Consider the following 57,671-nt stretch of genomic DNA (forward strand, 5'->3'; position numbering starts at 1 on the left):
CGTGGTCAGAACGGCCGTGGCGGTAACTGTACGGGTAAACGTGGTAAAGACAAGGTCATGAAGGTACCGGTTGGTACTCGTGCTGTTGATATCCATACCAATGAAATTGTTGCTGAAGTCGCTGAGCATGGCAAAAAAGTCATGGTCGCCAAAGGTGGCTGGCACGGTCTTGGAAATACTCGATTCAAGTCGTCAGTTAACCGTGCACCACGTCAGAAAACACTGGGCACTAAGGGCGAGCTTCGTGAGTTAAGGCTTGAGCTTCTCTTGCTTGCTGATGTTGGCATGCTAGGTTTACCTAATGCAGGTAAATCGACATTTATCCGTGCGGTTTCTGCAGCAAAACCCAAGGTTGCCGATTATCCGTTTACTACGCTGATCCCTAGCTTAGGTATGGTTAGCGTCGTTCCTGAGAAGAGCTTTGTTGTTGCCGATATTCCTGGTCTTATTGAAGGCGCAGCGGATGGGGCTGGTCTAGGTATTCGATTCCTGAAACACCTTGAACGTTGTCGAGTGTTGTTGCATGTGATCGATATCATGCCTATTGATCAATCGAGCCCGATTGAAAATGCATTGACGATCATCGATGAACTTGAGCAATATAGTGAAAAGTTAGCGGGTAAGCCTCGCTGGTTAGTCTTCAATAAAGTTGATTTAATGTCGGAAGATGAAGCGGATGTAATCATTCAAGAAGTGATTGATGCGCTAGGTTGGGAAGACGATTATTTCAAGATCTCCGCCGTGAACAAGCAGGGCACAAAAGAGCTTTGTTATAAGCTAGCTGACTTTATGGATACATTGCCTAGAGCGCAAGAAGAGATCTCTGAAGAAGAGAAAGTCGACTTTATGTGGGATGATTATCATAAAGATGCGATTGCCGGCAAAGATGTTGTTACTGAAGACGGCGATGACGATGATGATTGGGATGACGAAGAAGATGACGGTCATGTCATTTATGTTCGTGACTAAATAATCGCCGTTGTTTGTCTCGCTCTAAAATGCGCCGACAGTTGAACGTGATAAAGCCGCAATGTTATGTTGCGGCTTTTTTGTGCCTGTAGCATTGGAGCCGACGTATTTATCAGGCAAACTCAACAAGAGAGAATTAATATTAGCAATTAGCAATTAGCAATTAGCAATTAGCAATTAGCAATTAGCAATTAGCAATTAGCAATTAGTAAGTTATAACTAAACACTCGTCATTAATAAGGAATACGGAATCAATGGATTTGAACCGTAAAATATCAACAGCAGATGCGTTTATCTTTAAATACTATCGTGCAGTTCACGGACTTCGTATTTCGACGGCGTTCGTTATCACGCTCATCGCCACGACGTATCTGGACTTGCCAGAAAGTACTTGGGTTCTCATTACGCTCGTGGTTGTCATTGGTCCTATATCTTACCTTGGTAATGTTTTGCCTCGGGCTTGGCATAGAACCTTAGGCACATTAATCGGTGCAGTCTCCGGTGTGCTTGCAATATATTTAGGGCAGTGGTCGCTGGGGCTTATGTATCTTTGGTGCGGCGCTGTGATGTTTATGAGTGCTTACTTTGCGCTAGGAAAACGACCCTATGTTGGCTTGTTGGTTGGCATTACGTTGGCCGTCACCATAGGGGCGAGTAACCATGATATTGAGATTGCACTGTGGCGAGGCTTAGATGTCACGCTAGGTTGTGCATTAGCGGTGCTCTTTTGTTTTATTTACCCTCAGCGAGCATTTATACATTGGCGCATGAGACTTGGGGGGGCACTCAATAGCTTTTCAACGATTTATCAGCTTTCCTCTTCGCCAAATGTGGTAGAAAAACCCAATATTGAGCGCTACCAAAAGCATCTAATGAAAGAGATGGTGACGCTACGAAGCTTGATTTCTCCATCAGTCAAAGAGTCAAAATTAAACGCTCAGTTGCTTGAAGCTATTCAGGTTTATCTCCGAAATATGGTGTATGCCCTTGAGCTATTGCATACCTCCTATTGGAGTGATCGGAATAGCCATTTAAACATGCTTTGGTCAAAGGAGCTAACGCAATGCCAGAAAGTCATACACACAGAGATTAAAGCCTTGTCCAATCTTGTGATCACGGGAGAATTGGTTTCCGATTTTTCAGGCCAAGAGCTTCAAGACCTAATGAATGAGCTTAAGCGAAGTATGCCGACGATTGCGGGAGATGAGATAAGTATTAATGGTTATTTGTGGTTGAATATAAAAGTGATGGAGGACTTGGTGAACCTGAGGCGCCTAATTATTTATTCTCTTAACTTGTCCCAGGAATAAGGAAATTGATGATTATATTCATCAATTTTGGCGAAAATTCACATACTACGTATCTAAATCACTTTAAAATAAACGTCTTATCTTTTATCAAGAATGTGAAGTTGGAATGGACTCTAAGCAACGTGCTGTATCACGTTTAATTGCTCAATCAGGACAAATGTTATTAGCGCATGGTGCGGAAAGCACCCTAGTGGGGCATATCACATACCGTATTGGTATTGCGGCGGGTATGGATGAAGTCGAAGTATCATTGTCGGCAAGTTCAATAGTGGTCACAACGGTTTATCAAGAACATTGTGTGACGACCGTGAGAAGAAGCCCTGATAAAGGGCTAAATATGCGAGTGGTAACCCAAATCCAACGGATTTGTATCATGATGGAGAAAGGTATTCTGGATTATGAGCTAGCCCAGAAAAAGCTTCATGCGATTAGCCCTGAGCGCTACAATCGTTGGATTGTCGTGGTAATGATAGGCCTTTCGTGTGCGGCATTTAGTCGATTGGCTGGTGGGGATTGGCCAGCATTTATGATGACATTCTTAGCCGCTTCTGTCGGAATGATAGTCAGGCAAGAGATTGGGCATCGTCACTTCAACCCACTATTGAATTTTTCAGCCACGGCTTTTGTCACTACATTAATTTCCGCGCAAGCGGTGTTGTATGATGTTGGCGATCACCCTCAATTGGTCATGGCCTCTTCTGTTCTTATGTTGGTACCAGGCTTTCCCTTAATCAATGCGGTCGCTGACATGCTCAAGGGATATATAAACATGGGGATTGCCCGCTTTGTTATGGCGAGTCTACTTACGCTCGCAACCTGCCTTGGCATTATTGGCGCAATGAGTTTGACGAACGTTTTAGGGTGGGTTCAATAATGGAGCTTATTGGATTCAACCTTTTAATCGCGTTGCTCAATGACATGTTTTTCGCCGCGATACCCGCGGTGGGGTTTGCTTTAGTGTTTAATGTGCCCCAAGGCGCTTTGGCTTATTGCGCGATTGGCGGAGCAATTGGTCATGGTTGTCGTTTCCTCATGATGCACTATGGTATGCCGATTGAATGGGCCACATTTTTTGCAGCGACAATAGTGGGGTGCATCGGGGTCCATTGGTCGCATAAGTTTTTGGCTCACCCGAAAGTATTCACGGTCGCTGCTATGATCCCTATGATCCCTGGCGTATTTGCTTTCAAGGCGATGATCGCTATGGTCGAGATTAATCACCTCGGCTTTACCCCTGAATTGCTCGCGACCTTGATGGAGAATTTTTTAAAGGCGATGTTTATTATCGCCGCGCTTGCTATTGGCTTAGCGATACCAGGGCTGCTATTCTACCGTCGCCGTTCAGTAGTGTGAGCACAAAGCACTCCGTTGAGAGTCGTTGAGCGAATCATGGCTCAGGGGGCTTTGGCTTTCTTGTTATTTACTTCACTGCGTATTGATTAGCTCAAGGTTTACAGCTCACAAGGTTTATAGCTCAATAGGATAAAGCAACAATGATCATCAGTATGATAGCTGCCATGGCAGACAACCGAATTATTGGTAAAGAGAATCAAATGCCTTGGCATCTGCCCGCCGATTTTATGTGGTTTAAGAAATGTACCATGGGTAAACCTGTGATTATGGGAAGAAAAACCTATGACTCAATTGGTCGCGCCCTTCCTGGCAGGCGTAATATTGTCGTGAGCCGAGATGCGAACCTGACCATCGAAGGTGTCGATACGGTCACCTCGCTAGAGGAAGGTATTGCATTAGTCAGTGATGAAATTGAGGTTATGGTCATTGGTGGTGGTTCGTTTTATTCACATTGCTTGCCGCTAGCAACGAAGCTTTATTTGACCTTTATTGACGCAGAGATTGATGGGGATACTCAATTTCCACAATGGGGCGAGGATTGGATAGAAACCTATAATGAGCCGTTTACTGCCAATGAAAAGAATCGCTACAACATGAATTTTGTGGTGCTTGAAAAACAATAGTAACGTATTACTAAAGCAGTAGTATTGATACGCTCGACGACAACATTGTCGTCGAGTCTCCTACATAGATTTAGATTTCATAGCGCAGCTTGAGAAAATAGTGTTTTGTCTTCCCAGCGAATCATGGTGAGAGTCCCTCCCCAAACGCATCCAGTATCTAAGCCAATCACATCGTCACTCATGTAACCACCTAGTGCGGCCCAATGTCCAAACAGTACTGTTTTTTCAAGTGGTTGCCTTGCCGGAACCTTAAACCAAGGAATGAGTTCATTCGCTGGCATGTCTTCAGGTGGTAATTTACAAGCCATATCTAAGCGGCCATCGTATGAGCAGAAACGCATACGTGTAAAGGCGTTGATGATGTACCTATCACGCTCTATACCCGCTAGTTCAGAATGCCATTTATCAGGTTCATTGCTGTACATGTTTCTTATGAGAGTTTCCCAGTGGTCACGGGCCAGTTTGTCTTCAATTTCTTGTGAACACTCACGCGCGATAGCAAGGGTCCAGTCTGGAGAAATACCCGCATGACAAACAACAAAATCATCATGCTCGAGAAGCAGCGGTTGCTGACGTAGCCAAGTGAGCAACTCGGTACAATCTTCCGCTTCTAATATTGGTAGGGTCTTATCTTTTGATTTAACTCGATGAACCCCCAAAGAAACCGCGAGTAGGTGAAGATCATGATTGCCAAGGCAAATCTTTGCGGAGTCGCCAAGACTTTTTAGGAAGCGCAGAGTTTCAAGGGACTTATTCCCTCTTGCGACTAAATCTCCTGCGACCCAAAGGGTGTCAAGGCTGCTATTAAACGAAACGGTAGAAAGAAGTTGTTTGAGTTCATCGAAACAACCCTGAATATCACCGACAATATAATTGGCCACACATTACCTATAGATATTGAAAATAAAAAGAAAACAACAATGAGCAGTACTAGTTAAGGATATTGGGAAGCGCTAGGCGAAAGGGCTCAACTTCGGCCGTAAATTCATGGCCTTTTTCATCTAACATAATGTAATGACCCTGCATTACACCCACGGGGGTTTCTATTGCAGTACCGCTGCTGTAGGTGTATTCGTCATAACCTGCAATCATAGGTTGCTGACCGACGACACCTTCGCCCTCTACGGTCATTTGCTTCCCATTAGCATCGGTGATAAGCCATCGGCGACTGATCAGCTGGACGGTTTCTTTGCTGAGATTTTTGATGGTTATGATATAAGCGAAGACATAGCGATGATTGTCAGGATCCGATTGTTCGGCAATATACTTAGTGTGTACTTGGCATTTTATACAAGGGGAAGAAGTGTCCATATATCTTTCCTTTACCTAAAAAAACGCCTAGCACAATGTGCTAGGCGAGGGGTTAGTTTGTATGGTTGTCTTCAAGCCAGTTTGCCATCGCAACAAATTGCTCAAGCGTCAGGTTTTCTGGTCGCATACTTGGGTTGACACCCAACTCTTCCAGAACCTCTATGGATAATAACGAGCGATAACAGTTTCGCACAGTTTTACGACGCTGGTTAAAGCCTTCTCGGCACACACGCTCTAGCCATTTAATGTTCTTTGCTGGGTGAGGGAGAACCTCATAAGGCATCAAGCGAACAACAGCGGAATCAACCTTTGGTGGCGGTACAAATGCAGTTGGTGGAACCTCTAGAACAGGAACAATCTTGCAGTAGTATTGTGCCATAACGGTTAAGCGACCATAGGCTTTGCTACCAGGGCCTGCCGCAAGACGGTTGACGACTTCTTTCTGCAGCATGAAGTGCATGTCTTGAATGTCTTTATGAAATTCAAAAAGATGGAACATCAGCGGCGTTGAGATATTGTATGGTAGATTACCGAATATACGCAGCTTGTTGTTTGGCTTCACTAATTGGTTGAAGTCGAAACGCATCGCGTCGCCTTCATGTATCGTGAGCTTATCAGCAAGTTCTGGGTGATTACGTAGTCGCGCAGCCAAGTCACGGTCGAGCTCAATAACAGTGAACTTATCGACTTCTCTACCAACGGGTTCTGTAATTGCGCCAAGACCAGGGCCAATCTCAACCAAGTTTTGTCCTGGTCGCGGATTGATCGATGATACGATACCGTCAATGATGTACGGGTCGTTCAAAAAGTTCTGACCAAAACGCTTTTTCGCTTTGTGCCCTAAGTGGACATCATTTTTCATTGTCTGCTCTCTACTAATTCTATCGCGTATGCTAATGCTGTCTCAAAGCTGCCAAAATCTGCAAGGCCTGTGCCTGCGAGATCTAAAGCAGTGCCATGATCAACCGACGTCCTTATAAAGGGTAGACCAAGTGTGATATTAACTGAACGACCAAAGCCCTTGTATTTAAGTACTGGGAGGACTTGATCGTGATACATACCTAAAACAGCGTCTGCATCGCGTAAGTATTTGTCATTAAAAATCGTATCGGCAGGTAATGGGCCAATAAGATTGTAACCTTTTTCCGTACGAAGGCTTTCTAAGGTCGGTGTGATCGTATCGATCTCTTCTGAGCCAAGAACGCCATCTTCACCAGCGTGAGGGTTTAATCCACACACGTAGATGGTTGGATGATCAATACCAAATTTGTTGACAAGGTCGTGATGTAAAATATCAACGATACTTGCCACGCGCTCTTCGGTTATTGCGGCTGGAACCTCACTCAAAGGCAGATGGGTTGTCACTAATGCCGTTCGTAGACCTTCAGTCGCGAGCATCATAACAACAAGCGGTGTATTTGACACCTCTGCAAAGAACTCAGTATGACCACTAAAACTCACGCCAGCGCGGTTGATCACCCCTTTATGCACAGGGCCGGTGACAATAGCATCAAATTCCCCGTTCATACAGCCTTTTGCTGCTTTTTCTAGCGTATTTAATACGTATTGGCCGTTTGACGGATCAAGCTTTCCTGCTTGAACGGAAGTAGCAAGTGGTTCATGCAAAACAACCAGGGTGCCCGCTTTATGCGTATCATGACAAGCCGGGTCGTAGTCGAGAAGCTCGAGAGGCGTATCTAGCTGCTTAGCGCGTTCTGTAATGAGCGTTTTATCCGCACAGATGACGATTTGATAGGGCCATTCCCTTTGTGACAAGGCAACCACGAGGTCGGGACCAATCCCAGCAGGTTCACCTGCCGTGACAAGGATTCGTCTTGTCTCGCGCAACGTGGCATTTACTTCGCTAGTTGCTGGCATCGTCATCTTCCTCGTCCGTTATCATTTCAACAAATGCACTGGCTCGAATCTCTTGCATCCAAGCGGAGGCTTCTTCATTAAACTTACGATTGAATAAGATGCGATACGCTCGGTTTTGCATTGCTGAGCCTGTTTTGTCTACTTCACGTCGGTCAAGGACTTCGACAATATGCCAGCCATGCACGGTTTTAAATGGTGCACTAATTTGACCAATAGGCAGTGTTTCTACCTGATGTTTAAACTCAGGGACATACAGCTCAGGGGTTTGGTAACCTAACTCACCACCTTGCGCCGCAGAGCCTGGGTCAGCACTGTATTGTTCTGCTAATTCGGCAAAGGTGGCCTCACCGGATTGAATCTTCTGGATATAACTGTTGAGGGCACGCTTGACGCCTTCATCACTTAAAATAACGGTTGGTTTGATTAGGATATGGCGCGCATTAACCTCGGTAACCGACACGGTTTCTAGGCCTTTGACATCTTCAATCTTTAAAATGTGGAAACCGACGCCACTGCGAAATGGACCAATGATGCTACCTTTTGTCTGCATTTTGATTTGGTCTGCAAAAATGGTGGGCATCTCTTCTTTACGCATCCAACCCCAATCACCACCCTCAAGTGCTTTTGGGCCTTTTGAGTAGGTATAAGCCATGGTTGAAAAATCTTCACCATTATTGAGTTTGGCCACGATATCTTTGGCTTGTGCTTCGACTTCGTTTTTATCTTCGCCATCGTTAAAACGTAGTTGGATATGACGAATTTTATAGGTTACTGTGGCGTTGCTTTCTTGCGCTAAGATTTCAGCTAGGTTATCCACCTCTGCTGGTAAAATATTAATACGTTGCCTGACCATCGCGTTGCGAGCCTCACTGGCCGCAATCTCATCACGAATCTGTTCACGAAAAGAGCCCCAACTTAACCCTTCTTCCGTGACAGTTTGACGTAACTCTTCTACTGTTTGTTTGTTGTTTTTAGCGATGTCTTTAAGGGTATCCTCAAGGCGATTATCATCAATCCGAACACCAATTCGTTCTGCTTCTTGAAGTTGAAGTTTCTCAAGAATCAATTTATCTAGGATTTGCTCTTGTATGATGTCTTGTGACGGCAATTCTTGATTATTTTTCTTCGCATTGGCGAAGAGCGTTTTAGTCGCTGAATCAATGTCGCTTTGTAAAATTACGCCATCGTTAACCACGATACGCACTCGATCTAGTTCTACTGGTGCAGCAAAGGCGCTCAGCGTCACGGCTGCGAGTAAAAGGGAAGAGAGAATCTTACTTGTTAATTTCATCGATATTCCTAATGTAAACTTCACCAACTGTCGTTATGTGACTAAGAGTCGATGAAGCGTATAAAGTTCCTAGTATGACTTTGTTACGTGATCCTAGTGAGTGAGGCTTAGTCATTTAGAATAAATGGTCGGCCATACTTCAGGGCGTTACCGTTAGGTGGCTCAGGTGCTTTTGAACTGCCGCCAAGTCCGGTAATACCAAAGCTCAAGCGAACATTATCTTCGAAGTTTGCACCGCCGATACCAACAATGCCTGACTCCCAACTTCTTAATTGTCGGCTGTAGTCTACACCGAGATACCAACAGTCGGAGTGGTATTCGAGTTTCGCTAGCCATTCGACGGACACTTTTTCGGTCATGTCGTAGTAATACTGTCCGGTTGCTATCCAGTTTTTATTCACTTGGTAGCCGCCCATAAAGCCGACTTGGTTAATGCCGCTTCTTGTCAGTTTATCAAGTTCATCCGTGGTATAGCTATTAACACTCTCGATATATTCTTTGGTGACATAACGGTAGTTCGCTTGAATAAAGTCATCTTGAATGCGGTATTCAATCGCACTATTGGCGAGAGACACGGCTGAAGAGTCGATATCGTATTGAACGCCTCCATGGTAGGAGATGCGGTCATTATAGATAAAGTCTGTTTCTACCGCCCACGATGAGTAGTTCGAATTGGCATCATCATTAGAGGTGTTTGGGTTTTTATTGGCCACGTCTAGGTAGTAAATTTGACCAAATGAGATCGCAAGGCGTTCTTTTTGTCCATCATCATAAAAACGCGATGTAGCACCGTAGCTGATCTGATTGGCCGCTGCAATCTTATCGACACCACTGTATCGGCGGCTACGGAACAGGCCGTAGTAATCGGTTTGAAGCAATGTGGTATCGTAATTGTAGATGTTGCTTTGATCAACCTCTGGTACATACAGGTACTGAATTTGCGGTTCCAGGGTTTGTGTATAGCCTTTTATAAAGGCCGTATCACGCTCGAGCACCACACCTGCATGAGTTCTAAATTCAGGAAGTGACCGCGTGACTGTTTCGTCTAAATCGGCGACAACAGTTGGGTCACGACCGTCTAGATCTTGTTGATAATGAGTCAGCATGTAGCGCGCTTCAGTGGTCCATGTGCCCCAAGTGTTTGATAAAGGCAGCGTGAAACCTGGTTCAATGTGTACACGTGTTGCTGAAGGTTTGTCTTCGTCGTCAGTCTCAAACCTAGAAATATGGCTCACCATGTCAAAGTTGACGGTGCTGTAAATATCGGGACGATAGTAGTTAAATTCGAATTGAGGCATCAATTGGTAAGGCTTGGTGTCGTCAACCAGAATTTGGAAATCTTGCACGGTGAGCGCCGCATCCCAATACTTGTCACGGTAACCGAGACTGCCCTTTTGAGATAGCTGCCCTTCAGAGCGACTACCTACGCTGGAGTCTAAGTCTTGAAAGTAGTCGTTGTCACTGACTTGGGAGTAGTCAAGGTCTAGCTTCCAATGCTCACCAAAACGACTGTTATTTTTATACTGGACAGCCCAGCGATCACCATATTCAGGGTATTTGTCATCGTTCGCTAAATATTCGGCATCCAGTGTTCCATTACTGGTTCCGGTGAGATAGCGAAGATTACCTTTGAGTTGGAGTCCACGTGTCTGCATATAGTGGAACGTGGTCAGTAGGTCGTAGTTTGGTGCAAGATTCCAATAGACAGGAACCTGTAATTCAAGACCGTTTTTTGACCCCAAAGATAATGATGGGAACAAGACGCCAGTCTTTCTTTTACCACTGATTGGCATGCTCATATAAGGCATATAGAAGATAGGGACATCCTTCACCTCTACACGGCTGCCGTATAGGGTTGCGACCTCGGCTTCTTGGTCGACTTTTATATCGTCGGCAAGAAATCGCCAAGAATTGTCATCCTCTGGACAGGTAGTAATTGAGCCGTCCTCGATTTGATACATCGATTTGCCCGTTTTAGAGACATAGACTGCTTCACCACGGCCGCCGCCACATAGCATTTTATAGGTGCTATTTTCAGCTGTGATTTCATCTTTGTTGAGATTATTGGTGATTTTATCGGAGACGGTTTTTAGTTGCCCGTCTTCTAGGGTGACGTTTCCTTCCGCCACGACGATATTTTCATCCTGATGCAGCGTCACGCTGTCGGCAGTAATGGTTTTATTGCCCTGAACCACCACAACGTCACCTTTATAGGTCGCACGTTTGCCATTGATCGCCTCTAATGAGTTTGCTTCAATGTTGATTGGCTCTTGATTGGAGTCGGAACTTTGGGCAGTATCAACAGAGCACTGGTCTGTTGGTGGCATACTTTGCCCTTTATTTGTCGATGTATCTTCGGCGTGTGCGTAAGACGCGAGCAGCGCAGCAGCAATAGAGGCCGCTAGATATGAGCGTGAATAACGTGACATCGAGTTGTACTATCCTGTTTAACTTGATTCATTCTATTGAATTCGATTGATATTGAATCGTATATAAGACGGTTCCTATCATAAAGGAAATTGACCTTACAGACACTAGTAGACTGCGAATCAACGCAAAAATTCATAGATAGAGAGCACATAATACAAATGATTGGAAAAATTTTAGGTGTATTCTTTGGCATGCTGTTCGGCGGAGCACTGGGTGCTTTGTTTGGATTGTTTCTGGGGCATCAGTTTGATAAAGCCAGGCGAATCAACCGTGGCGGGTTTAATCGCGGGGGCTTTGGCGGTGTCAACCAAGAAGAGCGCCAACAAGAGTTTCTGAATTCGGCGTACTCCGTCATGGGGCATGTTGCTAAAGCTAAAGGCCAGGTTACGGCCGAGGAGATTCAGCTTGCGACCATCATGATGGATCGCATGAACCTTAATAGTGAGCAAAAAAAACAAGCTCAGAATGCCTTTAGAGAAGGTAAAGAAGCCGACTTTCCTCTCGACCGTATTCTCGACAAGGTCAGGATCTCGTCTGGCGGTCGCCATGATTTATTGCAATTCTTTTTAGAGCTGCAGATATCAGCCGCGTTTGCTGATGGCAGTATTCATCCGAGCGAGCGAGATGTACTGCATCGAATTGCAAAAGGATTAGGTTTTTCTGCTGAGCAGCTGGAACAACGACTGCGCATGCAAGAGGCGGCATTTCGTTTCCAACAAGGGGGCGGCCAATATCAAGGCGGTCAATCCGGCGGTTGGCAACAAGCGAGCAGTGCTTCTCAGCTTTCTGATGCCTATAATGTACTTGGCGTAGACGAATCGGCGGATGCGAAAACGTTAAAACGTGCCCACCGCAAGCTAATGAATGAACATCACCCCGATAAGCTTATGGCGAAAGGCTTGCCACCAGAAATGATGAATGTGGCAAAAGAAAAATCGCAAGAAATTCAAACAGCCTATGACTTAATTAAGAAAGCGAAAGGTTTTAAATAATGATGGAATACAAGGATGTATTATCGTTTTGGTTTGAAGAACTTAGTGCAAGTGATTGGTTTTCGGGAGCGAGCGAGATTGATAGTTTGATCGCGGATCGATTTAGCCATACTCATACCATAGCGGCAGCGGGCGGGCTGCAATCATGGCGCACCAACGCCCAAGGCCGTTTGGCAGAGGTCATTGTTTTGGATCAATTCTCTCGAAACTTGTATCGAGGGAAACCGGGGGCTTTTTCTTCTGACACGGTCGCGTTGGTGCTTGCTCAAGAGTGCATTGCGTTAGGGTTAGATAAAGATCTTCCCGCCAACGAACGTACTTTTCTTTACATGCCCTTCATGCACAGTGAGTCGTTAAAGATTCACGAGCATGCGGTACGACTGTTTACCGACAATGGCGTAGAATCTACTCTCGATTTTGAATTGCGCCACAAAGCGATTATTGAACAGTTTGGTCGTTACCCGCACCGTAATGAGATCTTGGGACGGGAGTCGACCTCGGAAGAACGGGCGTTTTTGACACAACCGGGATCAAGCTTTTAATTCATCCGCTTACTAAAACGGCAGCGCTAAGATGCGATATTGATTCTATCCGCTTTGTGCTGCCTGCTCCGTACGGTGTGGGATGAGGCTATTTAGCATTGAGATCCCAATTATAGTCGTAATCAACCTTTCCTTTATAAGTTTCAAACTCCGGGCGATACTGACTAATGTGCGCGTTTACACCACCATCAGCGGCAAAGTCACTCACAAACCATTCATAAATAGAAGAGAGCGTCGCCTTGCTTGATTGTAGGTTGACGCCTTTGTCGCTGTTGATAAATTGCGTTGCTGCTTGTTCGAGAAGTACATCCGTATTCATAGAAGTAAACGCTTGTGGTTGAAGGTTTGGGCAACCGAGGCTGGCACAATTCACCGCGTAATGCGTGCGCGGGTCATTCCATATTGGGCGAAGGATTCGATGCTCAATATCATTTAGTGTGAGTGCCTTACCTGAGATGGTGACGACATCATCTCCCCATGGTCCAAAGCTAAACAGTCCACCGAGCTTGGTAATCGATTTTGTTGGATAATTATCAAGGATAAGGTCAACGGTAATCGCGTTATATAAATTCACCCAGTACGCGTATTGCTCGGCTTTGTTTAGCTGCTTGGGATCCATTTCAGCTAATTGTGCAATGTATTGCTTGAGATTTTGCTTGTCATTGGAAGACACTCGAACGTAACGCAGCAGTGTATTGTCGCCCTCGCTAACGAGATAGCGGTCCAAAAACGTTTGCCATTGTTGATGAGAAACCACCTGGCTATTGGCTTCATTACTGACATTCCAGAATGCCCAAAGTTCGGACTTGGGTGCGGCGATCACATTAGTGGCAAGGAAAAGAATAAGAAGCGATAACAGTCGAGTCATAGTCAGCATGTCCGTATTGAGAGCGATATTTTAAAAGACCCAATTTAAAGCGATTTTCTTTCAATGTGAGCAAAAAAAGCACTCAAATTAAATGGAGTCACGTTGATATTTTTAGTCGTACAGAGAGGAGTTTAGACGCTGAAAGGGTGAGGCGATGGCAGCGTTGTTTATTCGTATAAAAAATCCCGGCACAAGGTCCGGGATCATACTGGTTAATGGCTGATAAATTACTTCAAAAAGCTCGGGATCTGAGCTTCGTACGCCGCGATTTTATCAGCGTGTTGAAGGGTTAAACCGATATTATCAAGGCCGTTTAATAGACAGTGACGACGGAATTCATCAATCTCGAATTGGTATACTTTGCCATTCGCCTTAACCGTCATAGACTCGAGATCGACGGTGACCTCCGCACCCTCATTGTCGGCAACAAAAGTGAACAACTCATCCACCTCTTGTTCCGTCAGGCGAACAGGGATCATCTGGTTGTTGATCGAGTTGCCGTAAAAAATATCAGCGAAACTCGGGGCTATCATGACTTGAATACCATAATCGGCCAACGCCCATGGTGCGTGTTCTCGAGATGAACCACAGCCAAAGTTTTCGCGTGCAAGCAAAATACTCGCACCTTGGTAGCGAGGGGCATTCATGATGAATTCAGGGTTTGGTTGTTGACCCTCATTATCGAGAAAGCGCCAGTCGTTGAAGAGGTGCTGACCAAACCCAGTACGCGTCACTTTTTGTAGAAATTGCTTCGGAATGATCGCATCGGTATCAATATTCGCGATATCCAAAGGGACGACTAATCCGGTGTGCTGTTTAAAACCTGTCATGTGTAATTCCTTATTAGTCCAATTCTCTGATATCAACAAAATGACCAGCAATCGCGGCAGCAGCGGCCATTGCCGGGCTAACTAGATGCGTACGACCATCTCGACCTTGGCGGCCTTCAAAGTTACGGTTGCTGGTTGATGCGCAGCGCTCTTGAGGACCTAGACGGTCGTTGTTCATCGCTAAACACATGGAACATCCCGGTAAGCGCCATTCAAAGCCAGCTTCTTTAAAGATGACATCTAAGCCTTCTGCTTCTGCTTGTGCTTTTACCTGTTCCGAGCCCGGTACAATCAGTGCTTGAACATGAGAGGCGACACTACGTCCCTTAGCTATCGCAGCAGCGGCACGCATATCTTCGATACGAGAGTTAGTACATGAACCGACAAAGACCTTATCGACGTTGTAATCGGTCAGTGACTTACCGGCTTCTAGGCCCATATAGGCGAGTGCTTTTTCTGCGGATATTTTTTCAACTGGATCTGCAAAATTACTAGGATCAGGGATAGGTTGGTCAACGGCGATCACTTGACCTGGGTTGGTGCCCCAAGTTACTTGCGGTTTGATATCGGCACCATTTAGGGTGACCACGGCATCGAATGTCGCATCGTCGTCGCTTTTAAACGTATTCCAGTACTCTACTGCCGCGTCCCAATCTGCGCCTTGTGGGGCAAATTTACGGCCTTTGATGTAGTTTAGCGTCGTCTCGTCAGGCGCAATAAGACCGGCTTTGGCGCCGAGTTCAATTGCCATATTACACACGGTCATGCGGCCTTCCATTGAAAGGTCGGTAATCGCTTCACCACAGAATTCTACAACGTAGCCAGTGCCGCCTGCTGCTGTCGTTTTGCCAATGATGGCCAAGACGATGTCTTTTGCCGTCACGCCGGGTGCAACCTTACCTTTAACTTCAATCTTCATTGTCTTAGCACGAGATTGTTTTAGGGTTTGTGTTGCCAGTACGTGTTCAACCTCAGAGGTACCAATACCGAACGCAAGGGAACCAAAAGCGCCATGCGTTGCAGTGTGCGAGTCGCCACAAACAATGGTCATTGCGGGTAGGGTAATGCCAAGCTCAGGCCCCATAACATGCACAATGCCTTGGTATTTGTGGTTTAGATCATACAGAGTGACCCCAAACTCCTCACAGTTTTTAGAGAGCGTTTCCATCTGGATTCGAGCCATCTCACCTGAGGCGTTAATGTCTTTGGTTGTCGTTGAGACGTTGTGATCCATGGTCGCAAAAGTCTTACCGATTTGACGAACTTGACGGCCTTTTTCACGCAGCCCATCAAAGGCTTGTGGTGAGGTCACTTCGTGCACCAAATGGCGATCGATATAAAGGATTGGGTTTTCACCTTCGGCTTCTACGGCGATGTGCGCATCGTAGACTTTTTCGTAAAGTGTTTTCGACATTGCTCAATTCCTTGCTGTTGGTCTTGCGCTAATAATGGCTTAGCGCAAGCAGGGTATTCTTATTATGTGTCAGGTCGTTACTTATGCATTGGTAATATAGCTGGCGATCTTGTCACCCATTTCAGAGGTGCTCAACGCTGGCTTATCACCTGATAAATCCGCTGTTAGCTCGCCTGCTGAAAGTGCTTTGCTTACTGCTGCTTCGATATCTTGAGCGGCCGCTTCTTCCCCTAGGCTATAACGAAGCATCAAGGCGGCGGATAAAATTTGTGCGACAGGATTCGCAATGTTTTTGCCTGCGATGTCCGGCGCCGAACCGCCTGCGGGTTCATACAGACCAAATTGACTTTCATTTAGGCTTGCTGATGGCAACATGCCCATTGAACCTGTAATCATGGCGCACTCATCTGAGATAATGTCACCAAAGATGTTTGAGCAAAGCATGATATCGAATTGTGACGGGTCTTTAATCAATTGCATCGTCGCATTGTCGATGTACATATGGTTGAGTTTTACGTCGGGGTAATCTTTAGCGACTTCTTCCACGACTTCACGCCATAAAATAGAGCTTTGCAGCACGTTAGCTTTATCGATGGAGTAGACATTTTTATTGCGCAGACGGGCTGACTCAAACGCAATCTTGGCAATACGTTCGATTTCATAGCGGTGGTATACCTCAGTATCAAACGCTTTTTCTGTTGGTCCTTCCCCTTCACGACCTTTAGGTTGGCCAAAGTAGATGCCACCCGTTAGCTCGCGTACGACAACAATATCAAAACCATTTGCTGAAATGTCAGCACGTAGCGGTGAAAAGTCCTCTAATCCAGCATGGATCTTTGCAGGGCGCAGGTTGCAGAAAAGTTGGAAGTGCTTACGTAAGGGAAGTAAAGCACCACGCTCTGGTTGATCGTTTGGTGCTAGGTGCTCCCACTTAGGACCGCCGACCGAACCAAACAAGATCGCGTTCGAGTTTTCACAGCCTTTAACGGTATCTTCTGGAAGCGGACAGCCATGGTTATCAATCGCGATACCGCCAACATCAAATTCTTCGCATTCAAACGTAATGCTGTGCTTTGCTTCAATTGCATCCAATACTTTATGTGCTTGAGCCATTACTTCTGGTCCAATGCCGTCGCCTGGTAATACTGCAATCTTATATGTGCCTGCCATGGTGTCCTGTTCCTTACGGTTTGTAATTGCTATAAATTATTTATTTTCAATATGTTGTGTTTTCTATAGAGCGCCTAATAATTACACGGTCTCTACTTTTTTCTGTTTGATTTCTTCTACTTGGTTCGCACGGTGGATACTGTTGATAACGTGCAGTAAGGCTTGGCCTGATGCCTCTACAATATCGGTTGATACACCGGTTCCGTGGTATTTTCGACCCTTGTAATTCGCAATGATGTCAGCTTGACCTAAGCCATCCTCGCCTTCACCTTTTGCCGTCAAATCAAATTTGTCTAGAACAATATCGTATCCAGTTACACGGTAAATGCATTGGTAAAGAGCGTCAACCGGACCATTGCCCACAGCAGCTTCACATTGCTCTTCTTCGCCACACTGGATCTTGATGCTGGTGGTTGCCATCACGCTACCAGATTGCACGCTTAGATAGTTCAGTTTATAGAAATCATCTTCTTCGCGCAGATTAGAAAAGTGCATTAGGGCTTCTAAGTCATAATCAAAGACCTGGCCCTTACGGTCTGCAAGTTTCAAGAAATCAGCATATAAAGCGTCTAAGTTGTATTCTTCTGGGTTGTAGCCCATTGAATCCATGTGGCTCTTAACCGCTGCGCGACCGCTGCGACTGGTTAGGTTTAGCGCTTTGTTTTTAAGACCAATAGACTCAGGTGTCATGATCTCGTAGGTGTTTTTGTTCTTCAACATACCATCTTGGTGGATGCCAGAGGAGTGGCTAAATGCGTTTGCACCGACAATCGCTTTGTTGTCTTGAATAGGCATATTACACAATTGGCTTACTAGCTTACTGGTACGGTGAAGCTCTTGATGATTAAGTCCAGTATGTACACCTAGTAATTCTTGGCGCGTTTTGATGATCATTGCAACTTCTTCAAGAGAGCAGTTACCCGCGCGTTCGCCTATGCCATTGATGGTGCCCTCAATTTGACGTGCTCCTGCCTGAACGGCGGCAATGGAGTTAGCAACGGACATTCCTAAATCATCGTGGCAGTGCACAGAAATGATGGCTTTATCGATGTTTGGCACGCGATTAAATAGGGTTTGGATAATGCCGCCAAACTCATTCGGTACGGTGTAGCCAACCGTGTCTGGAATATTAATCGTTTTAGCGCCGGCATTGATGGCGGCTTCAACCATGCGACATAGGTTGTCGATAGGGGTACGACCCGCATCTTCACAAGAAAACTCAACGTCATCGGTGTAGTTACGTGCATGCTTTACGGCTTGTACGGCCATTTCAACCACATCATCATAGCTGCGGCGCAGCTTGTCTTGAACATGTACAGTAGACGTAGAGATAAACGTGTGAATACGGAAGGCGTCAGCAACTTTTAGTGCCTCTGCTGCAGCATCAATGTCTTTGGCTACCGCTCGTGATAGCGCGCAAATGCGACTGTTTTTGATGTGTTTCGCGATGGTCTGTACAGACTCAAAATCACCTGGCGATGAAATTGGGAAGCCTGCCTCGATAACATCGACACCTAAACGTTCGAGAGCGAAAGCGATTTGCAGTTTTTCTTTTACTGTCAAGCTTGCTGAAAGTGCTTGTTCGCCGTCACGCAACGTAGTGTCAAAGATAATTACCTGGTCATTCATATTTGCTTCCTCTCTGTACAGGTTAATCGTTTACGTCCTGTTCGATTGATATAAAAAAGCCCGCATCTCGATGCGGGCTTTAAGAAAATTCTTAGTGGTGTTTTTCAGACACTGGCTACCCGCGCGTTTTGTTCACGATAAGAAGGAGGCTCAGCAGGAGAGAAAAACGTAATGTCATTGTTATACATTCCACAAAATTTGGTTAACAAATTAGTACCGCACTCACACTTTCCCGTCAAGTCTTTCCTGATATTTTTATGGTTATCGGAGGAGTTTGTGTGGAAATCATTAATTAATCATTTGATTAAATAATGATGAATTTAAAGGCTCATCTTATGCTGCCAATTCATTCTATAATTAATCGATGATTAATAAGTGAGATAAGCAATGCATGATGATGAATCCTCGATCAAAAGAAAGGTTGGGCGACCGAAACAACAAACAGACACGAGAGATAAACTGTTGACTCATGCGCGCGACCTTTTTGTCGTTATGCCTTATGACAAGGTGTCGACTCGTCTCATTGCCCAACGAGCGGGGGTCAATATTGCCATGATCCGGTATTATTTTGGCAATAAAGAAGGCCTGTTTGAAAACATGATTCGTGAAACCGTGCGACCGATCAAGCAAAAAATGAACGATATTTTTGAGCGAGATGATCATAAAAACGTATTTGAGTTCATGCGAATCTATTATCACGAAATGAACAAGGTTCCTCAGTTCCCTAGGTTGATGTCTCAGGTTATGCACATGCCGCCATCGACGACGCAACGGCGATTGTTTGAGAAAGTATTTTCTGATCTTGGCCGTCCTGATCATGACATGATGTTCGGCAGATTACAGGCTGCAGGGTACCTTCGTGAAGGTCTTGACCCTAAGTTATGTAAGCTCTCACTTATTGCTTTGATGGTGTTTCCTTTTATAGCACCTCCCGCCATGTTGCAATTGCATGGTATTGAATTAACCGAGTCTTTTCTCGATAAATTACTTGAGCACAATATCCAGCTCCTGACGCGTGGTTTACTGCGCGATAATTAAATATAAATCAGAATGATAAAGATTAAATCTATGAAAAATATAAACAAGAAACTGCTGTTTTTTCCTGCACTCGCTGTGGGTGTTGTTGCGCTAATCGCCGCCATTAATTTACGACCAGATATTCCGACTAAGCCTGCTGGAGATCGTGCTCGAGTGGTCGAGACTCTAACCATGCAGCCACAATTTTCCGCCCCCCTTGCTGTTGGTTTCGGTCGTGTTACCCCAAAACTTGAGTGGAAAGCGATCTCCGAGGTTTCTGGGGAGGTAGTGTATAAGCACCCTAATTTAGAGAAAGGGAATATTGTGAGCGCGGGGACAGAAGTGCTTCGAATCGACCCCCTCGATTACGAACTTAAGGTCTCCCAAGCGATTGCTGATCTTAAATCGAGCGAGACACAGCTGGCTCGCATTGATCAAGAAGAAATTAATTTAAAGCAAACCCTTACCATTGAACTTAATCGCTTGAAGCTGGCGCGAAGTGAGTACCAACGCCGCGCCGACCTCAATAAACGAGGTTTGTCGTCACAGTCTGATGTGGATACGCAAAAGCAGAACATGCTGTCACAGCAAAAGTTGGTTCAAGAACTTGAGAACCAAATAGCGCTGCTCCCTGATGAAAGAGATGTCGCGTTGGCTGTGGTGAACGTCAATAAGGCCAAAGAGCAAGAAGCTCAGCGCTTATTAGCTAAAACCATTATCTACCTGCCAGAAACTTTGCGTATCGCGGAGGTTGATGCGGAAATTAACCAAGTAGTAAACCTACAGCAGGCCATGGTAACAGCGCATGGTACCGAAATGATGGAGGTGGAGGCTCAGCTTTCGATTCATGATTTACAGCTTATTGCAGACACGCTGAACAGTTCAGCACGCAATAGTGGTAGCAACAACGAATTGCAAGCCCTTAGTGCGTCGATAGAGTTGAGTAGCGGTAGCTTGCAATCGTCTTGGCCAGCAAAGGTTGTGCGTGTGAGTGAGACCGTGGATCCCAATCAAGCGACAGCGGGTGTGATTTTGGAGATCGCGCAGTCTACGACAGGTAACGGTCTATCTGATACGCCATTGCTGGTGAACGGAATGTTTGTTAAAGCAAAGATTGAAGGTCAACCTCAGCAGGCTTGGTTGATTCCAGAGCGTGCCCTGCATGGTGATAAAGTGTATTTGATGAGCGTGGATAACACATTGCAGATTAAACCGGTCGTTGTTGAGTACCGCCGAGACAATCAAGTAGCGGTTCGGGGTGAATTTCAACAAGGGGACAAACTGGTATTGAATGATTTGCTGCCTGCGATAGAAGGAATGCTGTTACGAGATATCAGCGTAGCCAAAGATGGCATGAGTGAAGAAGGTGACGAGTCATGATTCGTTTTTTCTCCAAACACCCCACGGCGGCCAATTTATTGATGCTTGCCTTGGTTATTCTCGGCGTTTCGTCGCTCTCGACGATAAAACGAGAAACCTTTCCAGAATTTAGCCCGCCATACATCATGGCGGCGATTACTTATCCTGGGGCTTCCCCACAGGAAGTGGAAGAAAGCCTGTGTATTCGAATGGAAGACGCCGTCGATGGCCTAGCGAATATTGAAGAAACGAAATGTGAGGCGATTGAAGGTTCAGCTCGCTTAACCCTCAAACTCTCTGAAAAAGCCGACATTGGCCGCATGCTGGTGGATGTTCAGACTCAGATTAATTCCATTAACGACTTCCCTGATGAGATAGAGTCACCAGTGGTCCAAGAGTTAGATTGGAACGAGCCTGTTGTCGACATTGCTATTACCGCGGATACCGGTTGGCCTGAACTGAAAGCGTATGCCGAACAGCTCAAACGTACCTTAAAGTTGGACTATGACGTCTCACTTGTGGAGGTGAGTGGTTTCTCTGATCACCAATATCGAGTGGAACTCGACACGCAAGTTATGCGTCAACTTGGGCTTAGCGTGAACGATATTGCCTCTAAAATTGGCAAACAGAATGTAAAACTACCCAGTGGTAACGTCGAAACGCCGGATAAAAACTTCTTGATTCGATTCGATGAACGTCGAGTCACACCACAAGAATTGGAGTCTATGGTTATTGGCGCTAGCTCATCTGGGGCATTAATCCGCCTTAATGACGTGGCAACGATCACCGATAGGTTTGAGTTGGATGAACAAAAAGTACTGTTCAATGACAAGCCCTCAGCCGTACTAAAAATCAGTAAAAATAAAGAAGACGATGCACTGCGGATCAAAGAAGATGTGGTTCGATTTGTCGATGCTCAGCGCGCCATCGCTCCAGATGGCGTGACATTGGAAATGACCAACGACCTCTCGTCTGTATTGTGGGATCGTCTGACCATGATGCTGAAAAATGGCTGGCAAGGGATTGTTCTGGTGTTTGCCACCATGTGGTTGTTCTTTAGTTTTCGTTATTCGTTTTGGGTGGCTGCCGGCCTGCCTGTTGCCTTCTTAGGTGGGCTATTTTTAATGGCCAATTTAGGGTTGTCGATCAATATCATGTCCCTGGTCGGGCTTTTGATGGCGATTGGGATCATGATGGATGACGCGATTGTGATTGCCGAGTCGATCGCCTCGCATCTTGATCGAGGGCAGAAGATTGATGATGCTGTGATAAACGGAGTACAAAAGGTATTGCCGGGGGTCATTTCGTCTTTCTTAACGACCGTCTGTATCTTTGGTAGCTTGTTGTTTTTAGATGGTGAAATGGGAGCGGTGCTTAAAGCTGTCCCGCAGGTGCTTATTCTCGTATTGTCATTGAGTTTAATTGAGGCGTTCTTGATCTTGCCGAGCCACCTTTCTCATTCACTGCATAAACAGAAAAAAGAAAAACCACCGATTAAGTTCAAGCGAGTCTTACTTGAGCGCTTTGAAAATTTTAGAAATACCACCCTTGTTAATGCTGTTGACCGTGTCGTGTCGCATCGTTATGCCTTCATGGGGGGCGTCTTGTCGCTACTGCTCGTTTCGGTCGCATTGATTGCTGGAGGCGCGGTGAAGTTTGTCCCGTTTCCTGAATTGGATGGTGATACGGCTGAAGTGAGGATTATATTGCCTCCTGGCTCATCCCTATCTCAAACCGAGCGAGTCGTGGATCACGTTGTCGCCTCGGCGAAAAAACTTAACGTTGAGTGGAGTGAGGATGTTGAAGGGGGTCGAACGTTGGTCGAGCAGATCACCAGCCAGTTCAACACCAATCAGGATGCCAATGAATCTGGCCCTCACCTTGCTACCGTGAGGCTCGATCTGCTCGGTGCAGAAGAACGTAACACCTTAATTGATGATTTTGTTGATGCTTGGCGAGACGATGTGGGTGAGATGGCTGATCCTATTTCATTGGTTTTTAAGCAGCCGACGATGGGTCCTGGTGGCCGCGCGATAGAGATTCGCATTAAGCATGACGATCTTGAACAGCTTAAAGCCGCATCGATAGATATCCAACAATATCTAAACGAGTTTGATGGCGTAACGGGCGTGCTCGATGATATGCGATTAGGTAAAGAAGAGATCCTAGTCAAGCTTCGACCAGGCGCGGAGACATATGGTGTTGATGGCCAGCTGATCGCCAATCAGTTAAGAGGCGCTTTCTTTGGGCAAACAGCAGATGAGATACAGTTGGGTGTCGAAAATATCAAGATTGAGGTCAAGTTAAACAAAGAAGACATTGCTGATATTCAACAACTGGCAAACTTTCCTATTATGCTCGCTGATGGATCTCAGCTGCCACTTGGCGCGGTTGCTACTATGGATTTTCAACGTAACTATGTCAGAATCCAGCGTATCGATGGCCTAAGAACCGTCAGCGTATTTGGTGATATTGATAATAGTAAAGCGAGCTCTTCTGAGATTATTCGTCAGTTCCAAGTTGATGAAGCGCCAGTACTTGAAGAGAAATACCCAGGTCTACGTTTTGATTTTGAAGGTGAGGCAAAAGACACCGCTAAAACAGGCTCTTCAATGGGTAAAGGCTTCTTATTGGGATTGTTTGGTGTGTTCTGTATTTTGAGCTACCAGTTCCGCAGTTATTTAGAACCCTTTGTCGTCATGCTGGCTATTCCACTGGCGTTTATTGGGGTGGTGTGGGGACACTTACTGCTTGGTCACTCGCTGAGCATGCCGAGTATCATGGGATTCGTTTCATTGGCGGGCATCGTGGTCAATGATTCTATCTTGTTGGTGCAATATATTCGGCATCATGTGGATGAAGGAGAGTCGGTACATGACTCCGTCGTGAAAGCCAGTCGTGAGCGATTTAGAGCGGTATTTTTGACGTCAATGACAACGGCTGCAGGATTGCTTCCTTTATTGACGGAAACAAGCTTACAGGCTCAGGTGATTCAGCCTCTCGTTATCTCGATTGTGTTTGGCATCTTTGCGTCCACATTATTGGTACTGTTCATGATTCCATCCGCCTACGCCATATTAGCGGACTGGGGGTTAGTGCATAAACACGAAGAGATTTAGTCACTCGCGTCAATAAATGCGGCTTTTAGCCACAACACAATCTATAGGGCTAAAGCTCGCCAACAATTAGTGAGGTAGATACCTACCTCACTAAGCTTCATCATTTCTCCAATAATTCGTCACCTAATTGTCATGCAATCTGGCTACTTTTTGATCATACGAGATTATCAATGACAAGGAGTAGGTCATGCGCACTATTGAACCGATTGCTCGTTTCGATCTGGCATTTTCATTATTTTGTTTGGATCATCGATTTAATGCCCAAGTAGCGAAGCTGAGTCGCCTGATATCGAGAAGTGGAGATGGCCCTCTATATGCGTGCTTAGGCGTGCTCATTTGGTTGTTTGACGATAGGGTTGGCGGGGCTTTTCTTGCTGCTGGCTTACTTGCTTTTGCCATCGAATTGCCCATTTATTTTTTGGCAAAAAATGGTTTTAAGCGTCGACGTCCTCAAGAGCTTTCGCAATTCGTGCAGCCTTTCATTACTCCCTCAGATCGCTATAGCCTGCCGTCCGGTCATACCGCAGCAGCGTTTTTGATGGCGACCGTCATCGGTCATTTTTATCCTGAGCTGCATTTATTCTCAATCGTATGGGCGATGCTGATCGGATTTTCTCGTGTGCTTCTTGGGGTGCATTTTCTAACAGATATTGTGATTGGTGCGCTACTTGGTATTTCGTGTGCGACGTATGCGATAAATTTTGTAGGATAGATGGTGTAGGGAGAGCGTGTGAAAATACTTTATGGGGTTCAAGGAACGGGTAATGGCCATATCGCGAGAGCGCGAGCAATGAGTCAAGCGCTGAGTTCTCATGATGTTGACGTGGATTTTTTGTTTTCGGGGCGCGACAAAAGTAAGTACTTCTCGATGGAAATGTTTGGCGACTACCAAACGCGACGAGGGTTCAGCTTCGTGACGAAAAATGGCAAGGTTGACTATTTTCAAACGGCAACCGACAACAACCTATTGAGTTTTATGCAAGAAACCAGAGCTCTTGATGTGAGTCATTACGATGTCGTGGTCAACGATTTTGAACCTATCTCAGCGTGGGCGGCAAAGCGTCAAAAAGTCCCGACCGTAAGCATTAGTCATCAAAATGCTTTTCGTTTTGATGTTCCGCAAAAAGGCTCAAGTTGGCTCGATAACCAAATTATTCATCGCTTCGCACCATCGGATCATCAGCTTGGACTGCATTGGTACCATTTTGACCAACCGATCCTTCCTCCTATTGTTCATACTCAAGGGCACAACGTGACATCAGAAGCCATGGTGTTGGTTTATCTGCCTTTTGAGGGTATTAATGCCATCATCGATTTGCTGATTCGTTTTGTCAATCAACCTTTTACTTGTTATCACCCCGAAATCGTTGAAGAAGAAAAGATTGAAAACATCACGATGAAGCCGTTAAGCCATTTGGGGTTTCAGGTTGATCTGCATCGATGTGCGGGTGTGATTGCTAATGGGGGATTTGAATTACCTTCTGAAGCGCTGAGCTTAGGGAAAAAGCTGCTTGTTAAGCCACTTGAGGGGCAATTTGAGCAGCAAAGCAATGCCGCAACGTTGGACAGCTTGGGGCTTGCTCATAGCATGGACTCTCTTGATGCTGCCGTGGTTCGAGACTGGCTTGATGAAAAACAAGCTGAGCGTGTCATATACCCAGATGTGGCGAGTGAGATTGCGGATTGGTTAGTGTCGGGTGAATGGCATTGCAGCCAAGCCTTACGGAAGCGACTGTGGGCAAAGGTCGACTTTCCTAGTTACGCTTCTATGTAGCCTGGAGACAAGCGGCAATGCAAAAAGGCTACGTTTGGTAGCCTTTTTTGCATTTTGGGGTCAATTAGTATTCTTATTATGTATCAATTCGCAGGCTCATATCGGGTTGATGTATTGGTTTTTTTAATGGGTTGGCGAATGAACTATATGCGAGATAACGGGATGAACATGACAGGATTTAACAGTGTTATATCTTGTGTCTATCTTTTTAGGGATTATTTGCAACAAAAGTTATTAAAAATATAATTTATCTTTTTTTACATTAGATGTAAGCTACTGTTGTTTATCGATATTGCATATTTGCCGGTAAAATATACTGATTCTTTATCAAACTTGTTGGTGTCGAAGTTATTATTAGTGGATAGTTTGCTTCGTCCTCGAACTATGCAGAGGATTAATAGAACATTGTAGGGTACAGAAATGACGTTAATGATTTTCTGATTAATCCTTGCCCACATATTCGAGATTGATTTTAAACGAGGCTTACTAAATGTTAGACAAAAAAGATGCTATGAGCGCAATCGCTAGCTACCGCATGGAAAGCACATTACGTGGCGTAGATCTAAACCTATTAACCGTATTTGACGCGGTAATGCAGGAGCAAAACATTACCCGTGCTGCGCACAACTTAGGGATGTCACAGCCAGCAGTTAGTAACGCCGTTGCGCGTTTAAAAGTGATGTTCAATGATGAATTGTTTATGCGTCAAGGCCGTGGTATTCAACCAACACAGCGTGCTCGTCAATTATTTGGCCCAGTTCGCCAAGCGCTACAGTTGATTCGTAATGAGTTGCCAAGTTCTATCTTTACACCTGAGACATCAACACGCCTGTTTAAAATGGCAATCTGCTCGCCATGTGACATGCGATTTGCACCAAAGATCATGCAAAGCATTTCAGGACAAGCTCCTCATGTACAATTGCATCTTGATGCGGAAGCAGACCGTCAACTTGCGGATCGTATGCGTTACCAAGAAATCGATTTTGTTATTGATTACGCTCGTTATGATGCACAAGGTTTCTCAAGTACTGAGATCTTCCAAGATGAGCTTGTCGTTGTCGCGTCGAAAAACCACCCACGTATTCACAATGCGGTCAGTGTTGCTCAACTTAGTCACGAGAAACATGCGAAATTGTCAAAAGTACACGGTGTACGTAGCTTCTCTGAGCATGCTTATAAAGACCTAGATTGCCAAGCATCTTATGAAGGCACTAGCCTAAGCAATGTGCTCTATGTTGTTGGCCAGTCTGAGCTGGTTACGATTGCACCACGCTGGATGGTAGAAAACGCGGTCAATAAAGATCAGCTACAAGTGCTTTCATTGCCATTTGACAATGCCATGATCAGTGGATTTTTAAGCTGGCATGAATCAAGCGAAAAAGATAAGGGTCACATCTGGTTGCGTGATCAGTTAATGATGATCTGCGGTGAAGTCGTCGCATTCGCGTAATTCACAGCCAATGAGAATAAGCCCCCACAACTAAGTCTTTGATACTTCGTTGTGGGGGCTTTTTTCGTTACATTATTTAGCCATAAGTTTGATTTGGGTCTGTTGCCTTTTCTATCATCATAGGTACACTTGTGCGCTCAAATGGCTTACGCGTGTACGCTTAAAGGTAAGATAGAACATGGCTAATTTAGAATTCCATATTGTAAAAAAGATTCGTGAACGAATCCTAAAAGGTGGCGATAAGATCGCCTTAAGACATAAGATCGACAATGTGTGGCAAGGGATTAGCTGGAAAGAGTTTGGTGCAAACCTTGATGCACTGTCTCTTGCCTTGTTGAGTCGAGGTATTCAACCTCAAGACAAGATAGGCATTATCTCAAATAACATGCCTAAATGGACGATCGCTGATTTTGCATCCTTGCAAATCCGTGCGGTGACTGTCCCTCTTTACCCAACGAATACGGCTGCTCAAACGAGCTACATTCTTCAAAATGCCGATGTACGCATTCTTTTCGTTGGTGAACAAGACCAATTTGATGCGGCGTTGTCTATTTATGATGAATGTCCACAACTGGAATGCATTGTCACTATGTGTGACAGCATTGCTGCGTCAGACGAGTCGTTTGTGATGACTTGGGATGATTTCATCGCGGGTGATCATAGCCAGCAGCAACCAGAGTTCTTGGCCCGACTTGAGCAGGCCAACTTTGAAGACTTGCTGACGTTTATCTATACCTCTGGTACAACCGGTCAGCCCAAAGGTGTGATGCTGGACTACCAGAACATTGGTGCACAACTGAAAGGGCATGATGAGCGTCTGAGTTTGTCTGAAAGTGATGTATCACTGTGCTTCTTGCCTCTGTCTCACGTATTTGAGCGTGCTTGGACGTTTTACGCCCTCTACAAAGGGGCAACAAACTGTTACTTGCAAGACACAATGCAAGTGCGTGATGCCTTGGGCGAGATTCGTCCAACGGTCATGAGTGCGGTGCCGCGCTTCTATGAGAAAATATTTTCTGCTATCCATGAGCGTGTTTCTAAGGCGCCAGTACACCGCAAGGTGCTCTTTACTTGGGCGGTGAACATGGGAGCGAAAATGGCCCAATGTCGTCAAGACAATGTTCAGCCCTCTTTCATGCTCAAAAAGAGTCATGCATTAGCCGATAAAATTGTCTTGAGTAAGCTACGTGAATTGCTCGGTGGCAACATCAACTTTATGCCATGTGGTGGCGCGAAGCTTGATGAGACGATTGGCCGCTTTTTCCAAGCGATTGGCATTAATGTCAAGCTAGGTTATGGCATGACAGAAACGACGGCGACCGTATCGTGCTGGGATGACACCTGTTACAACCCTGATTCTATTGGCATGCCGATGCCTGGCGCCGAAGTGAAAATTGGTGAGAATAGCGAGATACTTGTGCGCGGTCCAATGGTGATGCGTGGCTACTATAAAATGCCAGAAGAGACGGCCAAAACGTTTGATGCTGACGGCTTCTTAAAGACTGGCGACGCCGGTGAATTTGATGCCAATGGAAATTTATTCATTACTGACCGCATTAAAGAGCTAATGAAAACGTCAAATGGTAAATACATTGCTCCTCAAGCGATTGAGGGCACCATTGGTAAAGACCATTACATCGAACAAATCGCGGTTATCGCGGACACTCGTAAATTTGTCTCAGCGCTTATTGTGCCATGCTTTGACACACTCGAAGAGTATGCCAAAGAACTCAACATCAAATACCATGATCGCTTAGAGCTGATTAAACATAACGAAGTTGTCGAAATGTTTGAGAAGCGAGTATTTGAATTGCAAAAAGGCTTAGCAAAATTTGAACAAGTTAAGAAGTTCAAATTACTGCCTCGTGGCTTTTCTATGGACAAAGGTGAGCTTACACCCACTCAAAAATTACGTCGTAAGGTGATCAATGATCGTTACCAAGATGAAATTGAAGAGATGTATAGCGACAACCACCATAAAAAAGACTCGAAAAAGAAAGACATCAAAGATAAAGACATCAAAGAGAACAACGATAAATAATCGACTCTCGGCGTGTCATCACATGTGATGGTACTAAATAAGTCATTGATGATAAAAAGCCCCCTTGAGATTTATTCAAGGGGGCTTTTTTAATGGCGGCCAATCATGAGCAAACACTGAGCACGCTAAGCGGCTTTGACGCTAGGGCTTAGCAAACAACAATTGGCTGTAGCGATTCATCTTGGTCAGGCGGATCTCCGCATTAGCAAGGAAGGTTTGCTTTGCTTTGCCTGTAAGAGACTTAGACTGCGGCAGCTTAACCGTCCTTGCATTCTTATGAACGCCATTAACCAAAAATTCATAATGCAAATGTGGACCGGTCACGCGTCCTGTCCCACCAAGTGTACCAATGGTTTGTCCTTGCTTAACGCGTTGCCCCGTTTTGACGGTGCGTTTAGTTAGGTGTAAGTACTTGGTGATATAGGTATTGCTGTGCTTGATGAAAACGTAGTTACCGTTAAATTGGTTATACCCTGACTTTTGAACCGTGCCATCACCTGCGGCCCAAATAGGTGTGCCAACCGGTGCCGCATAATCAGTACCACGGTGAGCACGAACTTTCCCGGTCACGGGGTGGCGTCGATTAGGGTTGAAATTGGAGGTAACTCGTCGGAAATCAAGTGGTGAGCGTAGAAATGCTTTTTTCATGGCTCGGCCATTTTCGTCATAATAGCTGTTGGTATTATCATCTAGAATGGCTTTAAATGTATCACCTTGGTTTTTAAACACCGCCGCGATGATTTTACCTCTGCCAATGACTTCACCCTCGACCACTTTTTCTTGATAGAGCAACTCAAAGTGATCACCTGAACGGATGTCTAATGCGAAATCGATATCCCAACCAAAAATACCGGCGAGCTCCATGATCTGATTCGCCGTTAGGCCGGCGCCTATTCCTGCATTCCAGAAGTTAGAGGTAATATCGGCCTCGGCATAGTTGTATTGGTAGTCGATGTCTTTCTTGTCGAACTGAGAGGTAAAGCCGTCATCGGTACGAGTAATCAGGAAGGTCTCGTAGTCATTCATTCTCCGCTTCAGTTGCAATAAGTCATTATGCTCATCAAAGCCAAATATCAGTGTATCACCAGGTCGAAGGCGCGACAGTTGTTGTTCGATGTCTTTATTGGTATTCACTAGGTCATAGAGCAAGCGAGCAGACAATCCCACACGTTGAAATAATATTGCAGCGCTTTCGCCAGAACGCACAGAATGTTCTTCCCAATTAAGGACAACCGTTGGCGGTGGTTCGTTGGCAATATTCAATGAAGACGCATTAATTGTCAGTGGATAATATTTACCTATCTCGAGTTTATTCGGGTCATCGTGAAGCTCTGCGGCGTCGGGTAAGAACAGAGCGACGACAATCAGCGCGGTGAAAAATGCGATCAGAGCTCGATGAAGCCAAGGGAGGCGCTTAAAAACAGATACCATGAGTGATTAATTCAACATTATTTTTTAAATTTCCTGAACCAATTAGTCTAACTGGTTTCAAAAAACATCGCTATTCAAGTAAGATGTCTAACTATTATATTTTTGCCAAATCTGTGGGAGTGAACAAGAATGGCGAGCCTAGAAGCTGCATTAGCTGAGATTAAACGTGGTGTCGATGAGTTGATTCCAGAAGAAGAACTCATTGCGAAACTTAAAGAAAACCGTCCTCTACGTATTAAGCTAGGTGCCGATCCGACTGCGCCGGATATTCACTTAGGCCACACGGTCATTTTAAACAAGCTACGTACGTTCCAAGATTTAGGTCATGACGTGACGTTTTTGATTGGTGATTTCACAGGTATGGTGGGTGACCCAACGGGTAAAAACACCACTCGACCGCCACTGACTCGTGAAGACGTACTTCGTAACGCCGACACTTACAAGGAGCAGGTGTTTAAAATCTTAGATCCTGCAAAGACCAAAATTCAGTTTAATTCTGAATGGCTGTCAGACCTTGGAGCAGAAGGTATGATCCGCCTTGCTGCAAACCAAACGGTTGCACGCATGTTAGAGCGTGATGACTTCAAGAAGCGTTATAGCAACGGTCAACCTATTGCGATCCATGAATTCATGTACCCGTTACTGCAAGGCTATGATTCTGTTGCGATGGAAACCGACGTTGAGTTGGGTGGTACTGACCAAAAATTCAACCTCTTAATGGGCCGAGAACTACAAAAGTCGCATGGTCAGAAGCCACAAGTCATATTAACAATGCCACTTCTCGTTGGACTTGACGGTGAGAAGAAAATGTCCAAATCCGCGCATAACTATATTGGTGTGAGTGAAGTACCAACAGAGATGTTTGGTAAAATCATGTCGATCTCAGACGTGCTGATGTGGAGTTACTACGAGTTACTGTCTTTCCGTCCGCTAGAAGAAATCGCACAATTTAAAGCCGATGTAGAAGCGGGTAAAAACCCTCGAGACGTTAAGATTCTGCTGGCGAAAGAAATCATTGCGCGCTTCCACTCACAAGCAGATGCGGACGCGGCAGAGCAAGAGTTTATCAATCGCTTCCAAAAAGGCGCAATGCCTGACGAGATGCCTGAATTTGAGTTTGAAGCGGGTATTGCCATCAACAACTTGCTGAAAGAAGCGGGTCTTGTCGGTTCAACCTCCGATGCGATGCGAATGATTCGTCAAGGTGCGGTGAAAATCGATGGCGATAAAGTCGAAGATACAAAACTCGTTCCTGCGGTAGGGCAAGCCGTGTACCAAGTTGGTAAGCGTAAGTTTGCTCGAGTGACACTTAAGTAGACTCGTTTCTTTACCGCCTTATGGCGTATGTTGAGTCATGACAGAATGAAAACCTCTTTCGGGAGGTTTTTTTATATCTGATACGTTTGAGGGGAGCCTTAAGCAAAAAAACAGACGCGATCGCGTCTGTTTTTATATTTTGATTACTTAAATTCTAAATTATAGAGATTCAGTAAACGTACGTGCGATTACGTCACGTTGTTGCTCTACTGTTAGAGAGTTAAAACGCACAGCGTAGCCAGAAACACGGATAGTAAGCTGTGGGTAGTTCTCTGGGTGAGCAACAGCATCTTCTAGCGTTTCACGCTTAAGAACGTTAACGTTAAGGTGTTGGCCACCTTCGATGCGAGGTGCCGTTTCAATGGCAACTTCACGGCTTTCGTATTCACCTAGATCGCTGATTGCAACTACTTGGTCTGCTTCAAAACCTGTCGCGGCAGCAACGCAGCGCGCTTCGTTTTTCTCGCCATCTAGCAACCAGATTGAATTGAGTAGGTCGTCGTTTGCTGCTTGAGTAATTTGGATACCTTGAATCATCACTATCTCCTGAACCACTTTCATAGCGGTATTGTTGTGGTGTTAAATTTCAAATTTTATTGAGCTGAGCTATATATACCTAATAATGGGTATTCTAGTATTGATTTAGATCAAATTACAACAAATAACATTAATTAATGTAAGGCTGATTTCTTGACCTATATCAACTAAGCCTCTTAAAATGGCGCTTTAAATAATATTTTATACATTAAAAATTATTTGAAAGAGATAAATGTAGTAATAAAACTACATTTTGGTGTTTTTGAGAGAGCCATGTACCAAGAAACAAGGGCTTCAATAGTTAAAGCTGAAAGTATAAGATCGCTAAATAACAGTTTTAAAAATGTGATATAGATCGGGTTGTTAAGGTATGAATAAGTTTATAGGTGCACATTTATCAGCAGCTGGTGGGGTGGATAATGTGCCACAACGAGCGTCAGAAATTGGAGCAAACGCATTTGCGCTGTTCACAAAGAATCAAAGGCAATGGGTGGCGAAGCCGCTAACACAAGAAACCATTATTCGTTTTAAGGAAGAATGTGAAAAATACCAGTTTCTTCCGGAGCAAATACTTCCGCACGATTCCTACCTGATTAACTTAGGCGCACCTGAATTAGAGAAGCTTGAAAAATCGAGAGCGGCATTTATTGATGAAATGGAGCGCTGCCAGCAGCTGGGTCTAACGTTATTGAATTTTCATCCGGGTAGCCACCTCAAAAAAATCACAGAAGATGAGTGTTTGGATCGCATTGCGGAGTCCATCAATATCGCTCATCAAGCGGTGCCTAACGTCGTGGCAGTGATAGAAAATACTGCCGGGCAGGGCACGAACCTTGGCTGGCGATTTGAGCACCTTGCTCATATTATTGCCAAAGTTGAAGATAAAAGTCGTGTCGGGGTGTGTCTTGATACTTGCCACACATTCACGGCTGGCTATGACCTGCGAACTAGTGAAGCCTGTGAGGCGACATTTTCTGAGTTTGATAACATTGTTGGGATGCACTATTTACGAGCAATGCACCTCAACGATTCAAAGATAGCATTAGGTGACAGGGTTGACCGCCACCAATCTTTGGGGAAAGGAGAGATTGGCTGGGACTGTTTTGAGTTCATCATGAAAGATCGTAGATTTGATTCTATCCCATTGATTTTAGAGACTATTGAACCAGGTATTTGGATTGATGAAATCCAACAACTGAGACACTTAGCAATAAAAAGTTAATTTTTTTTGTGACAACATGGATCTTTGGCATCTTTCTTTCATAATTGATTACATGCACGTTGCATAAAAGTGTGATTTTGAAAATATCACGAACCATCGTAGTGTAAGATTTAGGTAGGTGTCATTATGTCTCGAACTGTCGCTCCACGACCAAATACCATGCGTTCTAGTCGTTTCCCTGTTCCAAATCGTCATGTGACGGGACAAGGGCACCATCGAGCGCCACAACATAAAAGTAATCATTAATTGAACCCTATAAAACTGGTATTAAATCGGTAGTGGTGGTGACTTTTGAGATGCTAAACTCCCCAGAGTTTCAAACTCTGGGGAATCATAATGACAACACTGACATGGCATGACGTCATTGAAAAAGAGAAGCAACAGGCGTACTTTCAGCAGACGCTTTCGTTTGTAGAAAATGAAAGAGAATCAGGCAAGATCGTTTACCCTCCCGCCAATGATGTATTCAACGCATTCAAATTTACTGAATTTAGCAGCACTAAGGTAGTGATACTTGGGCAAGACCCTTATCATGGCCCTCATCAAGCCCATGGCTTGTGCTTTTCGGTGTTACCTAGTGTAAAAAAACCACCGTCTCTTGTGAATATCTATAAAGAATTGGCGCAAGATATCGATGGTTTTGAGATTCCTTCTCATGGCTTTTTGAAAAGCTGGGCCGATCAAGGCGTATTATTACTGAATACAGTGCTCACCGTGGAGCAAGGCCAGGCTCATTCTCATTCGAAAGCGGGCTGGGAAACCTTCACTGATCATGTGATTGAATCGCTCAACACCGATGGAGAGAATATTATTTTCTTGCTGTGGGGAGCACATGCACAGAAAAAAGGCATGATAATCGATCGACAGCGGCACCATGTGCTGACTGCGCCACATCCGTCTCCGTTGTCGGCACGTCGTGGTTTTTTTGGTTGCCAACATTTTTCTCAAACGAATCAACTACTGAGTTCGATGGGTAAAGATCCAATTAATTGGCAGCCTAACCTGGTTGGTAGCGAGGGGTAATCGCTGGTTTTTCGAGCATAGTCAAAGCATGAACTTGGAAACTCTTATACACTTATTAAGAATGTGGAATTAAGGGAGAGAAGGCGATGATGATCGAAAGGATAAGACGCGAGCACGGCTATATGGTCCGTTTGCTCGCCATATTGAATCGTAAATTACATTTGTTAGAGCGCGAAGAGCCCATCAATTACTCTCTGATCAAAGAGATAGTGACCTACCTAACCGTGCATTCAGAGAAAGTGCATCATCCTAAAGAAGATATTCTTTACCGCTATTTCATTGAGCATTACGGACATCAGGGCACCATATCGAATCTTGAGGCAGAGCATCATGATCTGTCGGAGAAAACGCATGATTTCCTCGATATCGTTGAAATGATCTTGCAAGATGCGGTCGTGCCACATGAGATTTTTGCCAATCGCTTGTCTGAATTTATTCGAAACCAAAAGCAGCATTTAGACCTTGAAGAACAATCAGTATTGCCACTCATCGATAAGATGTTTTCAACAGAGGATTGGCAAGTGGTTGAGGCGTTGTGGACTGACGCTGATGATGATCCCGTGTTTGGTGACACCATTGCTGACCGATACAAGCAATTGGCTGAACGGGTGCGACAGAATGAGTTTGAAAGCGTGTAGCTTAGGTATCGAGATCTGAAAGTAGCGGTATTGATAGTAATAAGATCATCGTAAACGACAAAGGCATCGCTAGCGATGCCTTTGTCGTTTCGGTAGGTTTTTGTAATGATTAAGTCTATTGAGTCATTTGATCCAGATAGTTGAGCCAATCTGCTGTTTGCGTCGTTGGTTTTGCTTTATGGGCGCTTTCGGCAAGTGTCTTCGCAGTAGCGTATTGTTTCAATCCCACATAGGCACGGATTTGCAGCAATTGCTTTTCTTGCAACGTAAGCCCTTTGACTTTATCTAACGATTGTAAGGCTTGCTTAAAATCACCCTGTTGCATTTCTAGTCGCGATACTTGTTCATAGTATTTAGCATTGAGACGAGCTGCTGCTAACCATGAGGTCTGTGCGTGCGTCCATTCTCTCGCCATTTGCCAATGTGTCGCTTGTTTGACGATGGTATCGACGTCAGTGTCACTGAGTTGTAGATCGCGATAGAGGTGTGCTGATTTCTCTGGGATCCCTTGCTGAGCATAAAGCTGCGCCATACTAAGTTGCATCGTATCCGGAATGTCGATGCCTGCTCGCTTGGCGGAAACGAGCGTGGCGAGAGCCAGCTTATATTGCTTGGTTTGCATGTAAAGCGCACTCAGTTGTTGCCACCACATCATTTTTTCTGGTTGTAAGGCAAGCAGCTTTTGACTCGTAATGATTGCGCTTTTTAGGCGAGATAGTTGCAGCTCGGCACTGAGTTGTAAGCTAAGGGGTTGCAGCTTTGGGGTACTATCAAGGCGATGATATTGGTTAATCGAAGCCAGCAATGGCGCCCACTGTTGCAATAAGTAATGGGCTCTGGCTTTGTTGAGCCAAGCCGTGGTGAGTTGCGCTTTGGGGATTTCAAGCGCTTCGGCCGATGTAACCAAACGCTCAAAATGGACTAACGATTGCTCTGCTTTGGTATCCGATAATAACAATTCGGCGAGCATACGCTCGGTTTGCCAGCCTTGATCATCTTTAAAAGCATGCGTATTTACGGCGATTTGCAACTGTTTGATCGCAAGATCAGTTTTATCGGCTTGCCAATAATAAATGCCGAGCATCCTTGCGACGTAAGCCTTATCAAAACTTGCCGATGGTTTGAGTGTTTCGAGCAACGCGATGGCTTCTGTGAGCTTTTCTTGTTGTTCAAGTTCATAAGCCTTGGAGACTTGGGTTGCCGTTCGCATGCCAAGCTCTTGTTTTGCCACTGCCACTTGGCTAAACGAAAATGATAAGCAGCATGTAAGGAGGAGGCTTAAATGAGTCAGTCGTTTTTTCATTGGTTTAACTTAAACTCCAATTTGACCGTTTGCCCAACTCTTGGTTGTGCATTGCCATTGACCATCATTGGCTGATATTTCCATTGTTTCAGCGCTACCATCGCTTCTCGTTCGAACATACGCTTTGGATTGGCCTCGACGACTTCGATATCACTTGGACGACCGTTGACGTCAATGGTGAATGACATCACGACATAACCTTCAACATTGCGCTGTATCGCACGACGTGGGTAGCGTGGCTCTTTCCGATGCAACGGCATGACCTGCTGGTTACGACCAATATCCGGTACGCTAGGGGCGTTCATTGCCACACCCGCAACCTGAGTTGATATGGCAATATTAGGCAGTTGAGGTGACGTCGGGGTTTGCACACTCGAGCTTTGTGAGCTTTGCTCTACCACTGCCGCTGAAGGTGGTGTCGCCGGCATCTTTGGCGGTTCAGGCAAAAGACGAGTGCGTCGTGCCGTTTCGCTATCCGGTTCAGTCATGACTAGATCGTAACTTAGCCTTGCTGATTCTTCAGGTTTAGACTTTGGACCGATGTCGATCATCCAGCTCATAAAAGAGAACAGAGTGAAGGCCAGCGCCATTGCTAAGGGGATACTCAACAAAATGCGAAGCATTACGGGCTCTCCGTTGCGAGGGCTATCTTGGTTACCCCGGCACCTTTTGCGCTGTCCATGACCTGTACAACGGTACCATTGAAGGCATGTTTATCGGCTTGAATGACCATTGACGCATTAGGTTGTTCAAGTAATAGTTTTTCGATAGTCGCTTGCACGCGTTCTACATCCACGCGACGTTTATCAATGAATACATCGTTATTCGCAGTAATGGCGACAAATATCCCTGCATCCTTTTGACTAACCGCATGACTGGCTTGTGGACGATTCACGTCCACGCCTGATTCACGGACAAAAGAGCTAGTGACAATGAAAAAGATCAGCATGATGAACACAATGTCGAGCATTGAGGTCATATCAATGTTGGCTTCTTCTTGTTGTTTTTTTCGGTGGCCAAGTCTCATGTATTATTCCTTATGGGATGATGGCTTCCCATGTGTTGGTCACTTCTTAATAGTTGCTCTAACTGAAACAAATTCTTGTTGCTCCATTTCTGGATGCGAGAAAACGCGAGCATGCCTGATAGGGCGGCAACCATACCAGCCATAGTTGGAATCGTCGCCATAGAGATGCCCGCCGCCATGAGGCGTGGTTGAGCGCTACCTTGTGCAGCCAGTGTGTCAAAAACAGTGATCATACCGGTGACTGTGCCTAAAAGACCCAGCATTGGGCACAGTGCTAGTAAGCATTTTAGAAGGTTAAGGTTCTGCTTCAGTTGGTTTTCTGCATCACTTAGGATCGCATCTCGCTGCATGCGAGCGTACCAAGAAAAATGGTCAGTACGTTGCGACCACTTTTTTGTCCAATCGCGTTTTTGTACTGGGAACGCTCGCGAAAAATAGATAATTCGCTCAAAGGCGACGACCCAAAAGACCACGACAACAGCCGCTAGCCACCAAAGAATGGGGCCACCTTGGTTCATAAACTGGCTCAGGTGCTCTGAGCCAGGCAGCCAATTGGTCAGATTATGCAGCATAGCTCGCTCTCTGTTCGGTAGAGTGGACTTCTGCTTGCTCAGCGACTAAACCGACACTTTGGCGTTCCAATATATTCCGAATAGACTCTGATTTTGAGCTCAGAAGGTTATGAGCCAGTAACAGTGGCATCGCTGTGATCAAGCCGAGAACGGTCGTTACAAGCGCCATTGAGATACCGCCAGCCATGACACGCGGTTCGGCATTACCAAACTGAGTGATCACTTGGAAGGTTTCAATCATACCGGTTACGGTACCCAGTAAACCAAGCATTGGTGCAAGTGCCGCAATCAGTTTTAGCATACTTAAGCCACGCTCTAGGTGCTGCTGTTCATCCATAATGGACTCCAGAAGGCGGAGCTCTAGTGCCTCGACATTCATCTTTTTATCGCGATTGTAAACACTTAACACGCGGCCCAGCGGGTTGTCGGTCGGTGTCTCGGGACTTTTTAGTTGTTTGCTAATTTGTTGCTCAATTCGAACTAATACGACCGCGCGATATAACGCGATGATCAAACCAACAAGGAATAATCCCGCAATAATCTTACCGACAATGCCACCGTGCTCAAATCGTTGAGCCAGGGTTGGGTTTTCGGCTAATTGCTTGTAGATATCCCCACGGCTTGGATCGATAACGGCAGCGGTTTGGCCATTGACGATACTCTCGGCGTTATCGATGGTTGAAACTGAGCTAGGGAGTCGAGGGAAGTCGCTTGCAAGTTGACCGTCCCAATCAATAGGGCCCTGTTTAGCTAGCAATGCGAAGTTACCAAGGCGGAGCGCTTTTATCGTCGTAATTTCACCGTTACCAGTGACAAATGGAACATCAATATTGGCATAGGTGCCACTGCTGGCTATCTGAGCATTAAATGCTTGCCATAATGCGGTGAGTTCTTGGATTGACGGTAGTGTTTTCGCCGCAACAATGTTCTCAATATCGGCACGTTGTGGTGCTTGTTCACTGTTGGCGACGGACGTTTCCAACTCAAGTTGCAGCTCTTTTGCAGATTGACGAACGACACCAAACAGTTCACCTAAGCTGCCCGTTTCAAGGTGTAGCTGTTTTTGTTTTTCCGCCAGTGTCTTTTCATTATTTGAAAACTGCGTACTGAGAGACTCAATAGATGCATCGAGTTGGCGCTTACGTTCAGTAAGCTGTTTGCGTTTGGCTGCAAGCGTTTGCTCGTCTTTCTTAAACTGAGCTTCACGTGCGGCATTGTGTTGTTGCTCTTGCTTTTGGGCTGTCTTAGCGTCGCTTGTTAGCGTATTAGCAGCGAAAGTAAGGTGTGAGACGCTGAATGAAAACAGCGCAATCAATAAGGTCAGGTAACGCATTAGCTAGGATCCTTGGCAAGAGAAACCGGAAGTGTCATCAGGCTTGGTGAGGCTTGTTTGTTCGCGATTGCAAACGCTTGGTCGATATGTGAAGCAAGTGAGGCATCAGTGCTGACCCAAGTGCGTTGACGATTGTCCCATGACCAGTATTGATTCCTGTCCAGGCTACGGGCGACTAATGATAAGCGACCTAGATAAAGCTGCTCGGCTTCGATGCCATCGCCGACATTGATGCGTGAACGATAGCTGCCCAGTTTAATGCCATAATCCATCTCGATCTGATAAGCCTCTAAGATGCGACGATACTTTTCTGCATCGCTGACATCCGCTTGGGGCATAAGAGACTTTAATTCTTCTAAGCGCGCTAAGCGGGCGTCAATACGAATGGGTTTATCTTGTTGGATGTGAGTCTCTAACCCACTAAGCATTTTGTACATCAGTGGTACAACACCTTGGCGGGTATCACTGATTTGCACGAGTTGTGTGTCGATGCTTGTCAGTTCTTGTTGTTGGTTATCGACGACGGATTGCAAGTGGCGCTCGTATACTTCAAGGTTGGCGATCTCTTGCTCAAGAGCGGCAATTTCAGAGCTCAGCTCAAACGCCTTGTCGCTACTGGTATTGATGCGTTTTTGGCTTTGTGTGCCTTGAGTAATAGTTTGAGCCTCAACATTTCTTGCGGTGTTGAGATCATTGGCCAAAGCCTGCCCATTGATAGCGATCAACGATAAGGAGCACAATGCGGCGTGAACGAGCGTTTTGTTCATTTCAATAACCTGTTGCTTTCGAATAGAAAGGGAAAATGAAAAATAAAGTTACGGGTTTTATGTCGTCTAACACATAAAACTAAAATAATGGCCGTACCGACAACATGCATTTAGACTTTTATGTCTAATCGAGATGAATGGATTGTCGTCAGTAACGTAATCAAAAAATGAAATACGGCCTCTCAATTACAGTGCATACAGTAATTTATGTATGATTTTATACACTTACATTCTTCATGGTTACTGTCAGCCTAGGACAATAACATGAGTGCACTTGTGGTTAAAATTGAGAGCTCACATTGTATGGCAAATTGGGTGATAAATACAATGCAAATGAGAGTGATACTCAATCATAATATATATGTGGCGCTCATTCTTATTTTAAATGGGTATGCGTGCACGGTACAAAGGTTTGTTCGGTATGCCGCTAAGTGCGACTTTTATTCTGAGGGCAGCCCTGACAATAGGAACCATCACGTCGTCGATAGTGCATGCAGCATGAACGACGCTGAATGAATAACTCGCCATCATGGGATACATCAAGGCGGCCAAACCGAGATAGAGGAAGGGCGAGTAATTGCTGCCAATGCGCAAGTTCGTGAGCAAAGGTGTCGTGCAGTTTATTTGAGGCGAGCCGGTTTGACCCTACCCTATGTTTGAGACCACGAAGCAGCATCTCCATTACGGTGTCAGCGAGCAGTTTCTCTCTGGTTGCAGGGCTCATTCGACAGACCTCGCCCAATTGATCGGCTAGATTGCTTAACAACTTGGTCAACTCCTGGGCCGCGAGTTGTTGACGTTGGTGTTGGTCGCCGGCTGTCCACTCATCCTCTACGAAGTCAAAGGTGCCGACGACACCAGATTCGGTGTTTAACCCCTGCTTCATGCTGCTTAGTTTAGGAACGAAATCTGAATAATAGGTTGCGATAAGGGCAATCGTGATAGGCTGCCAGGTGAGCATAGCCCACGTTCGAGTTTGCCAGTAAATAGCACCGGCTTCAGGGTAGGCCTGCTGCCAATAAGAGTAGAGCCTATGAATCTCAGGGCTTGATTTAGAATCAGGTATTATAGCATCAGCATCCCGACTCAATGGTATGAGCAAAGGGGAGACTTGTTGTGAAATATGTGTCAGACCGTGTAGGTGCGACATATTTTCAATGGTGAGTGAACTATGCATTCTTACCCTAAATTAAAGTACTCCAACCGCTGTTGAAGTACTTTTCTATGATTGATTACAGATCAAACTTCACGTTCAGCTGAACCGTCTGCTGTTGTCCATACCAGCAATAACTCTCGTTCCAACAGGTATAGTATTCTTTGTTAAATAGGTTATTCGCAATTAAGTTTGCTGATGCGCCTTTGAGCGAAGAGCTGACTTGACCTAAGTCGTAGCCGATAGAAAGGTCAACTAAGGTGTAAGACGGTAAAGTGCCTGCATTTTTGTTGGACGCATCATTGCGGACAGTGTTACCCACATAACGAACCCCACCACCGACTCTTAAACCACGCATTGTGCCTTCATGAACCGTATAGTTAGCCCATAGATTTGCGGCATGATCTGGCACGTAAATGAATTGTTGGCCCACATTAGACTGGTCTTCATCTTCTGTGATTTCCATGTTGGTATAGGTATAGTTAGCGATGATATCGAGGTTGTCATTGATTAACGTCTTACCTTCAACCTCAAGGCCCTGCGAGCGAACTTCACCAATGGCTTCATAAGGCGATGCACCGTCTTTACGCACCCCAACATTACGTTTTTTGATATGGAACAGCGATGCCGAACCTGACGTGGTTTTGTCGTAAGAGGTGTATTTGACCCCAGCTTCAACTTGTTCACCCTTTTCAGGTTCTAGGTTATTGCCATTGGCATCAAGTTTCGCATTGGGTTCAAAGCTGGTCGCAAAGTTGGCAAATGGCGATAGGCCGTTGTCGAACTGATACATTGAGCCGAGGCGATACGAGAAATTATTATCACGTGTTGTTGTGTTGTTGGGTGCTCCGCCGCCAACCGAAGCCTTAGTCGTCGACTCCACGATGTCATAGCGACCGCCGGCGATAAAGACCCAATTATCAATCAGCATTTGATCTTGGAAATATCCGCCAAGCTGTTTCATTGACACATCGGTGTTGGACCAATAATTTTTATTAAAATCATTGGGATTGAGCTGATTGTTGTCTGGGTTGTATAAGTTAATGCTGCCCACATTATCAAACGAGTCGTAAGCGGCAGAGCCTTCTATTGTGCGATAGTCCACACCGAACAATAGATAGTGGTCAAGGCTTCCGGTATTGACGAAGCCCGACAATTGGTTGTCGACACTGACGCCATTGGAGTTTTCATCCGTGCTGTAAGCGGTACGCTGCAGCTCACCCGTTTGAGCGTTGAACGCGCCGCTATTGGTGCTCTTTTGGCCAAATTTAGTGGTCATATAGCGAAAGTTTTGGAAGAAAGACCAATCGTTATTAAAGTCATGTTTGACCTTATAGCCCGTGAGTAAAAACTCACGATTGATATCGTTGTAATTCACATCGCCTGCAAAAGTTGAGGGCGAAATTTTTCCTGACTCGATGGCCGCTAATGGCACCGTGGCATTTTGTCCTAGTGCTGGGTCGTTCTGATAGTAAAGGTTGAAGTTAACGAAAGTGTTATCAGATACGTTCCAATCAATAGAGGGCGCGATGAGATAGCGTTCTTCTTTCACGTGATCAACTTGTGTGTCTTTTTTTCGGCCAAGAGCAATAAGTCGATAAGAAACGTTGTCGCTGAGTGCACCCGTTTTATCAATCGAGGCTTCCATTAGGTTGTCGAGACCTGTCGCGACCTTAACCGAGGTTTTTTCTTCAAAGCTCGGCGCCTTAGCGATAATGTTAACCATGCCTCCTGGAGGCATAGTGCCGTAAAGCACCGACGTAGGGCCTTTGAATATTTCTAGGCGTTCCATTGCTATCGCGTCAATTTGTGGCTTCGCGTTCCATCCTGGCAACCCTGGTAGCATCAAGCCATCATAATAATTATTCGATGAACTAAAACCGCGGATATTTACCCAATCCGTTAAGACGACTGCACCGCCTTTATTTTCGGTTGATACACCGGGTGCATAGCGTAGAGCCTGCATGACAGATTGAACACCGCGCTGTTCCATTTGTTTGCTTTCAATGACATTGAGCGTTTGTGGTGTCTCTTCAGGAGATAGCGAGGTCTTGGTGGCTGTGTTTCGATAGGTTTTGCCTAACACCGTCATTTGTTCATCGGTTTGTGGTGATGAATTGTTGGCCTCAGTTTGTTCGGCAAGGACGGATTGAGAAGATAGCGTGATTGATACGATTACTGCTATTGGGCTGATTTTTATAGTTAACATAATTTATAAGTAGTCTTAACGAGTATGCAAATGTTATTGATAATTAATTTCATTTGCATTCTAGCGATTATATTATCGAGATACTTAACAATTTGGTGCAAGTTTTTTGAAAAGGTCGAGGGAAAGAGCCTTTATGGGGTGCCGATGGCGCTAATAGGGAGCCAAAACTCCATTTTAGCGTCAGGTTTGAGTGGATCGTAGTAGCTAGGGTAGCATTCTAGCTCATAGCCTTCTTCGCCGTGAAAACCGGATTGCGGTAGCCAATGGTAGAGTACCCATTCTAAGGTTTGGGGGAAGTTTGCTACAGGACCAATATGCGTGATGACGGCATAGGTTTGTTTTGGAATATTCAAGCTTTGTAATGAGTCCAGTTGACTCAGACAATCTTGAGTACCGGCTGCCCAATAGATAACTTGTGCGTTCGGAAGTACATGGTTCGTATCAATGACCCCGAAGTAGTGTTCGCCATTGGAGATAGGGTGAGCGTCTAAGCATTGAGCGAACTGGTGCCAAATATTGCGCACTTGAGTACTAAACTGGGGATCACTTGAGTGAAGACTATCGATGGGAGTATGGATGCCCCAAAACTGGCTAGGTGCACGCGTTTCGATACGTACCATCTGGCTCGCGCTTTGTTCAAGTGGCAGCTCGGGACTCATGGTCAGTGGTAAACGGATACCTTTAAGAATACCTTGTTGTTTATACTGGCGGGGTGAAACGCCAAAGAGTTGCTTGAAGGCGCGGCTAAAGCTTACCTCGGAATTGAAACCAAACTCTAAGGCGATATCCGTAATTTTAGAGGTGCTAGCTAATAAGTGTTCAGCGGCACGGCTGAGTTTTTGTTGGCGAACATATTGCGCTAAATTTTGATTCGTTTGTTCTTGAAAGACTCTTTGAAGCTGCCAGCGTGACCAGCAACTTATTTCTGCAAGTTCCGACACCGTCAGGGGTTTATCCAAATTTTGATTGATGTAGTCGACCACTCTTTCCACTCGGTTGAGGTGAGTTGGTTTTCTTTTGGAGACCATATATCAAGAGACTTTATTGATGGTTCGGTGGCAACATTTTGGCATTTTTCATAACAGGCGTCGAATTAATAAACGGTTGGATGGTCGTCTATTGAGAAAGGTGAGAGGAGCTCTGAGTCAATACCCGATAAAATAACACCCTCATATGAGGGCGTTATATTAATTTTAGCAAAGAAGGTTCAGGCACCCTCATCACCAAAAACTAGTGAATTAAAGCTTGATATCTTCAATCGCGAAATCAAGACCAATGTCCATATCGTTGAGTTCTTTTTGTAAACGTCGTTTGTCTTTTATTGCTTCTATTTCGCGCCATTTACGCTTTAGCGGTTTTGATCGAGCTGCTCTTGTCCGGGGAGCATCCATTTCCATTATGTCGTTTAGTTCAAAGCCATCCATAAGCTACCTCTTAGTATTAATCTCCTTGCGGAGCCTTTTAAGTACCATATTCCAAGGCAGCATAACTATGATTTGTTTCTCATTTGTTTCGTTAGCATGAATGTTTTATGCCAAATTGAACTCAATCTCACAGTTTTAATTTATTGAGTTGTTTAAAAAATAATCGTTTAACTCACATAATGAAAAAGAATTGTCTTAGCAAGATTGTTAACGTGGATGGCGGGATGATGGATGGGTGCGCCGAATACGCTGAGCGAAACATTCTCATTCGCCAAGAATGATTAAAAAACATGTGATGCCGTAAAATTCACTCGACCTCCGATGGACAAAGGTTTACTAGGAAATGTCAGTATAAAATCAGGTTTGATTGCTATGCTTACTAATTGTTACTGGTAAGCAGCGTTTTTGATGATAGTTGGTAGTGCAATTGTTGCGACAACTGTTAAGGGAACGTGATGTTAAGGTGAAAAAAAGGCAGATATAAGTGCAGTTGCGTATTGATTTTTGCTGAGCATCCCTGCAAAATCCGCTCCGTCAAATACGATGTCGAATTGTATTTCGTTCCTAATGGGTGAGAAATACAAGCTAAGTTGCCGTGAAAAACAGTGAATTAATCAAAACCACACGGATGGGTATAACCTCAGCAACTTAGTCAGTACAGGAAGTACTGCCGACGCTCTAATTTTAAAGAGGTTTTAAAGTGACAGACGTAATTAGTTTAATGAACGATCTTCTTTGGGGATCGATTCTGGTTTATCTACTCGTAGGCGTAGGGATATATTTTACAGTTCGCCTTGGGTTCATTCAGTTCCGCCATTTTGGTCACATGTTTAGTGTGCTAAAAAATAGCCGAAAATCCGATGCTGCTGGTATCTCATCTTTCCAAGCACTTTGTACTAGTTTAGCAGCACGTGTGGGCACCGGTAACATGGCTGGTGTCGCCGTTGCCCTGACATTTGGTGGCCCTGGTGCAATTTTCTGGATGTGGTTAATCGCGATGCTTGGTATGGCAACGTCATTTGCAGAAAGCACATTGGCACAGCTGTACAAGACTCGTGATGATGACGGTAACTACCGTGGTGGTCCGGCGTACTATATGGAGAAAGGCCTGGGGATGCGCTGGATGGGCGTATTGTTCTCAGTGTTCTTGATTGTCGCTTTTGGTCTTGTGTTCAACGCGGTTCAAGCCAACGCCATTGCGAATGCCATGCAAACGGCATTTGGTTTTGAGCCTCTGTACGTGGGCATTGTTATTGCTCTGATTTCTGCGTTCGTCATCTTTGGTGGCATTCGTAAGATTGCTCGTACGGCTGAACTGATTGTTCCAGTGATGGCGCTTGCCTACCTTGTGCTGGCTTTTTACGTTGTTTTCATGAACATCGAGAAAGTGCCAGAGATTCTGGCGTACATTTTTAAGAGTGCGTTTGGTCTGCAAGAAGCCGCTGCTGGTGGCGTGGGTTATGCCATTGCACAGGCGATGATTCAAGGCATTAAGCGTGGCTTGTTCTCAAATGAAGCGGGTATGGGTTCAGCGCCTAATGCGGCAGCATCGGCAACACCATATCCACCACACCCTGCGTCACAAGGTTACGTGCAAATGTTGGGTGTCTTTGTGGATACCATTGTCATTTGTTCTGCAACGGTTGCTATCATCTTGATGTCTGGTGAATATGTTCCTCACGGTGAGGTCACTGGTATTGAACTGACACAGCGTGCATTGAGCTCACAAGTGGGCGATTGGGGCGGTATTTTTATTGCGGTCGCGATTTTCTTCTTCGCCTTTACTTCAATCATTGCTAACTATTCTTATGCAGAGACGAACTTGATCTTCTTAGAGCACAATCATAAAGCAGGACTCGGTCTATTCCGTCTTGTAGTGCTAGGCATGGTACTGTTTGGTTCGGTGGCTACGCTTCCTATGATTTGGGCGCTCGCCGATGTCTCGATGGGATTGATGGCGTTAGTTAACTTGGTCGCCATCATTTTGTTGTCGGGCATTGTGGTTAAGCTTGCGAAAGACTACAACCAACAGCTTAAAGCAGGCAAGGTACCGACCTTCAATGCTGATGAATACCCTGAGTTGAAATCTCAGTTAGAACCAGGGATCTGGGATAGCAGAGAGAGCGCTGACAAGACGAAATAGTCTTAATAGCTACCTTCTATCTCAGAAATAGACGAAGCCATGCAGGATTTCATTGAAGTTCATGCGTGGCTTTTTTTATACTGGTCACAAATAATCATGATAAGAGTAAAGTTATGCTAATTGTTGTCTCACCTGCCAAGACGCTGGATTATGAATCCCCTTTGGCAACTGAACGTTTTACCCAGCCTGAATTTATTGAGCAGTCGGCTGAGCTGATTGAAGTATGCCGTAAGCTTACCCCAGCCGACGTGTCTGCGTTGATGAAGGTGAGTGACAAAATCGCAGGGTTGAATGTGGCACGCTTTGCGCAGTGGGATACGACGTTTACACCCTCGAATGCACGTCAGGCTATCTTGGCATTTAAAGGTGACGTGTACACAGGGTTGGCTGCTGAAACGATGTCTGAGCAAGATTTTGATTATGCTCAGTCACACCTCCGCATGTTGTCTGGCCTTTATGGATTGCTAAAGCCGTTAGATTTGATGCAGCCTTATCGTTTAGAAATGGGCACAAAGCTCGCTAACGAACGTGGCAGTAATCTTTACCAGTTTTGGGGGGATATTATCACCAACAAGCTTAACGACGCTCTCGCTTCTCAAGGGAGCGATGTGTTGGTGAATTTAGCTTCTAATGAGTACTTCAAAGCGGTGAAAGAGAAACAAGTAAAAGGTCAGGTCGTGACACCGGTGTTTAAAGATTGCAAAAATGGCCAATACAAAATTATCAGCTTCTACGCTAAGAAAGCGCGCGGCATGATGGCTCGTTATATTATTGATAATCAAATCGATTCAGTTGAATCATTGAAAGGTTTCGATACAGCAGGCTATTACTTTGTAGAAGCTGAATCAACAGCATCGCAGTTGGTCTTTAAGCGTGAAGAGCAAAACGTGTAAACGGTAAATGTCTCAATGTAAAATAAGATGACGAATGAAACCGTGATGTTTAGGATCAAAAATCCCCACTCAATGAGTGGGGATTTTTAGTCATGATGACCGAGTACTTTTAGCGCCTAAGCGGGTGCCCATCATTAAATAAGGTGTCGCTGATCGAGTGTATATCGGTGATACAGCATACCGTCACGACAGGGTTACTTCTTTTTACTCGCTTTTTTCTTTACGGCTTTTTTCTTGTCGTCTTTTTTAACTTTCTTCTTTTTCTTTACTGTCGGCTTTTTGTGCGTTGGTCGAAGACCGTCGATGAAGCGCTCTTTGATTAGCTCGCTGGTGTAACGGCCAACACGTTCCATCATTGCTTGGTCGTGTGCCTCAACGAGCGAGATCGCGATACCTTTTTTACCCGCTCGGGCAGTACGGCCAATGCGGTGTAAATACACGTCAGCAGTACGAGGCAAATCGTAGTTAATCACGTGCGAAACATCGGGAAGGTCAATACCGCGAGCTGCAACATCGGTAGCAAGTAATACATTTACCGATCCATCTCTGAAGCGGCTAATCGCATTGTTACGACGATCTTGTGGCATTTCACCTTGGATCCACGCACAAGGAATCTGTGCACTATCAAGCTGTTGACGAAGCTCGGCAAGACGCTCACGTGTTTTCAAAAAGACAATGGTACGTTCTGCTTGCTCTGTCAGAATGTGTTTAAGTAGTGTGAGTTTGTGCTCTGCGGTATCGGCTCGGTGATACCATTGTGTGATCTTTTTGCGCTCACGTAGAGACGGTTCTGCTTTGATTTCTGCAGGGTTCTTAAGAAGATCTGCGGTATACCCTTCCACGCCTTGGCCTTCCAGTGTGGCGGAAAACAATAGCGTCTGTTTACGCCAGCGACACTCTGAAGACAAACGGTCAACGGTAGGGGCAAAACCCATATCAAGCATACGGTCTGCTTCATCAAGAATTAACCATTCGATAGCACGACAATCAAAGCGTTCTGCCTCGATGTATTCCATTAGACGACCAGGGGTTGCAACAACAATATCTTGCGTGCGTGCCAGTGTGTCTGCGTGGGTGTCATACGTCACACCACCAGTAATCGTCGCTACCTTCAGGTGAGTGTTTTTTGCTAATGCTTTAGTATGTTCAGCCACTTGCATGGCAAGCTCACGTGTTGGGGTCAAAATCAGTATACGAGCAGGACCTGCTTTTCTGCGTGGTAAGTCTAGCAAATACTGGATCGCTGGGATCGCAAATGATGCGGTCTTACCCGTGCCTGTTGGTGCAGATGCCAAGATATCTTTTGCATCTAGCGCTTGTGGGATGGCTTCTGCCTGAACCTGAGTAGGGCGTTCGTAGCCCATTTCTTCAATCGCTTCTAAAAGGACTGGGTCTAAATCTAATTCGGCGAATGTTCTGATCACTATCGTGTCTCCACAAGACGGAAGTTGTACCTGCACAAAAAAACGACACAGGAAAAGTAGGGCGGCTATTATACTCAAACGCTCGCTGAGCGCACTTACATTTTAAGGTAAAAATCGCGAGTTAGGTGAATAAAGGCCTCGGAATAGCCACCATTAGCACTATGAATGACTAAAGTCTCTTGTTTTAGTACGGTCTGTTGTTTGCAAATAGTGAAAAGAACTCGATTAACCGCTTTCTTTTCTGTCGCTCGAACGAGACAACAGCGAGCTAGATTCCAACCTTGTTTGCACGCCATATCAATAAATTGTTCTCCCTCGATAAGCGGTAATACAAAGCTAGCGTGTCGGTTGTCATCAAGTAATTGGTCGCACCGCAGTAACAGCTCTGAGTGGGCGAGTGAGGCCGTATGCCGAGCGGTGGCACGCTGTTGATTCAGAGCATGTTCACCAGAGTTAAAATAGGGTGGATTGCAAATAATGCCTGAATAACGGTGCTCAAGAGGGAGACGGACAATGTCACCATGGGTTACTTGAATTCGATCATGCCATGGAGATTGAGCAATATTATGACGAGCATCGATGATCGCACTAATTTCGATGTCTATGCCATGGATTGATGCCGTGGTATATCGCTGCGCCAACATTAACGATAGCAACCCGGTACCGACACCGATATCAAGCAGTTGGCTTGAGTCATTAAATTCAGCCCAAGCGCCAAGCAGTACGCCATCGGTGCTGACAGGCATGCCTGCGTTACCGGAATGAATCTTGAACTGTTTGAATGCAAAGCTTTTTGTTTTTTGGGAACTGTATGTCATTTTGTTTTGTCAATCGTTTGCTATTGAGATTATTCATCTAATGTTAATTGTTTGTGCGGTTTTATGTTCTGATTGTTTTTAAGTTGTGTAGGTAAATGATCGGGATTATATTTTGGTTATAAAATAAAACCTAGTGTATTGAACTGGTTTTGTCTCTACTTTGTAATTTAATGTAGTGTTTTTTCTGGTTCTATTGCCAATCGAATGGTGATTCGTCATCATGCCGCCCTAAATTATACGGGAAAGCGATGATTTTCTCGAAAAACACACAACATTAACGAATAGAGGTATATCTGTGAACCAACGTTTAAAAACAACAGATATTATAGCAGTCGGCTTCATGCTGTTTGCATTTTTTCTAGGTGCGGGCAATATCATTTTCCCACCTCTTGCTGGTCAACTTGCGGGTGAGAACTTATTGCCAGCCATGACGGGTTTTCTTATCACTGCTGTCGGTCTCCCTCTTATTACCATTATTGCCGTCGCAGTTGCAGGAGGTTCTTGGGAGCACCTAACGAAAGATCTTCCCAAGCGTGCTGCGATGCTTATCGCTGTGTTGATTTTTATCATCATTGGTCCTGCGTTTGCTGCTCCACGTACCGGGCTGGTGGCCTATGAAATGGCAATTCGTCCGTTCTTTGCTGAAGCGGCGCAGGCTCATTTGACTATTTTCTCAATTCTATTTTTTGCGGTAGCGATGTTTTTTGCTTGGTCACAAGGCAAATTGATTGACGTGATTGGTAAGGTTTTGACGCCCGCATTGTTCGTTGGCCTTATTGTTCTAGCAGTAGCGGTCTTTGTGGATCCACAGGGCGCAATGATTGCACCTGTGGGTGATTATGCAACACAACCATTAACGACGGGCTTTCTTGAAGGCTACAACACCATGGACACCTTTGGGTCTTTGATGTTTGGCATGTTGATTGTTGATGCGCTGCGTAAGAAAGGGATTACTGAACAAAGTGCAACGACTAAATATCTGATTAATGCAGCATTTATTGCCGCAGCTGGTCTAGCATTTGTTTACATCTCTTTGTTTTATTTAGGCGCGACCAGTGCAACGGTTGCTGCAGGTGCTGACAATGGCGGAGCAGTATTGAGCCAATATGTGCAAGCGCTGTTTGGGCCGTATGGTCAGATTGTTTTATCTATCATTGTATTGCTTGCGTGCTTAACCACTGCGATTGGTTTGATCTCAGCGTGTTCTGATTATTTCAGCAGCATTACCTCTGTGAGTTACAAAAAATGGGTTCTGATATTAGGTCCGGTGTGTGCAACGGTTGCAAATATTGGTCTCGCTCAGCTTATTTCGTTGTCAGTTCCGGTCTTGTTTGCTCTTTATCCTGTAGCCATTGCTCTTGTAGCATTGACGTTTGTACGTAAATTTCTACCAAACCCTCAATTGGCTTATCGAGTTGTGATCTCAGTTTCGTTAGCATTTGCATTGATTGATGCGGCAAAAGTGAGTGGCATTGATGTGTCAGCATTCAACGTGCTGCCACTATTTAATGTCGGGATGGGCTGGGTACTACCAACGACAGCGGCCATCATTTGTATGTGCTTTATTGGTCGTTCGTCGAGTGATCTTACCGAAGAAACAGCATCGTAGTGATGGCTTAGATTTAAAATAGCGCTTTGAAATTAAAAAACGGCACCTTAGAGTGCCGTTTTTATTGGGGTTAGCGTAAATGACACACCCTAAACGTTAGCGGGTATGACCAGGCGCTCTATAAAGAATCTTGAAATTCGACAAGAATCTGTTCACACCACGTCGCGATTCGTTCATCACTTAACTCATACTGAGAGTCTTCATCCAACGCCAGTCCAACAAATTTCGTATCGTTGTCTATCAGTGCTTTTGAGGCATCAAACTCATAGCCAACATTAGGCCAGTAGCCGATAAACTGAGCGCCAGTCGGCTTTAGTTCGTCATGCAGCATTCCCATAGCATCCAGATACCACTCGCCATAACCTTCTTGATCGCCGAGTCCGAATAGTGCGACGTGTTTGCCTTTTAGTGACACGCCAGCGATGTGATCCCATATCCCGCCCCAGTCTTCTTGGAGTTCACCGAAATCCCACGTTGAGATCCCTAAGATAAGTAAATCATAGTCGCTCATTTTCGAAATAGGGGTCTCTTTTACGTTGAATATATCGACAAGCTCTGGGCCAATAATGTCGCGTATTTTTTCGGAAGCCATCTCGGTGTAGCAGGTCGATGAGCCGTAAAATAATCCTATTTTCATAATCTGTTCGCATGGTTGGTCAATCTGTTACCCAAGATTCTACCTTTAAAACGCTTAGCATTGCAGCGGTTATCGAGGATTTCTTGAGTTTTTATGGCAATATTTCTTTAAGTCTAATATTCTGTTTTAAGTACTGTATAAACATACAAGAGGCTTCTGTGAGTGACGTCAATATCCAAGACCAAGGTTTCGTCGAGCATTTTTTGGATTCGATGTGGATGGAGCGAGGTTTAGCGGAAAATACGCTGTCATCGTATCGAAATGACTTAATGAAACTGCTCACCTGGATGAACAAGCATAACTACAGGCTGCAGTTTATAAGTTTTGCTGGCCTACAAGAATATCAAGTGTGGTTGGTTGACCAAGACTTCCATCAGAGCTCTCGGGCTCGCATGCTCTCAGCGATTCGCCGTTTGTTTCAATACCTTCATCGAGAAAAAGAGCGAGGTGATGACCCGACCGCTTTGCTCATCAGTCCTAAATTACCCAAGCGTCTGCCAAAGGATCTGACTGAAGACCAGGTCATGGCGCTTCTCGAAGCACCGGATTTGAATAATCCGTTAGAATTGCGTGACAAGGCGATGCTAGAGTTGCTCTACGCCACTGGACTTCGTGTGACTGAATTGGTGAGTCTCACGATGGAAAATATCAGCCTGAGACAAGGGGTTGTTCGTGTCATTGGTAAAGGCAACAAAGAACGGCTCGTCCCTATGGGTGAAAACGCGATCGATTGGATCAGTGAGTTTATCGAAAAAGGGCGGCCCGATTTACTGGGCGAGAAAACCTCAGATGTCGTATTTCCCAGTAAACGAGCGAGACAAATGACGCGGCAAACGTTTTGGCATCGGATCAAATACTATGCTGTACTGGCAGGTATCGATACTGAAATGCTTTCTCCGCACGTATTGAGACATGCTTTTGCTACGCATTTGTTGAACTACGGGGCAGATTTGCGTGTCGTACAGATGTTGTTAGGGCATAGTGACTTATCAACGACACAAATTTATACTCATGTAGCAACTGAAAGGTTGAAAAATATTCATAGCCAGCATCATCCAAGGGCTTAATTTACCGTTTCGAATGGTTATCTCATCGAAACATCACATTTAGAAATCATGGTGACTTTAATGAGCGTAATGCGCTGTTTGACTCTTTTATCTCTTCCTTTCTTTGTGACGGCTTGTGGCGCTGAAGAAGCGAAGCCTGCTCCTACTCCAGTTGAAGTGGCGACAGTCCAAGCGGATGAGGCGGCGATTACGTCACGTTTCGCTAAAATTGGCATTGATGTGCTTGAGATTGTTCCGTCCGACGTGGCAGGACTGATGGAAGTTCGCACAGAAGGCGGGGTGTTGTTTACCACACCATCTGGCGATCATTTTATCGCAGGTACTCTGTATGCGTTAGATAAAGATGGTAACTACAAAGATATCGTCGCTGAGCGCCAAGCGCCGTTAAATGCTAAAAAAATAGCGCAATATCGCGATAGCATGATTGAATACAAAGCGGATAATGAAAAATACGCGGTGACCGTATTTACCGATATTACATGTGGTTATTGTGTCCGTCTGCACAGTCAAATAGAAGGGTATAATGACCTAGGCATTACGGTGCGCTACTTAGCTTACCCTCGTGAAGGTGTGAATGGGCAAGTGGCCGAAAATATGGCCAAAATCTGGTGTGCTGAGGATCCGAAAACCGCAATGCATGATGCAAAAGTGAATCGTAAACAGCCTACTTTTGATGGTGATTTGGCTCAATGTAAAGCAACGATCGCGAAGCATTATAATTTAGGTCGTGAATTAGGGATTAGTGGCACACCTGCGATCTTCCTTCCTAATGGTGAAATGGTTGGAGGTTACCTACCGCCGGCTGATCTTCTAAAGCGCTTAGAAAGCACTCAACAATAATTAGGGTAGGGCGCTTAATTGAGCCCTTTTAATCTATGATAGAAATTCAACGCCGTGATGCGGTCGATATCTCTGTATTGCCAGAGAGCATTCCAGAAATTTTAAGACGCTTATATCTTTCTCGTGGTATCAGCAGTGTTGCTGAGCTTGAGAAGGCATCAAAGGGCTTACACTCTTATACTGAATTGGCCGGAATTGACAAGGCCGTTGAACTGCTGTTTCAGGCTGTGCGTGACCAAAAGCGCATTATTGTTGTTGGTGACTTTGATGCGGATGGTGCCACGAGCTCGGCGTTGTCTGTATTAGCATTGCGTATGCTTGGCAGTCGCAACGTTGACTATTTGGTGCCTAATCGATTTGAAGACGGTTATGGCTTGAGCCCTGAAGTGGTTGATCAAGTACTGGATATTGGTGCGGAAGTTATCATGACCGTTGATAATGGCGTGTCGTCTATTTCTGGGGTGAAATACGCCAAAGAAAAAGGGCTACAGGTTATTGTTACCGACCACCACTTACCGGGATCCGAGCTTCCCGATGTCGATGCCATGGTGAACCCTAATCTTACCGATTGCGGTTTTCCTTCCAAAGCATTGGCTGGTGTTGGTGTCGCGTTTTATCTAATGATGGCTTTGTGTGTAGCGATGCGAAAGCAAAACTGGTTTGCTTCGCAAGGCATGCCAGAACCCAAGCTGATGGGGCTGATTGACTTGGTTGCATTGGGCACGGTTGCTGATGTCGTCCCGCTCGATAGAAATAATCGTATCCTAGTACATCAAGGCCTTCAGCGAATAAGAGCAGGTAAAGCGAGACCAGGTATCCAAGCGTTGATCGAGATCGCCAAACGCGATCCAAGAAAATTGGTCGCGACGGATTTTGGCTTTGCGCTTGGGCCAAGGATCAATGCGGCCGGTCGGCTTGATGATATGTCTTTTGGAGTCGAGCTTCTGATGAGTGATAACATTCACGCTGCTCGCCGAATGGCCAGTGAGTTGGATGGATTGAACCAAACTCGAAAAGAGATTGAAGAAGGAATGAAACAAGAGGCGTTAGCCTTTTGTGAGCGTCTACAGATCAGTGACAAGGCAGCTATGCCGTATGGTTTAGCACTGTTTCAGCGCGATTGGCATCAAGGTGTCATCGGTATCTTAGCATCTCGTATTAAAGATAAATTTCACCGACCTGTTATTGCATTTGCGGATGGTGGCGAAGGAACGATTAAAGGTTCGTGCCGGTCTATCCCTGGATTACATATGCGCGATGCACTCGATCGAATCGATACTCAAAACCCAGGATTGATCGCCAAATTTGGTGGGCATGCCATGGCTGCGGGCTTGACCATTCAAGAAAAAGACTTCGAACGTTTTAGTCAATTGTTTGATCAAATTGTCCGTGACGAGTTAGGTGAAACAGCATTAAAAGGGGTCATCTTATCAGACGGTGAGTTAGCGCCAGAAGAATTCACAATGCATACCGCTGAGACGCTGCGCGCTGGTGGACCTTGGGGACAAGCGTTCCCTGAGCCAATTTTTGATGGGGAATTTAAAGTCTTGCATCAAAAATTGGTAGGAGAAAAGCACTTAAAACTGATGGTTGAACCCATGCATAAGGGGTTTGGAACCAATATTATGCTGGATGCTATTGCGTTCAATGTTGATCTGCGTCGTTGGCCAGATGCGTCAGTGAAAACCGTGACTTTGGCGTACAAATTGGACATCAATGAATTCCGTGGAAACCAATCTCTACAGCTCATGGTCGATTACTTAGAGCCGCGATAGCGGCTTTTTCAAAACAGCAAGTAATATCGATATTTTTCTGTATCTTCATCACATTTTTGAGTAGAATTCTCCGGTTAAATTCTACTCATAAATGCTGAGCAAATATGTTTGAAATCAATCCAATTAATAACCGCCTGCAGGACGTGACTGAGCGCACGAATATCCTGAGGGGGTATCTTTGACTACGATGCCAGAAAAGAGCGTCTAGAAGAAGTTAATGCAGAATTAGAACAACCGGATGTATGGAACGAACCTGAGCGTGCGCAAGCGCTAGGTAAAGAGCGTTCATCACTTGAAGCCATTGTCGAAACTATCGATATTCTTGACCAAGGCGTTGAGGATGTTGCTGGCTTATTGGAGCTTGCGGTTGAAGAGCAAGACCAAGAAACCTTTGATGAAATCGAACCTGAGCTTGCTGAACTCGAAGTTAAGTTAGAAAAGCTTGAGTTTCGTCGTATGTTTGCGGGTGATCACGATGCATCAGACTGCTACATCGATCTACAGTCAGGATCTGGCGGTACCGAGGCGCAAGACTGGACTTCCATGCTACTTCGTATGTATTTACGCTGGGCTGAAGCGAAAGGCTTTAAGACAGAGGTCATAGAGGTCTCTGATGGTGATGTTGCTGGTTTGAAAGGCGCGACGGTCCGTATTAGCGGCGAATACGCTTATGGTTGGCTACGTACTGAAACCGGTGTCCATCGATTAGTGCGTAAATCACCATTTGATTCAAGTGGTCGTCGCCATACCTCTTTTGCTTCTGCGTTTATTTATCCAGAGATTGATGACAACATCCAGATCGATATTAACCCATCCGATCTACGTATTGATGTTTACCGTGCGTCTGGCGCGGGTGGTCAGCACGTCAACACCACAGAATCAGCGGTCCGTATTACACACGTCCCAACGAATACCGTGGTTCAGTGCCAGAATGATCGTTCTCAGCATAAGAACAAAGATCAAGCGATGAAGCAACTTCGAGCTAAACTGTTTGAGTTAGAAGTACACAAGCAGAATGCCGAAAAACAAGCGAACGAAGATGCGAAGTCGGATATAGGCTGGGGAAGCCAAATACGTTCATACGTATTGGATGACTCACGAATTAAAGATTTACGTACAGGCGTTGAAAACCGTAATAC

General features: G+C 45.2%; 51 protein-coding genes (2 of these 51 cut by a window edge). 25 read left to right on the forward strand and 26 right to left on the reverse strand.

Annotated features, from left to right (window positions below; all coding sequences use genetic code 11):
• The 5 genes from cgtA to folA all read left to right on the forward strand — a co-directional run.
• A protein-coding gene (gene cgtA, locus AB4405_RS05310; RefSeq protein WP_102469869.1) for an Obg family GTPase CgtA crosses the window boundary here: on the forward strand, positions 1 to 969 show its 3' portion. It extends 204 nt beyond the left edge of the window; the window shows 969 of its 1,173 coding nt (coding positions 205–1,173); its start codon lies off the left edge, out of view; it ends in the stop codon at positions 967 to 969.
• Positions 970 to 1,223: 254 nt separating this feature from the next.
• On the forward strand, positions 1,224 to 2,279 hold the full coding sequence (locus tag AB4405_RS05315) for an FUSC family protein (protein WP_102469870.1): 1,056 nt from the start codon (positions 1,224 to 1,226) through the stop codon (positions 2,277 to 2,279).
• A gap of 106 nt (positions 2,280 to 2,385) precedes the next feature.
• Positions 2,386 to 3,153, forward strand: a complete 768-nt coding sequence (locus AB4405_RS05320) for a threonine/serine exporter family protein (protein WP_102469871.1) — start codon at positions 2,386 to 2,388, stop codon at positions 3,151 to 3,153.
• Complete coding sequence (locus tag AB4405_RS05325) at positions 3,153 to 3,632, forward strand: threonine/serine exporter family protein (RefSeq protein ID WP_372059929.1); 480 nt, start codon at positions 3,153 to 3,155, stop codon at positions 3,630 to 3,632. The genes AB4405_RS05320 and AB4405_RS05325 overlap by 1 nt, the downstream gene beginning before the upstream one ends.
• Before the next feature lie 140 nt (positions 3,633 to 3,772).
• Complete coding sequence (gene folA, locus AB4405_RS05330) at positions 3,773 to 4,255, forward strand: type 3 dihydrofolate reductase (RefSeq protein WP_372059930.1); 483 nt, start codon at positions 3,773 to 3,775, stop codon at positions 4,253 to 4,255.
• A gap of 77 nt (positions 4,256 to 4,332) precedes the next feature.
• Here folA and AB4405_RS05335 read toward each other — a convergent pair whose 3' ends face one another.
• The 6 genes from AB4405_RS05335 to lptD form a co-directional block, all read right to left on the reverse strand.
• Positions 4,333 to 5,136: a symmetrical bis(5'-nucleosyl)-tetraphosphatase gene (locus AB4405_RS05335; protein WP_372059931.1), complete on the reverse strand. Its 804-nt coding sequence runs from the start codon at positions 5,134 to 5,136 to the stop codon at positions 4,333 to 4,335.
• A 49-nt stretch (positions 5,137 to 5,185) separates the two neighbouring features.
• A complete protein-coding gene (gene apaG, locus AB4405_RS05340) occupies positions 5,186 to 5,566 on the reverse strand; it encodes a Co2+/Mg2+ efflux protein ApaG (RefSeq protein ID WP_372059932.1) in 381 nt (126 codons plus the stop codon).
• Between the two features lie 52 nt (positions 5,567 to 5,618).
• Positions 5,619 to 6,428 carry a 16S rRNA (adenine(1518)-N(6)/adenine(1519)-N(6))-dimethyltransferase RsmA gene (rsmA, locus tag AB4405_RS05345; protein WP_102469876.1) on the reverse strand — a complete coding sequence of 270 codons (810 nt, stop codon included), beginning with the start codon at positions 6,426 to 6,428 and terminating at the stop codon, positions 5,619 to 5,621.
• A complete protein-coding gene (pdxA, locus tag AB4405_RS05350; RefSeq protein WP_372059933.1) occupies positions 6,425 to 7,444 on the reverse strand; it encodes a 4-hydroxythreonine-4-phosphate dehydrogenase PdxA in 1,020 nt (339 codons plus the stop codon). The genes rsmA and pdxA overlap by 4 nt, the downstream gene beginning before the upstream one ends.
• Positions 7,431 to 8,735 carry a peptidylprolyl isomerase SurA gene (gene surA / locus AB4405_RS05355; protein ID WP_372059934.1) on the reverse strand — a complete coding sequence of 435 codons (1,305 nt, stop codon included), beginning with the start codon at positions 8,733 to 8,735 and terminating at the stop codon, positions 7,431 to 7,433. The genes pdxA and surA overlap by 14 nt, the downstream gene beginning before the upstream one ends.
• Before the next feature lie 107 nt (positions 8,736 to 8,842).
• Complete coding sequence (lptD, locus tag AB4405_RS05360) at positions 8,843 to 11,164, reverse strand: LPS assembly protein LptD (protein WP_372059935.1); 2,322 nt, start codon at positions 11,162 to 11,164, stop codon at positions 8,843 to 8,845.
• A gap of 153 nt (positions 11,165 to 11,317) precedes the next feature.
• On the opposite strand from lptD, the gene djlA reads away from it, so the two are divergent.
• Complete coding sequence (gene djlA / locus AB4405_RS05365) at positions 11,318 to 12,157, forward strand: co-chaperone DjlA (RefSeq protein ID WP_102469959.1); 840 nt, start codon at positions 11,318 to 11,320, stop codon at positions 12,155 to 12,157.
• A complete protein-coding gene (locus tag AB4405_RS05370) occupies positions 12,154 to 12,699 on the forward strand; it encodes a DUF924 family protein (RefSeq protein WP_372059967.1) in 546 nt (181 codons plus the stop codon). Before djlA ends, AB4405_RS05370 begins: the two co-directional genes overlap by 4 nt.
• 88 nt (positions 12,700 to 12,787) lie before the next feature.
• On the opposite strand, the gene AB4405_RS05375 is transcribed toward AB4405_RS05370, so the two are convergent.
• The 5 genes from AB4405_RS05375 to leuA all read right to left on the reverse strand — a co-directional run bounded on the left by AB4405_RS05375 (position 12,788) and on the right by leuA (position 18,610).
• A complete protein-coding gene (locus AB4405_RS05375) occupies positions 12,788 to 13,567 on the reverse strand; it encodes a DUF547 domain-containing protein (RefSeq protein WP_372059936.1) in 780 nt (259 codons plus the stop codon).
• A gap of 227 nt (positions 13,568 to 13,794) precedes the next feature.
• Positions 13,795 to 14,397 carry a 3-isopropylmalate dehydratase small subunit gene (gene leuD, locus AB4405_RS05380; protein WP_372059937.1) on the reverse strand — a complete coding sequence of 201 codons (603 nt, stop codon included), beginning with the start codon at positions 14,395 to 14,397 and terminating at the stop codon, positions 13,795 to 13,797.
• Between the two features lie 13 nt (positions 14,398 to 14,410).
• Positions 14,411 to 15,811, reverse strand: coding sequence for a 3-isopropylmalate dehydratase large subunit (leuC, locus tag AB4405_RS05385; RefSeq protein ID WP_372059938.1), 1,401 nt, complete (start codon positions 15,809 to 15,811; stop codon positions 14,411 to 14,413).
• Between the two features lie 81 nt (positions 15,812 to 15,892).
• Positions 15,893 to 16,981, reverse strand: a complete 1,089-nt coding sequence (gene leuB / locus AB4405_RS05390) for a 3-isopropylmalate dehydrogenase (RefSeq protein ID WP_372059940.1) — start codon at positions 16,979 to 16,981, stop codon at positions 15,893 to 15,895.
• Positions 16,982 to 17,062: 81 nt separating this feature from the next.
• Positions 17,063 to 18,610 carry a 2-isopropylmalate synthase gene (gene leuA / locus AB4405_RS05395; protein WP_102469885.1) on the reverse strand — a complete coding sequence of 516 codons (1,548 nt, stop codon included), beginning with the start codon at positions 18,608 to 18,610 and terminating at the stop codon, positions 17,063 to 17,065.
• A 387-nt stretch (positions 18,611 to 18,997) separates the two neighbouring features.
• Between leuA and AB4405_RS05400 the strand changes: the two genes are divergently transcribed.
• From AB4405_RS05400 to AB4405_RS05430, 7 genes are all read left to right on the forward strand, one after another.
• Entirely contained in the window at positions 18,998 to 19,648 is a 651-nt protein-coding gene (locus AB4405_RS05400) for a TetR/AcrR family transcriptional regulator (protein WP_372059941.1), read from the forward strand.
• A gap of 30 nt (positions 19,649 to 19,678) precedes the next feature.
• Entirely contained in the window at positions 19,679 to 21,007 is a 1,329-nt protein-coding gene (locus AB4405_RS05405) for an efflux RND transporter periplasmic adaptor subunit (RefSeq protein WP_372059942.1), read from the forward strand.
• Positions 21,004 to 24,105: an efflux RND transporter permease subunit gene (locus tag AB4405_RS05410; protein WP_372059943.1), complete on the forward strand. Its 3,102-nt coding sequence runs from the start codon at positions 21,004 to 21,006 to the stop codon at positions 24,103 to 24,105. The genes AB4405_RS05405 and AB4405_RS05410 overlap by 4 nt, the downstream gene beginning before the upstream one ends.
• A 187-nt stretch (positions 24,106 to 24,292) precedes the next feature.
• Positions 24,293 to 24,817: a phosphatase PAP2 family protein gene (locus AB4405_RS05415; RefSeq protein WP_372059944.1), complete on the forward strand. Its 525-nt coding sequence runs from the start codon at positions 24,293 to 24,295 to the stop codon at positions 24,815 to 24,817.
• Between the two features lie 18 nt (positions 24,818 to 24,835).
• Entirely contained in the window at positions 24,836 to 25,879 is a 1,044-nt protein-coding gene (locus AB4405_RS05420) for an MJ1255/VC2487 family glycosyltransferase (RefSeq protein WP_372059945.1), read from the forward strand.
• 490 nt (positions 25,880 to 26,369) lie between these two features.
• A complete protein-coding gene (leuO, locus tag AB4405_RS05425; RefSeq protein ID WP_102469891.1) occupies positions 26,370 to 27,329 on the forward strand; it encodes a transcriptional regulator LeuO in 960 nt (319 codons plus the stop codon).
• A 178-nt stretch (positions 27,330 to 27,507) separates the two neighbouring features.
• Positions 27,508 to 29,370, forward strand: a complete 1,863-nt coding sequence (locus AB4405_RS05430) for a long-chain fatty acid--CoA ligase (RefSeq protein ID WP_372059946.1) — start codon at positions 27,508 to 27,510, stop codon at positions 29,368 to 29,370.
• Between the two features lie 141 nt (positions 29,371 to 29,511).
• Here the strand turns inward: AB4405_RS05430 and AB4405_RS05435 are convergent, their stop codons facing one another.
• Positions 29,512 to 30,801 (reverse strand): peptidoglycan DD-metalloendopeptidase family protein, encoded by a 1,290-nt coding sequence (locus AB4405_RS05435; protein ID WP_102469893.1) that lies wholly within the window; start codon positions 30,799 to 30,801, stop codon positions 29,512 to 29,514.
• 129 nt (positions 30,802 to 30,930) lie between these two features.
• Between AB4405_RS05435 and tyrS the strand changes: the two genes are divergently transcribed.
• Positions 30,931 to 32,118 (forward strand): tyrosine--tRNA ligase, encoded by a 1,188-nt coding sequence (gene tyrS, locus AB4405_RS05440; RefSeq protein ID WP_102469894.1) that lies wholly within the window; start codon positions 30,931 to 30,933, stop codon positions 32,116 to 32,118.
• A 159-nt stretch (positions 32,119 to 32,277) separates the two neighbouring features.
• Here the strand turns inward: tyrS and grcA are convergent, their stop codons facing one another.
• The gene (gene grcA, locus AB4405_RS05445; RefSeq protein ID WP_102469895.1) at positions 32,278 to 32,655 is read right to left on the reverse strand and encodes an autonomous glycyl radical cofactor GrcA; all 378 of its coding nucleotides are present in this window, start codon (positions 32,653 to 32,655) and stop codon (positions 32,278 to 32,280) included.
• 370 nt (positions 32,656 to 33,025) lie between these two features.
• Between grcA and nfo the strand changes: the two genes are divergently transcribed.
• The 3 genes from nfo (at position 33,026) to AB4405_RS05460 (ending at position 35,538) form a co-directional block, all read left to right on the forward strand.
• A complete protein-coding gene (gene nfo / locus AB4405_RS05450; RefSeq protein ID WP_372059947.1) occupies positions 33,026 to 33,877 on the forward strand; it encodes a deoxyribonuclease IV in 852 nt (283 codons plus the stop codon).
• Between the two features lie 333 nt (positions 33,878 to 34,210).
• Positions 34,211 to 34,900, forward strand: a complete 690-nt coding sequence (ung, locus tag AB4405_RS05455; RefSeq protein WP_372059968.1) for a uracil-DNA glycosylase — start codon at positions 34,211 to 34,213, stop codon at positions 34,898 to 34,900.
• An 86-nt stretch (positions 34,901 to 34,986) separates the two neighbouring features.
• Positions 34,987 to 35,538: a hemerythrin domain-containing protein gene (locus tag AB4405_RS05460; RefSeq protein ID WP_102469898.1), complete on the forward strand. Its 552-nt coding sequence runs from the start codon at positions 34,987 to 34,989 to the stop codon at positions 35,536 to 35,538.
• A gap of 115 nt (positions 35,539 to 35,653) precedes the next feature.
• Here the strand turns inward: AB4405_RS05460 and AB4405_RS05465 are convergent, their stop codons facing one another.
• The 10 genes from AB4405_RS05465 to AB4405_RS05510 all read right to left on the reverse strand — a co-directional run bounded on the left by AB4405_RS05465 (position 35,654) and on the right by AB4405_RS05510 (position 45,326).
• Positions 35,654 to 36,841 (reverse strand): tetratricopeptide repeat protein, encoded by a 1,188-nt coding sequence (locus tag AB4405_RS05465; protein WP_372059949.1) that lies wholly within the window; start codon positions 36,839 to 36,841, stop codon positions 35,654 to 35,656.
• Positions 36,838 to 37,464, reverse strand: a complete 627-nt coding sequence (locus AB4405_RS05470) for a TonB family protein (protein WP_372059950.1) — start codon at positions 37,462 to 37,464, stop codon at positions 36,838 to 36,840. The genes AB4405_RS05465 and AB4405_RS05470 overlap by 4 nt, the downstream gene beginning before the upstream one ends.
• Entirely contained in the window at positions 37,464 to 37,868 is a 405-nt protein-coding gene (locus AB4405_RS05475) for a biopolymer transporter ExbD (RefSeq protein WP_102469901.1), read from the reverse strand. The genes AB4405_RS05470 and AB4405_RS05475 overlap by 1 nt, the downstream gene beginning before the upstream one ends.
• Positions 37,865 to 38,440 (reverse strand): MotA/TolQ/ExbB proton channel family protein, encoded by a 576-nt coding sequence (locus AB4405_RS05480; protein WP_102469902.1) that lies wholly within the window; start codon positions 38,438 to 38,440, stop codon positions 37,865 to 37,867. Before AB4405_RS05480 ends, AB4405_RS05475 begins: the two co-directional genes overlap by 4 nt.
• Positions 38,430 to 39,773: a MotA/TolQ/ExbB proton channel family protein gene (locus AB4405_RS05485; RefSeq protein WP_372059951.1), complete on the reverse strand. Its 1,344-nt coding sequence runs from the start codon at positions 39,771 to 39,773 to the stop codon at positions 38,430 to 38,432. Before AB4405_RS05485 ends, AB4405_RS05480 begins: the two co-directional genes overlap by 11 nt.
• Positions 39,773 to 40,540, reverse strand: a complete 768-nt coding sequence (locus tag AB4405_RS05490; RefSeq protein ID WP_372059953.1) for a DUF3450 domain-containing protein — start codon at positions 40,538 to 40,540, stop codon at positions 39,773 to 39,775. Before AB4405_RS05490 ends, AB4405_RS05485 begins: the two co-directional genes overlap by 1 nt.
• 427 nt (positions 40,541 to 40,967) lie before the next feature.
• Positions 40,968 to 41,717 (reverse strand): siderophore ferric iron reductase, encoded by a 750-nt coding sequence (locus AB4405_RS05495; protein ID WP_372059954.1) that lies wholly within the window; start codon positions 41,715 to 41,717, stop codon positions 40,968 to 40,970.
• 55 nt (positions 41,718 to 41,772) lie between these two features.
• Positions 41,773 to 43,902, reverse strand: coding sequence for a TonB-dependent siderophore receptor (locus AB4405_RS05500; RefSeq protein WP_372059955.1), 2,130 nt, complete (start codon positions 43,900 to 43,902; stop codon positions 41,773 to 41,775).
• Positions 43,903 to 44,033: 131 nt separating this feature from the next.
• The gene (locus tag AB4405_RS05505) at positions 44,034 to 44,930 is read right to left on the reverse strand and encodes a helix-turn-helix domain-containing protein (RefSeq protein ID WP_372059956.1); all 897 of its coding nucleotides are present in this window, start codon (positions 44,928 to 44,930) and stop codon (positions 44,034 to 44,036) included.
• Between the two features lie 210 nt (positions 44,931 to 45,140).
• Positions 45,141 to 45,326 carry a DUF3545 family protein gene (locus AB4405_RS05510; RefSeq protein WP_102469908.1) on the reverse strand — a complete coding sequence of 62 codons (186 nt, stop codon included), beginning with the start codon at positions 45,324 to 45,326 and terminating at the stop codon, positions 45,141 to 45,143.
• A gap of 700 nt (positions 45,327 to 46,026) precedes the next feature.
• Between AB4405_RS05510 and AB4405_RS05515 the strand changes: the two genes are divergently transcribed.
• Both AB4405_RS05515 and yaaA read left to right on the forward strand, forming a co-directional pair.
• Positions 46,027 to 47,469 (forward strand): sodium:alanine symporter family protein, encoded by a 1,443-nt coding sequence (locus AB4405_RS05515; protein ID WP_157933723.1) that lies wholly within the window; start codon positions 46,027 to 46,029, stop codon positions 47,467 to 47,469.
• A 113-nt stretch (positions 47,470 to 47,582) separates the two neighbouring features.
• Positions 47,583 to 48,362 carry a peroxide stress protein YaaA gene (yaaA, locus tag AB4405_RS05520; RefSeq protein ID WP_102469910.1) on the forward strand — a complete coding sequence of 260 codons (780 nt, stop codon included), beginning with the start codon at positions 47,583 to 47,585 and terminating at the stop codon, positions 48,360 to 48,362.
• A 194-nt stretch (positions 48,363 to 48,556) separates the two neighbouring features.
• Here the strand turns inward: yaaA and srmB are convergent, their stop codons facing one another.
• A complete protein-coding gene (srmB, locus tag AB4405_RS05525) occupies positions 48,557 to 49,786 on the reverse strand; it encodes an ATP-dependent RNA helicase SrmB (protein WP_372059958.1) in 1,230 nt (409 codons plus the stop codon).
• A gap of 95 nt (positions 49,787 to 49,881) precedes the next feature.
• Complete coding sequence (locus AB4405_RS05530) at positions 49,882 to 50,604, reverse strand: tRNA1(Val) (adenine(37)-N6)-methyltransferase (protein WP_372059959.1); 723 nt, start codon at positions 50,602 to 50,604, stop codon at positions 49,882 to 49,884.
• A gap of 295 nt (positions 50,605 to 50,899) precedes the next feature.
• Here AB4405_RS05530 and brnQ point away from each other — a divergent pair, with 295 nt between their 5' ends.
• Positions 50,900 to 52,213, forward strand: coding sequence for a branched-chain amino acid transport system II carrier protein (gene brnQ / locus AB4405_RS05535; RefSeq protein WP_372059960.1), 1,314 nt, complete (start codon positions 50,900 to 50,902; stop codon positions 52,211 to 52,213).
• Between the two features lie 118 nt (positions 52,214 to 52,331).
• Here the strand turns inward: brnQ and fldB are convergent, their stop codons facing one another.
• Positions 52,332 to 52,850, reverse strand: coding sequence for a flavodoxin FldB (gene fldB, locus AB4405_RS05540; protein WP_102469914.1), 519 nt, complete (start codon positions 52,848 to 52,850; stop codon positions 52,332 to 52,334).
• Between the two features lie 158 nt (positions 52,851 to 53,008).
• On the opposite strand from fldB, the gene xerD reads away from it, so the two are divergent.
• The 4 genes from xerD to prfB form a co-directional block, all read left to right on the forward strand.
• Positions 53,009 to 53,917, forward strand: a complete 909-nt coding sequence (gene xerD, locus AB4405_RS05545) for a site-specific tyrosine recombinase XerD (protein ID WP_102469960.1) — start codon at positions 53,009 to 53,011, stop codon at positions 53,915 to 53,917.
• A 60-nt stretch (positions 53,918 to 53,977) separates the two neighbouring features.
• Positions 53,978 to 54,757, forward strand: a complete 780-nt coding sequence (gene dsbC, locus AB4405_RS05550) for a bifunctional protein-disulfide isomerase/oxidoreductase DsbC (RefSeq protein WP_102469915.1) — start codon at positions 53,978 to 53,980, stop codon at positions 54,755 to 54,757.
• 35 nt (positions 54,758 to 54,792) lie between these two features.
• A complete protein-coding gene (recJ, locus tag AB4405_RS05555) occupies positions 54,793 to 56,532 on the forward strand; it encodes a single-stranded-DNA-specific exonuclease RecJ (protein WP_372059961.1) in 1,740 nt (579 codons plus the stop codon).
• A 104-nt stretch (positions 56,533 to 56,636) separates the two neighbouring features.
• Positions 56,637 to 57,671 (forward strand): peptide chain release factor 2 gene (prfB, locus tag AB4405_RS05560; RefSeq protein WP_372059962.1). Its coding sequence is split into 2 segments (ribosomal slippage): positions 56,637 to 56,711 and positions 56,713 to 57,671, totalling 1,098 coding nucleotides (it continues 64 nt past the right edge of the window); the frame shifts between segments, so codons are not numbered across the junction.

The organism is Vibrio sp. 10N.261.51.F12, from assembly GCF_041471725.1.
GTDB lineage: Bacteria > Pseudomonadota > Gammaproteobacteria > Enterobacterales > Vibrionaceae > Vibrio.

Coding starts and splice junctions, on each gene's coding strand:
- AB4405_RS05315 (WP_102469870.1), top strand. CDS start 1,224: ATGGATTTGAACCGTAAAATATCAACAGCAGATGCGTTTATCTTTAAA.
- AB4405_RS05320 (WP_102469871.1), top strand. CDS start 2,386: ATGGACTCTAAGCAACGTGCTGTATCACGTTTAATTGCTCAATCAGGA.
- AB4405_RS05325 (WP_372059929.1), top strand. CDS start 3,153: ATGGAGCTTATTGGATTCAACCTTTTAATCGCGTTGCTCAATGACATG.
- folA (WP_372059930.1), top strand. CDS start 3,773: ATGATCATCAGTATGATAGCTGCCATGGCAGACAACCGAATTATTGGT.
- apaG (WP_372059932.1), bottom strand. CDS start 5,566: ATGGACACTTCTTCCCCTTGTATAAAATGCCAAGTACACACTAAGTAT.
- rsmA (WP_102469876.1), bottom strand. CDS start 6,428: ATGAAAAATGATGTCCACTTAGGGCACAAAGCGAAAAAGCGTTTTGGT.
- pdxA (WP_372059933.1), bottom strand. CDS start 7,444: ATGCCAGCAACTAGCGAAGTAAATGCCACGTTGCGCGAGACAAGACGA.
- surA (WP_372059934.1), bottom strand. CDS start 8,735: ATGAAATTAACAAGTAAGATTCTCTCTTCCCTTTTACTCGCAGCCGTG.
- lptD (WP_372059935.1), bottom strand. CDS start 11,164: ATGTCACGTTATTCACGCTCATATCTAGCGGCCTCTATTGCTGCTGCG.
- AB4405_RS05375 (WP_372059936.1), bottom strand. CDS start 13,567: ATGACTCGACTGTTATCGCTTCTTATTCTTTTCCTTGCCACTAATGTG.
- leuD (WP_372059937.1), bottom strand. CDS start 14,397: ATGACAGGTTTTAAACAGCACACCGGATTAGTCGTCCCTTTGGATATC.
- leuC (WP_372059938.1), bottom strand. CDS start 15,811: ATGTCGAAAACACTTTACGAAAAAGTCTACGATGCGCACATCGCCGTA.
- leuB (WP_372059940.1), bottom strand. CDS start 16,981: ATGGCAGGCACATATAAGATTGCAGTATTACCAGGCGACGGCATTGGA.
- leuA (WP_102469885.1), bottom strand. CDS start 18,610: ATGAATGACCAGGTAATTATCTTTGACACTACGTTGCGTGACGGCGAA.
- AB4405_RS05400 (WP_372059941.1), top strand. CDS start 18,998: ATGCATGATGATGAATCCTCGATCAAAAGAAAGGTTGGGCGACCGAAA.
- AB4405_RS05405 (WP_372059942.1), top strand. CDS start 19,679: ATGAAAAATATAAACAAGAAACTGCTGTTTTTTCCTGCACTCGCTGTG.
- AB4405_RS05410 (WP_372059943.1), top strand. CDS start 21,004: ATGATTCGTTTTTTCTCCAAACACCCCACGGCGGCCAATTTATTGATG.
- AB4405_RS05415 (WP_372059944.1), top strand. CDS start 24,293: ATGCGCACTATTGAACCGATTGCTCGTTTCGATCTGGCATTTTCATTA.
- leuO (WP_102469891.1), top strand. CDS start 26,370: ATGTTAGACAAAAAAGATGCTATGAGCGCAATCGCTAGCTACCGCATG.
- AB4405_RS05430 (WP_372059946.1), top strand. CDS start 27,508: ATGGCTAATTTAGAATTCCATATTGTAAAAAAGATTCGTGAACGAATC.
- AB4405_RS05435 (WP_102469893.1), bottom strand. CDS start 30,801: ATGGTATCTGTTTTTAAGCGCCTCCCTTGGCTTCATCGAGCTCTGATC.
- tyrS (WP_102469894.1), top strand. CDS start 30,931: ATGGCGAGCCTAGAAGCTGCATTAGCTGAGATTAAACGTGGTGTCGAT.
- grcA (WP_102469895.1), bottom strand. CDS start 32,655: ATGATTCAAGGTATCCAAATTACTCAAGCAGCAAACGACGACCTACTC.
- nfo (WP_372059947.1), top strand. CDS start 33,026: ATGAATAAGTTTATAGGTGCACATTTATCAGCAGCTGGTGGGGTGGAT.
- AB4405_RS05460 (WP_102469898.1), top strand. CDS start 34,987: ATGATGATCGAAAGGATAAGACGCGAGCACGGCTATATGGTCCGTTTG.
- AB4405_RS05465 (WP_372059949.1), bottom strand. CDS start 36,841: ATGAAAAAACGACTGACTCATTTAAGCCTCCTCCTTACATGCTGCTTA.
- AB4405_RS05470 (WP_372059950.1), bottom strand. CDS start 37,464: ATGCTTCGCATTTTGTTGAGTATCCCCTTAGCAATGGCGCTGGCCTTC.
- AB4405_RS05475 (WP_102469901.1), bottom strand. CDS start 37,868: ATGAGACTTGGCCACCGAAAAAAACAACAAGAAGAAGCCAACATTGAT.
- AB4405_RS05480 (WP_102469902.1), bottom strand. CDS start 38,440: ATGCTGCATAATCTGACCAATTGGCTGCCTGGCTCAGAGCACCTGAGC.
- AB4405_RS05485 (WP_372059951.1), bottom strand. CDS start 39,773: ATGCGTTACCTGACCTTATTGATTGCGCTGTTTTCATTCAGCGTCTCA.
- AB4405_RS05490 (WP_372059953.1), bottom strand. CDS start 40,540: ATGAACAAAACGCTCGTTCACGCCGCATTGTGCTCCTTATCGTTGATC.
- AB4405_RS05495 (WP_372059954.1), bottom strand. CDS start 41,717: ATGCATAGTTCACTCACCATTGAAAATATGTCGCACCTACACGGTCTG.
- AB4405_RS05500 (WP_372059955.1), bottom strand. CDS start 43,902: ATGTTAACTATAAAAATCAGCCCAATAGCAGTAATCGTATCAATCACG.
- AB4405_RS05505 (WP_372059956.1), bottom strand. CDS start 44,930: ATGGTCTCCAAAAGAAAACCAACTCACCTCAACCGAGTGGAAAGAGTG.
- AB4405_RS05510 (WP_102469908.1), bottom strand. CDS start 45,326: ATGGATGGCTTTGAACTAAACGACATAATGGAAATGGATGCTCCCCGG.
- yaaA (WP_102469910.1), top strand. CDS start 47,583: ATGCTAATTGTTGTCTCACCTGCCAAGACGCTGGATTATGAATCCCCT.
- AB4405_RS05530 (WP_372059959.1), bottom strand. CDS start 50,604: ATGACATACAGTTCCCAAAAAACAAAAAGCTTTGCATTCAAACAGTTC.
- fldB (WP_102469914.1), bottom strand. CDS start 52,850: ATGAAAATAGGATTATTTTACGGCTCATCGACCTGCTACACCGAGATG.
- dsbC (WP_102469915.1), top strand. CDS start 53,978: ATGAGCGTAATGCGCTGTTTGACTCTTTTATCTCTTCCTTTCTTTGTG.
- recJ (WP_372059961.1), top strand. CDS start 54,793: ATGATAGAAATTCAACGCCGTGATGCGGTCGATATCTCTGTATTGCCA.